Source organism: Paenibacillus sp. Root444D2, assembly GCF_001426375.1.
Lineage (GTDB): Bacteria > Bacillota > Bacilli > Paenibacillales > NBRC-103111 > Paenibacillus_E.
In genome coordinates this window covers 1-57,671 of the sequence record NZ_LMEO01000007.1, presented here as the reverse complement: position 1 = coordinate 57,671, position 57,671 = coordinate 1, and the positions used below count along the sequence as shown (strand labels likewise).

Here is a 57,671-nt window from a genome sequence, read left to right as displayed (position 1 = left end):
AGGCCAGGTCATTGCTGCTGTCAGCTGCTCCATGATGCTGCCTCAATGGGAGCAGAAGAAGCAGTCATGTATAGAAGAAATTTGTAAGCTCGCTCATAAACTATCCGAATAAAAAGGAGATTTCACATGCGATTACAAGACAAAGTCATTCTCATCACAGGTGCAGGATCAGGAATCGGCAAAAGTACCGCTCTCTTATTTGGACAAGAGGGTGCGCAAGTCATCGTGAACGATCTCGATGTCGTCAAAGGGAAAGAGACTGCGGATGAAATTATCGGGGCTGGCGGAGCTGCTAAATACATACAAGCGGACGTTACTCAAGCAGACTCCGTCAGTCAGATGGTAGAGCAAATCATACAGGAACATGGCCGTATTGACGTGCTTTTCAACAATGCCGGAATTAGCGGCGTAGGCGCGCTTCATGAGCTAGAACCTGACGCCTGGGACCGCATCATGAGCGTTAATGTCAAAGGTGTATTCTTACCTTCAAAGTATGTCGTACCACATATGATGGAGCGCAAATCCGGTTCTATTATTAACATGTCTTCCTGTATTGCTGAAATAGGTCTGGCCCGCCGAGCATCTTACGCAGCAACCAAAGGCGCTGTCCTCGCATTGACCAAATCCATGCAGGTGGATTATGCCGCCTATGGCATCCGGGTGAATGCGCTGCTGCCGGGTACCATTTTAACACCATTCGTAGAAAACTATCTCCGCACTTCCTACGACGATCCTGAAGCAGCCATCGCCTCTTTGAAATCCAGGCAGTTAAGCAACGAAATGGGCCGTCCGGAGGACGTTGCGCTAGCAGCATTGTTCCTCGCTTCAGACGATTCCAAATTCATGATGGGTTCACCGTTATATATTGACGGAGGCGTGACTTTCGGCAAGAACGCTTAAGTAGACGGCCCGTATTCTGCATTTATTCATTTATTCATTTATTCATTTATTCATTTATTCATTTATTCATTTAATCATTCACTCATACATTCATTCAGGAGGTATTACTAATGAAACTGCTTACTTTCAGGAAAAATGATACGTTGACCCTGGGCGTCCAAACCGAATTTGGCGTGCTGGATGTCGTTCAAGCTGTCAAGCAGCTGACGCCAGCATTCACAGTCCCTGCCACTATTCACGAAGCCATTAATGGCGGGGTAGCCGCTACCGATGCATTACTTAACCTCGTTAATCTTGTTCTAGAGCACGAAGACCGTGCCTCCTTGCTGCACAGCGAAGAGACAATGATTTACGGCCCTTGCGTTACGCATCCTAACAAAATCATTTGCGTTGGTCTGAACTATCGCAAGCATGCCGAAGAAACGAATGCTGCTATCCCGCAATACCCGATTCTCTTCAACAAATTTAATAATACGCTTACCGGACACGGGCATGACATTGCACTACCTCGTGTAACCAAGGAAGTCGATTACGAAGCTGAGCTAGTCATCGTGATTGGTAAACAGGCCAAATATGTGCCCAAGGAAGAAGCCTTGGAGCACGTGTACGGGTACTGCTGCGTGAATGACCTTTCTGCGCGTGATTTGCAGATGCGAACTCCGCAGTGGCTACTGGGCAAATCGTGTGATGACTTCAGCCCGCTCGGCCCTTATCTGGTGACCGCCGATGAAGTCGGCAATCCGAATGACCTCAAGATCAGCACCACGGTCAACGGCAAAGTGCGTCAAAACTCGAACACGGCGGATATGATTTTCCACTGTGACGAAATTGTCAGCTATATTTCTCAGCATATGACGTTGTATCCGGGGGATATCATTCTAACGGGTACACCGGAAGGTGTAGTGCTCGGTGATCCAGTTGATAAGCGCGTATACTTAAAAGACGGCGATGTCGTGACGATTTCAATAGAAAAATTAGGTAGTCTGACTAATCGCATGGTTAGTGAGTAACTAGCTTTCGTTTTTAAACGGAATCCAAAAACTCATCTATACATCAAGAGCAAGCCGTAGGATCTGCGGCTTGCTCTTTTGCTTCTTCCATTTATACTCGCTCCACCAACATCGCTACGCCTTGTCCGCCGCCAATACATAAAGCAGCTACCCCCAGCTTGCCACCTCTCTTCTCCAGCTCATGCAGCAGCGTAACCAGAATGCGGGCTCCGCTTGCACCAATCGGGTGTCCAATGGCAATCGATCCTCCATTGACATTTAATTTCTCTGCTGAAACACCCAGCTCGCGTCCAACAGCTAAAGACTGCGAAGCAAAAGCCTCATTCAGCTCGAATAAATCAACGCTATCGAGTCGAACCTCCGTTTTACGGAGCAATTTACGAACAGCATCAACGGGCCCCATTCCCATCATAGATGGATCTAAGGCAGTGTTCGCATAGCCTTTGATGCGAGCTAAGGGCTTAAGCCCAAGCTCCTTAGCCTTATCCGCGGACATAACAACAAGCGCAGCGGCTCCGTCATTAATGCCAGAAGCGTTGCCAGCCGTAACCGTTCCCTCTTTTTTGAAAGCAGGACGGAGCTTGCCCAGCACTTCAGCTGTTGTACCCGCACGAGGAAACTCATCCTGCGCGAATAACACTGGATCGCCTTTTCTTTGCGGGATGGCAACAGGCACGATCTCATCCTTGAATCTGCCGGATGCAATCGCCTGCTCCGCCTTCAGCTGGCTCCACGCAGCAAACTCATCCTGTTCGGCACGTGTTACACGATGATGCTCCGCTATATTCTCAGCCGTGATGCCCATATGGATGTCGCACATCGCGCACCATAGTCCATCCCGAATCATCGAATCGACCATAGCGCTGTCACCAAGCCGCAGGCCCGAACGAGCCCCGGGCAGCAGATAAGGCGCCTGCGTCATATTTTCCATACCGCCTGCCACCACGATATCCGCATCTCCGAGGCTCACGGACTGTGCCGCCAGCATGACGGACTTCAGGCCCGAACCGCATACCTTGTTAATCGTCATCGCTGGAACGAATTGCGAATACCCCGCCTTGAGCCAAGCTTGCCGGGCCGGATTTTGCCCCAGTCCAGCCTGAAGCACATTACCCATGATGACTTCGTCTACTTGGCTGTCAGCCAGATTAGCTCTCTTCAGAGCCTCTTGGATAACCGTACTGCCTAGCTGCGGAGCGGATATGTCCGCCAATGCTCCTTGAAAGCTGCCAACGGCTGTACGAACTGCGCTAACGATGACGACTTCTCTACTCATAACGATCTCCTTTGCTCATCTGAGGTTCATTTTGAAGAAGAGGACTAATGGTAAAACGCGCCTCTGTGTTGGCGAGAACCTCTTCCATCGTTACACCTGGCTGTATGTCCGATAGCACCATGCCCTCATCCGTAAAATCAAAGACGGCTAAATCCGTAATCAGACGATTCACTACGCCTTTACCTGTCAATGGCAGGGTGCATGCCTTTTTAACTTTCGACTCACCTGCTTTATTCACATGTTCCATGATGACAATGATCCGTTTGGCGCCGTTGACCAAATCCATCGCGCCGCCCATCCCTTTTACCATTTTTCCGGGAATCATCCAGTTGGCAAGGTCGCCATTCTCCGCTACCTCCATACCGCCCAGAATGGCCAAGTCAATATGACCGCCTCGGATCATAGCGAACGATTCTGCGCTGTCAAAAAAAGAAGCGCCCGCTACAGCGGTTACCGTTTCTTTGCCTGCATTAATTAAATCCGGATCTTCTTCTCCTACGTAGGGGTAGGCACCGATGCCCAGAAGCCCATTTTCCGATTGCAGCATAACCGTCATTTCCGGAGGAATATAATTGGCGACTAGCGTAGGCAGGCCAATGCCTAAATTGACGTACATGCCCTCTTTAATTTCCTCAACGGCACACTTAATAATCGTTAAACGGTCGTTTTTCATACCGATACCTCCTTACTTCGAACGGTGAGACGCTCAATCCGTTTTTCATAGGACGCACCCTTCACAATCCGCTGCACATAAATACCTGGCGTATGAGTATCGTCCGGGTTCAGCTCACCTACCGGCACAATTTCTTCCACCTCAACGATCGTCACTTTCCCTGCTGCTGCTGCCAGCGGATTAAAGTTGCGCGAGGTTTTGCGGAAAATTAGATTGCCCATCGGGTCTGCTTTCCAAGCTTTGACCAAGGCAAAATCACCAACAATCCCTTTTTCCAACAAATAGGTGCGTCCTTCAAATGTTTTGTGCTCTTTGCCTTCTGCAACTAAAGTGCCTACGCCCGAAGCTGTATAAAACCCTGGAATACCGGCTCCGCCAGCACGAATTCGTTCGGCAAGCGTTCCTTGAGGGACCAGCTCCACTTCAAGCTCCCCGCTTAAGAACTGCTGCTCAAATGTTTTGTTTTCTCCCACGTAGGAGGAAATCATTTTCTTGATTTGTTTGTTAGCCAGCAGCTGTCCAAGGCCGCAATCATCAACCCCGCAATTATTGCTAACTACGCACAAATCTTTGGTCCCTTGCGCTTTAAGCGCTGCAATTAAATTCTCTGGAATCCCGCAAAGCCCGAAACCGCCAACAATCAACGTGGCTCCGTCACGAATATCCGCTATAGTTTCCTCTATGGAAGAACATATTTTATTCATGATGATCCATCTCCTATTCCTATCCCTAGGTTTATTTATCTCTACTGGGCCGTGTAACCACCGTCGATTAATAGTGACGCTCCCGTAACCCCTCGTAATTTATCGCTTGCAATTAACATCGCATAGTCAGCAATTTCCTCTACCGCTAAGAGGCGTCTTTGTGGAACCAAAGGGTAAATAACTTCTTCAAGGACACTTTCCAAAGGAACATTGCGCGTTTTCGCCAAGTCCTGCAGCTGTCCTCTAACAAGAGGTGTATCTACATATCCCGGACACAGCGCGTTCACCGTAATGCCATGAGCAGCACCTTCCAGTGCCGCTACCTTCGTTAAGCCAATCAACCCGTGCTTTGCGCTGTTATAGGCAGCTTTGCCTGCAAATCCAATCACTCCGTTGATCGAAGCCATATTAATGATCCGACCAAAGCCTTGTTCCTTCATGATCGGGAAAGCATGTTTAATTCCGATAAAAGCACCTGTCAGCATCACCTTTAGCATGAATTCAAACTTTTCTACAGGGAAATCCTCAATAGGTGCAACATGCTGCAGTCCTGCGTTATTGACAAGAATGTCCAGCCGTTTATAGGTTTGAACTGCGGTTTCAATAACTTCGACAAATTGCTTCTCCTGCGTTACATCACATTTAACCCCTATAGCTTCAAAGCCTTCTTCCTGCAACTGCTCCGCTGCCAGATTCGCTTGCTCACCATTGATGTCGGAAATGACCACCTTGGCTCCTTCTCGAGCATAAGTTCGAGCGATTTCAAGACCAATACCGCTTGCAGCCCCTGTTATCAAGGCAACTTTATTTTCCAAGAACCTAACCATTGCGCATACCTCCATCTTGAACTTAAAAAATCGATAAAATGATCGCGAGCACGAGAACCGTTACTGTTTTGATAACCGTAATTGCGAAAATATCCTTGTACGATTGTCGATGTGTGAGTCCTGTAATGGCAAGGAGTGTGATGACTGCACCATTATGTGGGAGCGTATCCATACCGCCTGATGCCATCGAAGCAATTCGGTGTAGCAATTCCGGGCTAATCCCTGCTGTAGTTGCTGCGGCCAAATATTGCTTACCCATGACTTCCAAGGCGATGGATAGCCCTCCTGATGCGGAGCCTGTAACACCGGCCAATATATTGACAGAAATGGCTTCCGAGATAAGCGGATGAGAACTTAAGCCTAGAATCCAACCTTGAATAGCTTTGAATCCTGGGAGGGTTTTGACAACATTACCGAAGCCTACCTCAGATGCTGTGTTAAAAATAGCAAGCAGCGCTCCCATAGCTGCAGCCGTCAAACCCGCTGCTAATTTACTTTGAACAACGCGTGCATTAATACAGATCGCAGACAGAATACCGATGAGCAAGGCCACGATCAATGCCCATGAGGACGATACCGTTTTTACGTTGGCAATATTAAACGTTTTCAAAAGCTCAGCTGAATACCAGTTGTTTACCGTTAAGAAACCTCTGCTCAGCAAATAGTTAAATAGCAGGACCAGCACCAATGGGATGATTGACACCCAGAGATTTGGATATTTCTGATTGTCTAGCCCTTCAGGCTCGTTCTTATGTCCTAAACCATAGCCTTCACCAGCAGCTTCCGCTTGTTTGCGTCTGCGTTCCAACCAGAACAGCCCTAAGCCAAATACGATAAGACCGCCGATAATACCAAGGATTGGAGCCGCATAAGAATCCGTTCCGAAATAAGTTGTAGGAATAATATTTTGAATTTGAGGTGTTCCTGGCAGCGCATCCATCGTAAACGTAAACGCTCCCAAAGCAATCGTACCGGGAATCAATCTCTTTGGAATATTCGCTTCACGGAAGATCGAAACAGCGAAAGGGTACACTGCAAACGCTACCACAAATAAAGAAACACCGCCGTACGTTAAGATACCGCAAGCAAGAACAACGGAAAGCATCGCCCTTTTGGAGCCCAATGCCTTCACTAGCGATTGCGCAATGGAGGATGCCGCACCGTTCAATTCCATCACTTTACCGAACACAGCTCCCAATAGGAAAATCGGGAAAAAGTTTTTCACATAATTTGCTGCGTTCACCATATACACTTCTGTATAGCTCGGCATTAAAGCAATTCCCGATATCAATACAGCCAGCAAGGTGAAAATAGGTGCAAACACGATGACCGGATAGCCTCTGTAAGCAAAAAACATCAGCAGGCCTAAGGATAACACAATCGCTACAATCTCAATAAACATGTTCTGCTCTCCTTTATCGTCATTTGTAAAGCGCTTCCAACTTGTTTGGTATGAATGAACTGTTTACATTACATTTGGATTAATTTCAGTTTACATGCAGATTCTCAACAGGTAAAATTCATAATTGGAATGACAATCATGAAAAAATGCTATAGGTCGGGGAGGGATGATCCTTTGGATTTACGCCAGTTAACTTATCTGCTTGAAATTGCTAAACATATGAATTTTACCAAAGCAGCCGAAGCCCTTCACCTCACACAACCTACACTGAGTAAAATGGTGAAAAATATAGAAGAAGAACTGGGCGCTACTTTATTTGATCGTTCAGGTAAATATGTTCAATTGACGGACTCGGGAGAGATCGCCGTTCAACAGATTCAAGTCATCGTTCAGGCTGTCCAAGATCTTCATCACCTATTAGATGATGTCTCCAACCTAAAAAAAGGAACCATCACCATAGGGTTGCCCCCGGTAGTTGGTTCCGTTTTCTTTAAAAGAGTAATCGCAAAGTTCCAAATTAAACATCCAAATATCCATTTCCAACTTGTCGAAGAAGGCGCTAAGAATGTAGAAAGCCTTGTGCAAAACCGCAAGCTTGATCTCGGTGTGGTGGTTGGGCCTGTAGACACGTCTAACTTTGAAACCTTGCCTTTTCTCTTTCAAAAATTAGCGCTCATCATCCATCGTTCTCATCCGCTAGCTGAGCAATCCAGCGTATCTCTTTTGCAGCTTAGAAATGAACCCTTTATCCTGTTTCCTAGCGGCTATGCCGTTCGAAACCATGTCATTCATGCCTGTCGATCCGTTGGATTCGATCCTTCCGTTGTTTACGAAAGCTCACAATGGGACCTATTGGCTGAAATGGTGGCTTCGAATGCAGGCATTTCTATCATACCCGAGACGATTTGCAGTAAAATCACTTCTCCCGAAGCACTTACGCTGCCTTTAACAGAGCCATCTATTCCCTGGAATTTAGTCATTATTTGGCCTAAGGATCATTACGTCTCTTACGCGATGCGTGAGTTTATTTCGTTTAGCCAAGAGCTTTCGGAGACAGAGAACTGACTATACCAACATTCACTTACTGTTGGGGTCTGAGGTCATTCGAAGATGAGTATTACTTAGTTACTTTTACAATCATCTTATCGCTGGATACGGCTCCTGCATAGTTGACGAGCTCAGCGCGATACTCATAGGTGCCTATTGGTCTATTTGTTACGGTACCCATTGCAGATTGAGCAGCAGGTGTATTGCTTGTCATTGCTTGTGTATAGATGAGAATACCGTTTTCGTATAAATGATAGGTCGTTCCATTCGTTCCCCACCACAGATTCATGTCAACTTTGAAATTCCCGTCGCCATCCCAGTTGTCATTGGAAAGGACCGGTTTAGCCGGTGTTGCCTGAGTAACGATAACGGTCATAATGTCACTTCTCGTTGTGCCAAAAGTATTGGTGAGTTCAGCGTAGTAGCGGTAGGTCCCATTCATCTTGTAGGTAACTGACGTTACGGTAGATTGGGCACTCGGTGAATTATCCGCAAGAATTTGGGTCTCGATGAGCACATCATTTTCATACAGCTTATAGATTCTACCGTTATCTCCCCACCACATATCCATTTTCACCCTGTAATTGCCGTCCTGAATGCCGGTATCATACCCATTGTCATTAGACAGATCAGGTTTTCCCGGCACTCCTTTGCTTTTCGTAATCATGTTGTTTACGGTTGCGGTCGCAGTGCCTTGATTGCCTGCATCATCAACAAATTCAAAAGTAAAGCTGCCGTTCATGATGAACGAGTAGCTGTTTGCCCCCCCGTTGTTCGTTATCGTTACATGTTCGTTTGGCGTAATGGACGCTACTACAATATCATTGGTCGGAGTTGTGCTGCTATATGCGACCGATGCAGTCGGCACAGTCATGTCAATATTAATTACACTCGTGCGCTGCATCTCCACATTGCCGGCGTTGTCTGTCGAACGGTAGCTCAACACATGTTGTCCATCCGCATTCACTGATAAGTGGTTTGTATAAATCTGCCATGTGATTCCTCCGTCCAGACTGTACTCTGTTTTCTCCACACCCGATCCATGATCGGTGGCGGTCAATGTTACCATTACCGGACTTACGTACCAACCATTTTGTCCATCCGGTTGCGCCGGAGACATTGAGGCTGTCGTAACTGGCGCAGCAACATCTGTAATGTCCACGATCGTCATCGAATAAGGCTGCAATTGGATCTGTCCGGCAAAACTTGAGACAGGTGCCTCTGGCAAAGGATTGACCTGAGGAGCGTCCAGCCAGCTCGCATTCGGATTGGTCAGGTAATCCGGCAAAGGATTTTCTCCCCCGTATATCCAATTCGTCTTGAGCGCCGCTCCTGGTACGGATACGTTAACCGGGTTCATCGTGCGGTTGGCAAATACGACCTTCTTAATGCCGCTTGCATCGCCGAATCCCCATGCGCCAACATCAGCGACATTATAATATACATTCGTTGCTATAAAGCGAAGTTTTTCATTTTGAACATTGCCCTGTGCGAGATTGATCTTGTAGTAACTGCTGTTTGCGTCAAGCAAATCGCCTAATGCTTTAAATACATGAAAATTCGGTAATTTGACGAGATCGCCATTCGATGCCTGCTGCACGATTCCAAACCCCTGAGTATCCACCATCGCGTGAACGTCGGTAATCGTCACTGCGCCTGACTCGATCATTTGCAGCACCCGTTCCATACTGTGGATCGCAAATCCTGGTGTCTTCATGAACTGTTTGCGTGCCTTCTCGTTCAAGTCCGTCTCTCCGAAAATGACCGTCGGAAGTGATGACCATTCCGTTACCCACATTTCCTTGCCCGGGAATTGATTATTTTGAATGATGAGCCCTTCCAATGCGCTTTGGTTATACGTATACAAATAGTCCATCATCTTGCTGTTCGTCAAATCATTCAGATACGGAATAGGGGAATACACATGGACGATGATCGCATCGTAGAAACTGGTGTCTTGCGCCAGGCTCTGGTTCCAAGCAGCAACCCGTCCCCCCTGCGTTGCTCCCCAGTCGACGTTAGGATCTGGCTGATTATTGGGGTCAGCAGCGATCCTGTCTTCAAGGTCTTTCGCGACCGCGACAATACCAACTTTTATGGTTGGGTCGATGTTTTTGATGCCCTGATAAATCAATTTGCATTTTGCAATGTACTCGTTTACCGATGGAAACGCTTTATCAAAGAAAATTGAATATAGCTCATTCCCCATTTCCACATATATAGGCTGGGTTGTCAGCTGCTTCATCTGCCGAATTTGAGTCATAATTTCATCTACCGACTGTGAGATGACGTTCAAGTCATATACGTACGGCACACCCAAAGTATTAGCCAGATGGTACGAATTCGCAAGGGATAGCCCTGGATAGCCCGGCTTTAAGCTTACATTTTCAATAGCCCCGATCGTTTTATTTCCGTAAAATTGCTGATAACGCGGATCCTTCGAATTAATAAGGGTACCTTCGTTGTACATGTAGAAATCAGCGCCTGTTCCATCCGGACCACGCACGTTTTGCAGCTTGAGTTCCATGCCGAGATTATCATGACTTGCAGGTTGAAAATCGGTCACCCTGCCGATTTTTAAAACTTGTTCGTTATGCACCCCTAATAGATAGGGCGACAAAGCATACGGAGTCGTATCGATCTGGAATTCCGCCGATGAAACGGTTGGACCCGGTATAGGATTCACCGTAACCTGGGTTGTGGCCGAAAATCCGCCGTCTACTGTAGTAACAGTAACCATCGTCGTCCCAGCGGACAACGCTTTGATGGCTCTGGACTTGCTTGCTCCGCCGACCAAGCTTGCCACGGATGGGTCGCTGATTGACCATACGGTGAACAAGTTATCGGCATCAGTTGGAGCGATCATCGCTGTGAGTTCCTCGGATTCCCCTACATATAGCGAAGTACTGGCCTTATTTAGGGAAACGCCTGTTGGCCGGACATAGACGACAACGTCACTCTTATCTTGATAAGAACCGTCATACGTTGCAGCGGTAATAGTAGCCTGCCCCTTTGCGACGGCTGTGACAACACCAGTTTGATCGACTGTTGCTACAGCATGGTTGCTTGAGCTCAATACGACATTCTTGCCAGTTTTATTGGTGATCGGAATAGGCGCGCTATTTCCTCTGGCGTAAGCGGCCAGCTTGGTGCCCATGACTAACTTCGAGCTTTCATGGTTCCAAATTTTAATATCATCAATAGTCGCCTTTAGATTGTAAGTAGTCAACTGCACCTTGCCAAATGAATACGCAACGTTGGAAATTGCTCCCGCAAACGTATAATCAGCATCCGCTGCGTCTTTTACATATACTTGAACCGAATCGTCCAAAGCAGCCAGTTTGATATCGTAATCTATCCCTTGATTAAATGCCCCGGAATAAAAAGACTGCTCCGTACCGCCTGCTTTAATATAGCTTAATCCGGTCCCCCTGATCAGCAGCCGTGTGTACTCGGATTCGCTCACATATCTAAGCTTAATGGAAATGAAGTTTCCGGCCAAATTGTCTCCACGATTAAACCGCATCGAAATCGTCTGATTTCTCCATTGTGCATTCGCCCCTTTGAGTTCAATCAGAGAGGAAGCGGTTGTTGTCGAAGATAATCGGGAATTATCAACCATCCAAGTGCCCTGTACAGGATTCCATAGATTCATACCATTGCTGAAATCGTCCTGGAACTGCAATACCCCTATGGAATCCACCGGATCTTTCACATAGATATCGAATTTCACTTGCGACAAATTGTCTGCCGTAGCGGCAGTAATAGTAACTAGTCCTCTGCTTAACCCGGTAACCACACCGTTTCCATCAACAGTTGCCTTCGCCGCATCGCCAGAAGTCCATATAACCGAATTTCCAGTCGCATTTATTAATTGCAAATTGGATTGACTTCCCACGTTCAAAGAAGACAATATGTTTCCGTTAGCCATAAAAGCCGAATCGCGCAAATTAACAACGCTTACATTATCGAGCTGCACTTTATCGTTGAAGGTTGAAAATCTGACCTTTCCGCTTTGAACGGGTATACCCGTAATCGTTCCTACACTCGTATAATTGGTTTCCGATTCAGTTTTTGCATATACGGTTACCGTGCTTCCCGATATATTCATCTTGATGTCGTAGTTACTGCCAACGGTAAATTTATAGCCGGAAAGGGACACCTCGCTAGACCCATTAATGGTATAACTTAACCCATTAGGCCGGATCATCAAGCTCAAATTGCTGGTATTGCTACTGTACCTCGTATATACTCTTGTAAATCCACCTCCTGGCGTTTCCAAGATTTTCAGCCTAAAATCAACGATTTGATCCTGCCAAACCGAATTCGTCCCTTTCATCTCAATATTGTTCGAGCTGGATGATGTAACGCGAAGTGCGCCGTTATCGACGGCCCATGACCCGTTAATTCCATTCCACAGTGACATCCCTGCACTGAAATCATCCTGGAATTGAAGGACGCCTGTACTTCCGGCGGCAAATCCTTTAGGTAGCGGGAGTAACAACGAAATTAGAAGAGTACATAAAATGAGCCCCGACATTATCTTTTTATACATCATGCATCCACCCTTTCTTCATTATATAATTCAATAATGTAAGCGTTTCACTTTCAATCTAAAAAGAAAACAACAAGGTTGTTCCGTGCCGACTTGAACACAGAGCAGCCTTGCTGCCCCCTCCTACCAACTGCTTATTCCACAATCTCACATCGTAATTCATTGCCCCCCAAACGAATCGTTTGGTTTTGGAAAGAAATAAGCTTCTCCTCAGCGGAATCATTCCAGAATACGAAGAGTCTTCTCGCATGATGAACGTATTCCGTTTTGATGATTCCTTCAGGCAGCTCCATGTCGGTATCCAATGAAAAGGTGCCGTGATAGAAAAATTCAGAGTAGCGATCGCGTAAGGCGATCAGTTCCTTAACGTGGCTCGCATAGGCCGGAGCCGCAGTCACTGTTGCCCGAGAGCGGTAAATAGCAATGTCAAAGCGGTATCCATACACAAAAGCGAAGTGAAGCTGCTGTTTAAAATCGCTTCTCTCATCATGCATGTAGCGATTGGACATAATCGTCTCGGGGAACGTTTGCCGATAAAGCTCAGGGAACGACTCTTCGTCTTTAAAACTCGCGTATTGGCAACTATGATGGAAATCTAGGAGAGGCGCATAGCAGTCGACAACGAATTCAGAGCCGAAAGCTTTATCCCCTGTGCATAATTCACGCATTTGCTGCAAATTGCGCCGCCGATAAACCGTCTCGTTATCCCCCCGGTTTCCATGATCATGCGAAGCATCGAAACAGAGATGTGGAAAATGTCCAGCGATCTGATCGTAGAAAATGGAGTCCGGGTTGTAGCTTAGTTTTTGTTGACCGATCTGGGTAAGATGCTTATTCCATTCATCGGTCGCCTGACAGGCAGACACAAAGCTTTTGTAGCCAAAATTGCGCAGCAGCATGCCGTCATTGTTGAATTTATAATGCTCCCTGTACTCCATGCCATCAATATTTTTGCGGCAAATCCGATGTCCGGTTTCCTTGTAATAGTCTGATTTTACATCGATCAATACGCCATTTGTGTAAAGCGCAACACGTCCCCCCCGACGCTGCACTTCCGCAATCGCTGCTTTAAACCCTTCTTCTCCGCCAAGAGCAGGATCAGGTTCATAAACCGGATAACCGTTATCGAAGCCGCCTTTCCACCAACCGAAGAGCAGAATCATTTCCACCCCGACTGCCTTACCTTCCTCGTAGACTCGGGGTAAATCTTCATAACGGAAGTAAATTTTGCCGAACTGATGCTTCATAATGATTCGCTGCCAACCCGGGAGCTTCTGTACCCAATCGGGTTTCTGCGGTTCACTAAACCAACCGTCCGCCCATTGCCGGTAAATGGCCGAGCCTTGCCGCCAATCCCCGGGAACGAAGGCGACTACAGAGGTCGGGGAGGAAACTTCTTCTCCTCCTTGCACCAAAGGAAACTGAGAAACGGCTAGAACGAGTCGCGGATCGCTGTTGCGCGGGCCTATTCCTGCGGCCAACACACACGTAGTGAAGTTGTCATCATGCCTTCCTACATAAAGGAAATGCGAACCGCTCTGCACACCGAACCAAGCCATACTGCCGAAACTCGGATAGGTCATGTCGAGCCAAATCTCATGGTCATCACTGGACATGTATTCAGTATGAGCCTTGTCAATTGCCGTCCAAGGATCTGCAAGTCGGTGTCCATGCCCCTGACTGCGGTACAGGACATCGCGAGAACGCTGTTCATCTGCAACGACTGATACATCTACGAACGGAAGTTTGACCTCATTAACCCTTACTTCGCTCTGATTGGTTACCTTGTATGAGAAGTGAAATTGCTCTCCTTCTACGAGGACCTGCACCCGAAACAATACGGGATAGGTATTCCCGTCCTCTGCTTCGAGCTGATTGTATTGGACAGCCAATCCACCCTCAATTTCGGTTACCGTCCCGCTCTGAAGACTTGAACGAACGGACATGTCGCGAAACTCGCCGTCATCCAGTTGAATTCTCCAGAAATCCGCTCCTGCACTCTCTTGTAATAGAAGTCCCTCCGCCGACCATCGTACGGATCGTCCCTGCGGATCTACAGCAAACTGTAATTGTCCTGCCTTAAGTGAAAAAGTCATTTTCCCAATCTGTCCTTTCCTTATCGTAAATAAAGACCGCCGTTCACATCCAGAATAATTCCGGTAATGTACCTAGCCTCATCGCTGGCTAGGAATACCGCCGCAGCCGCAACGTCTTCAAGCTTCCCTAAGCCTAAGGGGACGGATTCCGTTAAACTCTTTACCTTCTCATCCCCATGCGTTTGAAGCAATAATTCGGTTTCGATGATGCCCGGAGCGATCGCGTTAACGGTAATGCCATAAGGAGCGGCCGTGCGAGCGAGCGTTTTTGTGAAGCCGATCTGTCCACTTTTACTAGCAGCGTAGTGAACATGGCCATACAAGGCACCCTGATGTCCAACGACCGAACTGATGGAAATAATCCTTCCGCTTTTTTGCGGCATCATGATGTCCATTGCATACTTCGAGCATAAAAAGGTGCTCGTCAAGTTGTTGTTGATGATTTCATTCCAACTTTGCAGCGACGTTTCGCCTATCGTTTCCGCCCTGGAAGTGCCGGCATTGTTGACCAATATATCGAGGCGTCCATACTTCTCTACCGCCACATGAAACAATCTCTGGACATCCTCTTCTTGGCTGACATTAGCTTGAATCGCAATGGCATCCCGCCCCATCGCCTTGACCTGCTCAACAAGTTGAAGTGCGCTTTCCGTGATCTCCAGAGCGTTAATAATCACATTAGCTCCCGCTTCAGCCATTCCTAAGATCATCCCGCGTCCGAGACCTTGCGATGACCCCGTTACCATGACCACTTTGCCAGATAAATCAAACATAACGATGCTTCACCTCGGTTTCTAAAATGATTTAAAAGTAATGCTCGGCAGCCGGTGGTCGAATTTGAATAAGTTGCCCGTTATAATGCCTTAAATCGTGCGGGACAAAAGGATATTTAATGGCTGAGTCTTCATACAGTTCAATGCCTAACCCCGGTTTATCCGGGATTGTCATGTAGCCATCCTCGAAATGCAGCTGTTCGTCCGTTATCTCTTTGCGCCAAGGCACATCACTTGCCATAATTTCCAGATAGAAAAAGTTAGGCGTGCAGGCAGCCAATTGAAGTGTAGCTGCGTTAGCTACGGGGCCGCTTGGATTGTGCGGGGCGAATGGAATATAGTTCGCTTCCGCCATTGCTGCAATTTTGCGGCATTCCATAATGCCGCCAGCATGGCTGATATCCGGTTGCACATAGTCCAGCGCTCTTCTTTTGAACACCTCGCTGAATCCTTGTCGCGTAAACAATCGTTCTCCGCCTGCGATAGCCACCGGAGATTTCCGTCTTACATCTACCATGGCATCCAAGTTATCTGGTGGAACTGGTTCTTCAAACCACACTGGCCTGAAAGCTTCAATCTCCTTAGCAATCTTGATCGCTGTAGGTACATTAAAACGGCCATGCCCTTCAATGAACAGATCCATATCATAACCGACAGCATCTCTCACAACGCCAATGCATGCGAGAGCCTTATCCATTTCCTCATTCGAGAGGGTCATGTACGCTTTGCCGAACGGATCCCACTTGAGCCCTTTGAATCCTCGCTCCATCGCTTCCTTGGCTTTTACACCAAAATCCTCTACGCAAGCGGCGCCGGCAAACCATCCATTGGCATACACCTTCACCTTATCGTGAACCTTGCCCCCAAGCAGCCTGTGAACCGGAACGCCCAGTGATTTACCGTTAATGTCCCACAATGCCATTTCCACTGCACTAAGCGCAGACATCAGAACGGCTCCGCCCCGCCAGTAGGCATCACGATATATATTGTGATAGTGCGCTTCGATATCAAGCGGGCTTTTACCGATTAGGTAACGTTTTATATCTTCTATTGCCCCAGTTACAGCATTCTCTTTATACTCCAGCGTTGCTTCGCCAACCCCTGAAATACCTTCATCTGTGTAAATTTTGACGAATACGAAGTTTGTCCGGTAACAATCGACGACAAACGTATTCACGCCAGTAATTTTCATCTCCACACCCCTAAGAAACATGTCATATTTATTTTTAGTTTAAAATCATCACGAGATTCTTTGGATCTCGTAATGATTTGCATTCACTCTATTTCTTGTTTGGATGGTCCTTTTTATAAATTTCTGTAGCTTGCTCTATCCACTTTTGACCGCTCACGGATTGAATCGCCGCCCCTTGCACTCGATAGATAACACCCCCCAGAGCTGTTTGCTATGCAAAGTGATCTGGGGGGTGCGAAAGATAAGCTTTTCACCGAAGTATAGTTCCGGTACGTTAATCGCTGCTATCAGCCGTTACTTCAGCGGCTTGAAGTCCGGCTGCAGATACTTGTTTAAATCCACCATTTTCGCTTCCACATTGGCAGCCGTCAGTTTGTTGAACGCATCTCCCAGCTCTTGCAGTCCCTTCTCAATTTCCGGAAGCTCCTTGCCCCTGATAAACAGCTCCGACATGACGTCATTTACAACGGCCGCTTTTTTGACATCGATTGAGCCCACTTTAAGCGGAGGGTTTAAAACGGAATAATCCAGCAGTGGCGCCACCGGATAATTCGTTGACTTCCCGTTGATGACAAAACCTGCTGATCCCTTGCGATCCACTGGTTGAATCGATTTTTCCTGAGCGGCAAGGTTTGTAAAGGAACCGAGACCCTTTTTGGCCAGCGTCACAAACATTTCATCGGAGATCATGAATTCCCATACCTTCTTTGCTTCTTTAAGATGCTCCGTTTTTTTGTTGATGCTGAATCCGCCCGCTGTCTCGTAGCCAGGCCCCCCCAGAACTTTCCCTGCCCAAGTAGGGAAGTCTGCCACGGCCCAGTCGATTTTTGCTGGAAACTGATCGTTGAATACCCCGATATCCCAGGTTGCGGCGGACAGCATGCCGATATTGCCCTCGGAAAACTGGGCGCGGATCATATCGTTGTCATAATTGCCTACGCCAGGAAAGACGCTGCCTTCCTTATTCACATCAATCCACCACTTCACATATTTAGCAAAAGGCGAAAAGTCATATTTTCCAGTTACGGCATTCCAGCCATCCCTGCCATAAATGTCTCCCGAAACAACTGCCGGATAAGTCACATAATACCGCCAGAATGCCGACTGCTTGATCGGCAGACCGAGACCGAACTTCTTGCCGCCTCCACTGGCTGTTATCTGTTTCGCATATTGCTGCATTTCCTGCCAGGTCGTTGGAGGTTTCTCTGGATCAAGTCCGGATGCTTTGAACAAATCCTTATTGTAAACTAATTTAAAAGTGGTGACGTTTTCAAAGACACGGTCCAGTTCACCATTCTTGGAGGTTGGTGGAGCTGTAAGAGCGGATTTATCAAAGCGTTTGCGAATTTCCGGTGTGATCAAGGGATTCAAATCCAGTGGATAATCCGCAGTGGACAGATCGGGCGTATAATAAGCAATATCCGGAAGTTTACCCGCATTCAGCGCAAGCTTCAACTGCTCGTTATAGTTGTCCGAGTAAACCTTATAGTCAATCTGGATATTGTCAGGATTCGTTTCATTGAACTTTTTGATTAAGCCCTCACGAACCTCAAGATCATGCCGCGTGTTGGTCCAAACCTTGATCGTCACTTTTTCCTTAGGCTTTTCTTTCTCTACCCCCGCGGTGCTGCTGGCAACCTTGCCATTGTTTGTACCTGACGAGCACCCGGCAGACAAAGCCAGCGCTACGGCAGCTATCGTAATCAAACTGCGGCTTCCCCATTTACTTCTACTCAATTGCTTCAACCCCTCATCTTGATTTGAATTACACCCTCATTATAGAAAGGAATCCACCCGCAGTTAACCCCTCAAAACTCGTATTTACTGACAAACCAGCCACGATTATGGAAGCCTTTCCACAAAGGGAAGCAGCAGCTCAAAGCATTTTCCCTGCTCCAACTTCTTCATCCGCAGGCCACTATCTTCACCAAAATAGAGTCGGATCCGCTCATGAACATTACGGATGCCAAAGGAGTCCGGATCGGGAACCTGCTCGCTGAGGAGCCGCTGTACCCGCTCCTCGTCCAGAACTTGTCCATCATCAAAGACACTAATACAAAAAGCATCCTCTGCTACGCGCCAGCCTTCAACCTTGATAAGACTTCCACCCGCCTGGCGGCTCATTCCGTACATGATGGCGTTCTCCACCAGCGGCTGAAGCGAGATTTTCACAATCTCCTGCTGCATGAATTCCTCAGGGATCTGGATGGTAATCGTAAACTGCCCCTTGTAGCGGATTTGCTGCATGCCAATATAGTTATTCAGGTGCCTTAGCTCCTGCTCAACGGTCACGACATCGATCTGATCCAGGCCTCCTCGAAGAAAGCCGCTTAGATATTCAATCATATTAGTAAGCTCCCGATCCTTGTGCTCCAGCGCTTTCCACTGGATAGTATCCAGGCTGTTGTAGAGAAAATGCGGGTTAATCTGATACTGCAACAGCCTCAGTCGGTACTCCTTCTTCAGTACCTGCTCCTGACGGATTTCCATTAACAGTTCACGAATCCCGTCATAGAGGACGCCGATTTCATCCGCCCGCACCAAAGGCGGGATGTGCATGTTGGCCCCCTCGCTTTTCTTTCGGACAACCAGCGAGGCCAACCGTTCAATCGGCCGGGAGAAATTCCGTGCCAGCCTGATGGAGAGCAGCGTCATACCCAACAGCAATAGCCCCACCAGGCCGATGGTCCATTGATATACCTTATAGAGCGGCAGCAGCACTTGATGCCGTGGTACAATGCCGAGCAGCATCCATTCCGCCCCAATCGTTCGTATGGAAAAATAGCTATCCCCTTCTGTAAAGCTGTATTCCGACTTGTCCATACTCTTCTCTTCAGGAAGATGAAGGATTCTCGACTGGAGATCCGCATTCTCCACCGTTCCCGGAGAACGGATTAATCTTCCACTCCCGGCATCAACAATAAGATATTGGCTTTGGCCAAGATGCTGCGGCCCTTCCAGCATTGCACTCATGGAGCTGTACGGGATGGTAATCAGCAGACAACCGTGCAATTGCTGAGCGGCAACACTTCCTAAAGGAACGACCCAGGTGAATTCCCCCGCTGTTTTATCGTCAGACAGCCAGTAAACGTGTTCAAGTGTTCGTTTATCCAGGGAAAAACTCTCAATACGTGCGGGATCATTTTTTACAGGAAGGCCGTAGCTGGAAAGATAGTGATTTCGAGGCAAGAGAAAGGAAACGCGAAAGTCCGCGTTAATATACTTGATATTGGTCAGGTACTGTGATAGCCGGTTGGCCACCTCTACCTGCCTGAGAATAGGAGCTTGCGGATTTGCAAAAGCTTGCATCAGCTCTTCATCCTGAAGAAACAGCCCCTCTGCTGTTTGGAATTCCTGATATAGCTGCCCTAGAGGGGCAGCTGTGCGGGACAGGATCAAGTCCGCGCTTTCTTCCAATTGCCGGGTAAATAAATTGGAGGTCACAAGGATATTAACAAGGCCGACAACCAGAAGTGGGAGGAGCGCCAATGCGATCATAAGCAAGAACAGCTTTTGGTGAAACCGACGGAAAGGCGGGCGGCGTTTCTTCATACTAGAGCCCCCCGATACTCCGAGGGTGTCATGCCATATTCCCTTTTGAACAACTTCACAAAATGCTCTACCTTGTTGTACCCGACTTTATAGGACACCTCATAAACCTTAAGCGTGGGATCTTTCAGCAGCCTAATGGCTGCGCCCATGCGGGCCCGAAGCAGGTGTACACGGAAGGTGACTCCCGTTTGCTGCTTGAACAGCTCACTTAAGTAAACCGGGGAAAGGCCTAAATCCTCGGCAATGGTGGTCAATTGGAGATCCTGTTCGTATTCCCTGCCAATCCGCTCCAGGGCAAGACGAATCAACCGATGAAGGCCTTTGCCATGCCGCTGACGGAGCAAATGATGGATCTCATGGGTAAAGAAATACAGAAGTTCCTTGATTTTCGAATGACCGGAGATGCGCATCCTTAAGTCATCTGTACTCGGCAAAAGTCCTTCACCCTGGGCCCCAGCATGCTCCCGGATCGTGGACAGCCATTCAAAGCACCAACGCTGAGCCGCATTCAGATCCCATTCCACAAAGGCAGGAGCCAGTTGGTTGAGCCACTCTATCACTCGGTCTGTATCCCCCTGCAGCATCCACCCGATGAGCTCCGCCATAGGCTTCGTCCATTGCACATAGGCCATTTCGTCTCGAGACGGCAAAAGAAAGCGAACCGGCTCCTCCGGATTCGCTCCCATATATTCCATCATTTTCTCTGTTTCCCAAAATAATCTCGACAGTTGGAGCGGACTTTGTCCAGGCTCTGAAATCATAATGTGTACTTTCTTTTTGGTGAATCGGTCTATACAATCGTATAATCGCCAGGCAAAGACAAGGAGCTCCTCTTGGGAGCTGATGCCTCCCGTAACCAGCAGCCATTTACCGAAGGAAAGGCGAATCGGGCAAATAGCCTCGTATTCGGCTATAAGCTCGAACATGACATTCTGCACGGCAAACTGGTCAATCTTAGCAGTCTCTATATGACCGTGTTGGTCAGCCCCATCCAACGTAATCAGGTGCAGTCTCAACTCGCCATCTAGCAGCCATTTCAGCCCTACCTGAACACACTCCTCTTTCCACTCATAGCCAGGCTGATCTCCTAATATGAGCTCTTGAATATACTGGGAGCGGATGGATTCCTCGTAATAGCGATTGCGGCGGTCACGTTCTCTTAGCACCTTCAGTTGCTCCAGCCTATCCACCTGCTTAAGAAGAACCTGCAGTAATTCTTCAGGCTTCGTCGGCTTGAGAAGATAATCCGTTACACCCAACTGGAGTGCTCTGCGGGCATAATCGAATTCACTGTAAGCACTGAGAATGATAAACTGGGTATTCGGCCGATAGGCCTCAGCCCGGGCTATCATCTCTAGTCCTGTCATGTCCGGCATTCTGATGTCCGTAATGACAATATCCGGAGAAACGGCCCGGATTTTCTCCAGGGCACTCTCTCCATCCTCTGCTACACTGGCAACCACGAGATCGTATTCTTCCCAAGGAATAATTGTGACTAGTCTTTCCCGAATAAAATGCTCATCATCCACAATCAACACTTTATACATGCTGCATCCTCCGATCTGTCAACCTTTCACAGCACCTTGCGCAAGTCCACCTACAATTTGCCGGTTTAAAACAATAAATACGACAAGTACGGGAATAACCGAAATCATCGAGCCCGCCAGCAACAAGTTCCAGGCTGCTGCTCCAGAACCCATATTCCGCAGTTCAACCACACCTACAGTCAGTGTTTTGGTATCCGGATTACCGATACTCATGACTAATGGGAAAATATAAGTGTTCCATTCCGCAATAAATTCCAACAGGAAAAAAGTAGCGGTAATCGGAGCCATCAACGGCAGTGTCAGTCGATAAAAACGCTTGAAATAGGATGCCCCATCAACAATTGCCGCCTCATCCATCTCCTTGCCGAGCGATTTAACGAAGCCTTCGTACAGGAAAACACTAGCCCCCAAACCATACAAGGCAGCAAGTGGGATCGTAAAAATACTGTTCGTCAATCCCCAATCCACGGCGAGCTTGAACTTTGGAAACAAAGTCATTGGACCTAGGCTGACGAACATCACCCCGATAACCAACAGAGAGAGTAGTCGTTTTCCAGGGAATTGGGTTCTGGCAAAAACATACCCAGACATCGCCCCCATAAACACACTCAGCCCAGAGCTAACCGTAGCAAAAACCACCGAGTTATAGAAATACAGGGAGAAATTCAGCTCTTCCCATACCTCCGAATAGTTGGAGAATATCCACTTCCGAGGTAGCAAGCCGCCACCTGTAATCAGTTCCTGATTGGATTTGAAGGAATAAAACAAGACGTAAAGCACCGGAATCAATGTTAGGATGGCGACGACAGACAAAATTACATACTTTAACCACTTTAACAGATGTTTCACTTTGCTGTCCTCCTTAATTATGATAATCCATTTTCTTAGTCAACTTGAAGTAGCCTATCGATATCACGACCAGGATAAGTGCGGTAAACACCGCCACCGTTGCTCCGTAGCCATAATTGGTGCCTGCATCTCCTCCGAAAAACTGATGAAAAATATACAAGAAGGTCAGCTCGGTAGCATAGTTCGGTCCACCATCAGTAAGGACGAGAAAGGGGCCCATCGACTTGAGTGTCCCTAGAATAGACAGGAACAAAATCATCTGCAGAATCCGCCCCATCATTGGAAGGGAGATATAACGCACCCTGGTCCACCCCGTAGCTCCGTCGATATCAGCGCTTTCATAGACATCCTTCGGAATGCTGGTCAGACCTACAAGTAAAAGCAGCATATTGATCCCGAAATTCTGCCAGGCGTCTAAAAGCATCCCGCTAACAAAAGCTGTCCACCCGCCTGACAGGAAGGCAATGGGTTGATCGATCAGGTTTAAGGCGAGCAGCAGCTGATTAAGCCCCCCGTTGTACGGGTTCAGCAGGATATAAACCACCAAGGCCATCGTTGAGGCCGGCAGAATGTAAGGCATAACAAACATGGCCCGAAACACATTTTTTCCTTTCATTTGCGAACTGAGGAACAGAGCCAGCATAAAGGCCAGAGGAAGCTCAAGGATGATTTTCAGGGAGAAAAGAGCCTGCTTCCAGAGGCTAGACCAGTAAATTTGATCATCCATCAGTCCTCGGAAATTTGCCAGCCCCGTAAACCGCTCCGGCCTAACTCCATCATAGTAATAAAAAACGTATTTAACCGCCCAAGCAATCGGGTATAAGGAAAAAATAACAAAGCAGCAAACAGGAATCAGCAGCATGAGGTACGCGGCGCCATACTTTCTCCAAAAGAGTCGAAAGGGGTTTAGGGCTCTCACACTTACAGCCGGAGTGATGTCAGACTTTACGGATAAATCAGTCATCCCTTCCGACCTCCTTTATTCCATCTGCTGGCAGAAGGCCTCGTAGCCCCAACGAGGAAATCCAATGCTTCACGCTAGTATTCATGGGTATTGCCCCCTTCTTTGTATTGGTAACGCCATTATAGCACCACCCTTTTCGACAATCCCCCCCTTAAACTTTATATATACTGCACATAACTGGAGAAATTCTGGACCCGGATTCATGCTCCTGCCAAATAACCCCACAAAGCGGAGTCTTTGCGTGGAAATGCGGGTAAGAGAAATCACCAGCAGTGTCTTGGTTGCCTGGTGATTGGTTAGGCTAACTGATATAGTCCTCTCCTCTCAAAATCACTGCTGTGAATTTCTGAGCGCCGGGTATTTCTATATGCTCTCAAGAAAGCGGTCGGCATCACGCCGACGCAATATCGACAAAAACAACCTCCCAAAGGCTAGACGGCCCGCGAGAGGTTGTTTTGTCAAGATTCTAATAAAGGTATCGATTTCGGATTGGCGTAATACGTCACACTTTGATACGGAAGCTACTTTGGAATAATACGCGATCGACAAGTCATCCCGATATTCCCCGAGCAATATTCGCGAGATAAAATCCTCTTGGACGACAGGAAGAATTCCTCTAAATGACGATCCCGATCTTGCCGTTATCGACCTGAACCTTATAGCTTCTCGTTCGAACTTTCTCGTCAAAGATCGATTTCCCAGTCTTGATCTCGAATTCCCAGCCATGCCAAGGACAACGCACCAGCTCGCCATTGCGGCCGAATTCGTATTCGTATACCTTGGACGGCAGCGTTGTTCCGCAAACCGGACCTTTGCACAACGGAGCGCCTTCATGCGGACACCTGTTATGCAGCGCGTAATATTCGCCTCCTACGCAGTAGATTCCGATAGACCGGCCCTCGACATCCACGATCTTGCTCTGGCCTTCCCGAATATCATCCGCTTCAGCTACATAATGGATTGCCATTGTTCATCCCCCCTCCTATATGCGATACAACGCTTTGGCATTCTCGTAAAATATTTTTTGCCGCGCTTCGGAGCTAAGCCGCTTCAAAATCTCCGTCGGCATATCGTTGTCCCAATGTGGATAGTCGCTGGAGAACATCAATATATTCTCGGCATCGATCATATCGAAGATCGAGATCAGCTGCTTAGGGTCATCTGGTTCCTCGATCGGCTGTGTGGAGAACATACAGTGTTCCCGGATATACTCGCTCGGCAGCCGCTTAAGCCATGGCACCGAGGAACGCAATGCCTTGTAGTTTTTATCCAACCGCCACATGAGATGTGGAAGCCAAGCAATGCCGCCCTCCAGCATCACGAACTTCAGCTTCGGAAATTTCTCGAATACGCCTTCGCAGACGAGACTGGTAAGATGTGCCATATAATTTTGCGAAAGGCAGGTATGCCACTCTAGATAACGGGTCGGATAACCGGCTGGCGTCGGGGCCGGCATCCCTGCTGCGCCTTCGCCCCCCGGATGAATGGCAATGGGCAGACCATGCCGCTCGGCTGCTTCGTAAATCGGATGGAACTGGCGCTGTCCGAGCCCTGCACGCTGCGCGCTGCCCATGAGAACTTGTACCATTGCCGGATGATCGGCCAGCCGTTCGATCTCCCTCACAGCGAGGGACGGATCCTGCGGAGCGATAGTGATCGAACCCCGGAATGATTCGTGCTTCGGCAGCCAGTCGGCGACAATATGATCGTTGTAGGCCGAGACTAGCGCTGCTGCGTAATCCGGATCATGGATCGTCGAGGAGTTCGTCAAGTTGCCCGTTAGGATCACTTTATCCATGTTGAACTGCTCGACAAGATCCTTAACGAGATAATCCGGATCGGAAGCAGAAGGTCCTCCGGAAGGCGGAATGCAATCCTTGCGGACGACGCCGACCGGAGACCAATATCCGTGCCCAGGAAAGCCAAGCCCCGAGCTCGCTACTCTAGATCTCCACGGCTCTGGCAAATACAGCAGCAATTCTTGCGGACTCTTCAGGTCGTTATGGACATCGACATCAATGCATTTCATTTCCTTGTTCATACATCAAACCCCTTTCCTTCGTCTGTCCTTATTGTAATTTTTTTTGATAGAGGTTACGATTGGTAATCATACAGTTTTTTTAAGGATTCTACGATTTTTGAAGGACCGAGGGGAGACGTTTCTGATGAAGATCGAACATATTATATTCGACCAACAACCGGCCGGATCGAATTGGCATGTGGACCTTGGCCCGACTCGGCATCATATTATACTGCTCGTCGTAAAAGGAAAAGTACGCTACGCAATTGGTGACCGGACATTATTCATTTCGAAGGGGGAAGGACTGTTCCTAACCCAAGGCACTTGGCGGGCCGCAGAAGCCGATGAGAGTGAGCCCCACCATATGTACTCTGCTCACTTTAGTGATTTACCTCTCGATAAGCTTACTGGATTCAGCAGCGAGCCCTACTTGCAATACCGTCCGATCGGTTTTGACTACATCAAGCAGCGCTTCTCCGTTCTCAACGAATCGTGGATCGGCAAGATGCCTTTTTATGAGATGATTTCCGAAGGCATATTGACGGAGATACTTGGACTTGTACAGCGTGAATTTACGAACGAGGCGTTCTCCTCCTCGCGTCGAAGTCTCGCGCTGCGGATTCAGCAATATATCGTTCAGCATTATCGGGAACCTCTACGGATACAAGATCTCGCCCAGCATGTCGACCGAAGTCCGAATTATGTTTCGAATGTGTTCAAGGAAGTAACCGGACGAACGCCGGTAGAATATATGCATGAGATACGCGTCACCTCAGCAAGGGAGCTGCTTCTGACGACGAATATGACGATCGGGGAAATATCGGATTCGCTCGGCTACTGCGACCAGACCTATTTCAACTACATGTACAAGAAAGTCGTCGGGCATCCACCTTCCCACTCTTTGAAGCTCGGGAAAATGTAATCATGATAGATCCGACATAAAAATAAAACAGGTCCTCCACCGTTCCCGGTGAAGGACTTGAACCTGTCCCTACGTGCCTATTCCAGCCCATTTACCTCGAATTCGTAAATACCGCCGTATCGCCGCCTTGCGTCGCCTTCACAATGATAAGCTTCACATGCTCCGGTTAAACTCCGCATCCTAATCGCTTTCCGGACTCCACTGGAACAATTGTTCCGGAAACCAATACGAGGATTGGGGTTGTTTAGCCGAAATCGATAAAGGCAAGACAAGACAAATCAAAAATAAGAACATTAGCCATGCTTTTTCATCAAATAACCTCCCATTCATTTAATCAAGACTATGTAAATTCTCACTTCTAGGCGATATGATTTCGTGCGTAAAAAATAAGGGAAACGGTATGATGCTGTACATCCGTTTCCCTCTGCATTTTGTTGCTTCTATCAAGCCTTATTTATTCGTTTTCTTCCATTCATCATACTGCTTCTGAGCCTATATAGAATGAGGTACTCGATTCCCGCCTCTTCATTTACGATCAATTTGAGATATGTGTCTATCCCTTTGCCTTGGTAATTTTCATTCATATAATAGCGATTTAATCGATGTTCCAAGTAGGCAGAATAGTCAAGCATCAGAAAATAATTCAAATCTTCGCTGACGGCCGCATCTGTGTACAGCTCTTGAATATTGGACTGCATTCTCTCTACCTGCTGATTCATGTAAACGCTGACAATATCGATCATTTGCAAGTTTTCATCCATTTTCTCCGAAATAACGCGCTGTTCATAGTACCGATAGGCTAAGAAGGCCACGGTGACAAACAGGATAATCAGCGCAATGGAATAGAGAAACAATATTTTATTAAACATTTTCCGCTTCAAATGGTTCTGATAGAAGGTTCCTATTCTGGGCATGAGTCGCTCCCCCGTTTAATCTGATTTCGCGTCTAAATGTATTTTCGAATCCGAAAAAAGAGCAACTCGATATTTGTTTTGAAATGCGAGAAGGAGAAAAGATCTCTTCCATAGAACAATTCTTACATCGAGTTATCACGGGAGGGTTACGAAATGCTAATTGAGCACCAGCTAGAGAATCAAACCTTGTTTTTTCAAGCCTTTCAATATGCTCCAATTGGTATGGTTTTAGTGGCGATTAATGGAAACGTACTCAAAGCAAATTCAACTGTCTGCTCGATCTTAGGCTTGTCTGAGGAAGAATTGCTCCTTAAGACCGTACAAGAAATGACACATCCCCATGATTTAGACCTTGATCTTGCGCTTAGGGACCAATTAATAGCCGGTATGAGAGAATCATACCAAATGGAAAAACGTCTGATTAAGCATGAGTGCGAGATTGTATGGGTTCAAATAACGGTCTCTTTAGTAAAAAATAAAGCTGGAGAACCCCTATTTTTCATTTCTCAGGTTATCAATATCACCGATCAAAAGATCGCTTATAACGAAATACAGGAGAAAAAGCGCCTTTTAATAGAAAGAGAGCAGCGCTATCGATCCGTTGTGGAACACGCTTTTGATTTCATTACCATGCACAACCCTGACGGAACCTATCTCTACGCCTCTCCTTCTTGTTATGAAGTTCTTGGGTATACGCCTGAAGAAATGATCGGGAAAGCAGGTTATGAATTTCTTCATCCTGAAGATATCCAAGTGGCCATTCAGGATCATATAGCTATCCTTCAAACAGACAAGAAATCCAACAGGATCGTTCGGATACGAAAAAAGGATGGGAATTATATATGGACCGAGTCGACCAGCAGCTCCCTTATCGATTCTGAAACTGGTGAGACGAAAGAAATTATTGTTGTTTCCAGAGATATTACCGAACGAATCAAGAAAGAGCGCAACTTACAGGACAACGAACAGCGTTATAAATCCCTTTTCGATTATCATCCGGATTTAATTTATTCGATGGATTTGGAGGGTAACTACACGTCTATTAATCAATCTTTTGAAGAGCTGATGGGTTATACGAAACAGGAAATGATAGAGAATCCGATAAACTTTCGTTCGGTCGTAGATCCTACAGATTATGAACAGGTAGAGCATCATTTCATTCAAGCGACAAAAGGTTTTGCGCAACGATACGAGGCATCAGGTATAAATAAGACAGGGAGACACACGACCTTCGATGTGACTAATGTTCCGATCTTTGTCAATCGGCAAGTCATTGGTGTCTACGGACTTGCTAGTGATATCACATACCGAAAAGAATTGTGGAAAAGATTAGAAGAAAGTCAGAATTTATACCAACTCATTTCAGAGAATGCGCAGGATATTATAACGTTTGCAACGCCTGATGGCGTAGTTCGTTATGCTTCCCCTGCCATTAAGACTTTACTTGGATATGAGCCTGATGAATATGTGGGCAAAGTCGCAATCGACTTCTGGCACCCGGATGATATTGCTTCCTTTATCGATGAAAATATTCTGCAAAAGTCAGATGTAGATACTTTTACTAGCCGAGTTCGTCATAAACAAGGACACTATGTCTGGTTTGAAACAACGGCAAAAATCATACGTAATGAAGACAGGGAAATTGTTAAAGTATTAGCTGTGGGAAGAGATATTAGTGAAAGAAAACGTGCGGAGCAAGAACTGAATGCAGCGAAAGACCAGCTTGAATCCTTTATTGATCGAAATGTAGATCCAATTCTTATCCTTAATTTAGAAGAAAAAGTAGCAAGAATCAATCATGCCTTTGAAAAAACGTACGGATGGACAGAGTCAGAAATTGTTGGACTCCATCTACTTGATTTACCCAACATACCCATTGAACTCAAACCAGAGGCCATTCAAAATTTGAATAGAATTAAATCGATTGAAGCCTTCGAAGGACATGAAACCATTAGAAAAAGAAAAGATGGCGTTATTCTTACGGTTATGATTTCGAGCTTCGCTATGCGGGGTGAGAATGGACATATTATTGGTTGGGCTATGATCCTAAGGGATATCACTGACAAAAAGCAAGCGGAAGAGCTGTTGATTAGGTCAGAAAAATTATCCATTGCAGGTCAATTAGCGGCAGGAATTGCTCATGAAATTCGCAATCCGATCACTGCAATTAAAGGATTCGTTCAACTCATGAAATCTGGCATCGTCGAGAAAAAAATGTATCTGGACATCATGGTCTCCGAAATCGAACGAATTGAAATGATTCTAAGTGAACTATTGATTCTGGCAAAGCCTCAAATCTTTCAAACGGAACGTAAAGATATTCGGAAGCTCCTAGCACAAGTGACCACCCTATTAGATACCCAAGCCATTATCAACAATGTTCAAATCATCACGGAGTTTGATCCGGAGATTCCCCTTATTCTGTGTGATGAAAATCAACTGAAACAAGTGTGTATTAACTTTATTAAGAACGCTATCGAAGCTATGCCAAAAGGCGGAATTATCGTTATTCAATTAAAAAGTAAAAATGAAGATCCAAATCATATCTTGCTTCGCTTTATTGATCAAGGGTGTGGGATTCCTGCATACATTCTTTCTAAGTTAGGAGAGCCCTTCTACACAACAAAAGAAAAGGGAACCGGACTAGGCTTCATGGTCAGTAAAAGGATTATAGAAAATCACAATGGGGAAATCGCCGTGTTCAGTGAAGAAAATAAAGGGACAACGATAGAGATAAGTCTTCCTACTACGCATTAAAGCGTCGTATTAGCTTGACTCCGTCGTATGATGAGATCAACTAGATCATTCTGGTTGATCTCTTTTCATACTGGGGGACTTATGATACGCAAAAAAAAGACCATTAGCATAAAATGATGCTAATGGCCCAATATGCCTACTCGTTGTATATTCTATACATAAGCACTGTTGTTTCTGCCCTCGTTGCATTCCCAAGCGGATTGATTCCGCTGCCGTCCCCGTTGATAATTCCATTCCTGATTAGCGTAGATACGCTTTGCTTCGCATAGGATGCGACTTCCGATCTGTCCGCAAATCCTGAAAGATTGTCCTCCGATCCTGCTGCAATCTCTTTTTTCGCTTCCTTCAACGCGCGCTCAATCAGCACCATTATGTCTTGACGGGTGATCATGGAATCCGGACTGAATTGGTTCCCGCCAACCCCCGTGGCAATTCCCAGCTTAAGGGCAATGGCTATCGCTTCGGCGTAGTAGGTATCAGAGCTGACGTCTGCAAATTGGTCATCTGTCTTGGCAGTCAATCCAAGGGTACGAACCAAAAGCTGAACGAAATCGGCTCTAGTAATGTCTTCGCCAGGTTTAAAGATGTCGTCCGATGTGCCCTGAATGACCCCATTAGACGCCATGACCTCGATTGCATTTTTTGCCCAGCTATAATCAGCTAGGTCACGGAAGGACTTATGGACGTAAACGACCGCATATTTACTGAAGTGCGTAGTCATGAAAGTTACTTTTCCGGCAGTGGAATCATATTTTCCTGTAGGGACTGCTGTTATCCGACCGTTTCCGTCCACGTACCAGACAGTAATATGCTCCGGATTTGCAAGCTCTTCGGCTGAAGGCGTATAAGGGATCGATACGAGTACCGGCGCTTCCGGGTTGCTCCAAGCAACGGTTGACCCATTCACCTTTAAGTTAAGCTCAATGACCGGCTTGCTGCCGATAGCTGCTTTGGTTTCCGCATCCAAGCTGCTTGTATCCGCCTTGCCGATCGACAAGGCAACGTCTACCACGCTCACTCCCGCAGAAGCCCCCAACATGTTGGAAGGTACTGCGACGGTGCCGATTTCTGTTGCCACTACGACTTTTTTATCGTCGCCTGCTGTCAAAGCCGAGGTTGGCAAGTTGACCTCATAGACATTTACTCCCGCAGTTTTCGGTACTTCAATAAGGGCAACCGCCGACCCTTTGAAGGCCTTGTTCAAGGCTGCGGCATCCACTGTGACTTTGGCTGTTCCTGTCTCGACAACAGGGTTTCCTATTTTCACCTTGCCTGGAATGTCGCTGACAGGTGCTTCCGGTACTTTCGGCGTGTCAGGAGATTCAGTCGGGTTAGGAGTATTGCCGTTTCCGCTGCTTGTCACCGTTACAGTGAATGTAGCAGTTATACCCCCGTCAACTGCTGTTGCCGCGATGGTTGCGATTCCGCTCGAGCCTCCGGTGACAGTTACACTTGTTGTTCCGGTTTCCGTGTTATAGACCGCATTCGTCACAGTTGCCACACTAGGCGCTGAAGAGGTGAAGCGTACCGCCTTGTTGGTTGCGTTGCTTGGCGTAATGCTGGACTTGAGAAGCACTGTCCCGCCGACTTCCAGCGTTGCTGCGGTTTTATCAAGTGTTACTCCGGTCACGGATACAATTGGCTGTTCCACTGTGATCAGGCTAGTGGCCGTAAACTCGCCATCCGTCGTTTTGGCCGTGATGGTTGCAATCCCCCCCGAAATTCCGGTCACATTTACTCTTGTTATTCCAGTTGCCGCGTTATAGACCTCATTCGTCACAGTAGCCACGCTAGGTGCTGAAGAGGTAAAGTGTACCGTCTTGTCAGTTGCGTTGCCCGGTGTGACGGCCGCCTCGAGAGTCGTCGTTCCGCTGACTTGCAGCGAAGCTGACGTTTTATTGAGTGACACTCCGGTTATAGGTACTGAGCCCGAGAGCGGCTTCACGTAACGTACGGAAATCCAACCTACAGCAGGCTTGTCGGAGCCTGCCTTAACCAGTTTTACCTCAAGCTGGTCCGTGTCCACGTCCACAGTGAATTCCTTGATCTCCCGCTTGTCGCCAACGACATAATTTTGAAGCTTGCGGTCGTTTTGAATATAGATGTCCATCAATCGCGATGCCGAGTCCCAAGGGTCGTCAAAACCCATTTGTACGGTATAGGTTCCGTGGGGAACTTCAAATTTATAAGCGATTCCCTTCCCGTTATCAGTTCCATCGTATTGGCGAATCGACAGATACGGATCTGTTTCATCGCTCTTGGCCCACGTTTTCCCGTCATCCGCAACATATCCCCAGCTTTTTCCGGAGATAGGGTCAACTCCAAAAATCTGATCGGGAACCGATTGTTTCACGCCGAGTGTAACCCCGTTTTGAACGGCCGTCGCTCCCGCATCAACAAAATAATAAAGATTAGGGTCCGCAGGGCCCACAGGAGTCGATGTTTTCACATCGGATAGGGGGCTGGACAAGTCCCCTCTAACCGTAGCTAACGCGAAATAATACGGTGTGCCATTTGTCAGGTTCTGGGCGGTATAATGATTGACATTTCCCGACACAGAAACATGATGCGTAAGACTTCCTTGATCTGTGCCATAAGCAAGGTCATAAGTGGCATTAAGGGTCTCGTCAAAAAACAGGGTAACCTTGGAATCCCCTTCAACTACGCGTTTGATAACCGGTTGAACGGGAATGCCGTTATCATGCTGAACCGTGAGCCAACTGATAAGCGGCTTACTGTTGCCTTGCTTCGTAATCTTTACGTCAAGCTCTCCATCTGTAACTGAAATACCCACTACCCGTTTCACGTCTTGACCTGATCCGGTCAAATAGTTGGTAAGAACTTTTTGTCCTTCTACTTCAAGATCCATCACCCGGTCGGAACTATCCCAAGGATCATCGAAACCCAGATCCAGATTATACATACCATTAGGCACTTCAAACCGATAGCTAAGGCCTTTGCCGTTTGTACTGCCATCGTACTGGCGAATGCTATTCCAGCGATCTTCATTTTGATTTGCCCAAGTTTGAGAATCATCGGCGTCATAGCCCCACTTGTATCCTGTCACAGGATCTTCCTGATAGGCTTGATCTTCCACGCCGTTTCGGACCCCAAACTCCTCGCCTGCTTCCAATTTAACAGGGCTCGAATCTCCGGCATCTACATAATAAAGCAAATCCTTCTCTACCTTGATCCAACTTAGCATAGGCTTAGGGCCGGCCTTCTTGATAACCTTCACTTCAAGCTGACCATTCGACACAGGGATGGAGTCAAACTGCTTTGCTTCCTGGCTATTGCCAATCACATAATCCGTTAACTTCGTTGTCCCATTAATGGTCAAATCCATCTTGCGGTTACTATCATGCCAAGGATCGAAGAATCCGACCGTAACCCGATATGTCCCATTAGGAAGATTGAATTTATAGGCAAGACCTTTATTCAAGTCGTTCCCGTCATATTGCCGAATGGTCTCGAAATTGCCGCTCGCGTCTGTTCGGGCCCAAGTGGCATCACCATCAGCTGCATATCCCCACATATTCCCTGTAACCGGATCCACCCCGTAGGCTTGATCCTCCACTCCGTTCAGGGCCCCAAATGACTCTCCATCTTCTAAAGTCCCCGGACTTCCGTCACCAGCATCCACATAATAGAGCAGCTGCGGTTCCTGGATATCGCGGGGTACACCCGATTTTACACTTGATTCGGTCTGTATGCTGCCATTCGTGGCCACAACCTTAAAATAATAAACTTGATTATTGCTAAGTCCGGTTACTGCAGCATTTCCTCCACTTACGGCCAATGTATTCTGCAAGTTATCGGATGTTGTCCCGTATTGTACCGTATAGGCGGTTGCCCCATCGACTTCCGCGTACTTCAGATCAATCCGATGGTTGCCGTTATGAACGGTGTAGATCTCCGGAGCTTTCATCAAGCCATCCGCCCGGGTAACCTTTAAATAGCTAAACTGCGCATTACTCCAACTATGCAGACCCACCATACCGCTGCTGTAAGTAGAATCCAGCACATCGAAGATCAGTTCGCCATCCAAATATGCCTGAATATGCGGACCATCCAAAACGATTTTTAACTGGTACAGCTGGTTCAGCTTAGCCGAGAAGGCCTTCGGTTTGGTCAAATTCGTACCATTCTTCCGCAAGAACAGAGCATCGTTCTCAAATACGAAAGAATAAGCATGATTATAATCCGTGCCGCGGAATACGATTCCCCAATCGGCGCCTAACTCTGAATGTTTGGCCGTAGCAGAGATAGTGCCGTCAATCATTTTGACATTTTTGATGGAAAGCTCGCCTTGGTTATCTCCTCCGGATTGATGCTTGAGCAAACCATTTTCCATATTCCATACACTGACGTCCGAATTGTAGGAATTCATAGTGGAATTCTGGAAATCATCTTCCCACGTAACGGTTTCGGCTTGAGGCGTTGCTTGAACGTTAGCTGTTGGTTGACCGATTCCACCCACACCAACAGATGATACTCGGAAGAAATAGCTTTGGCCGTTGGTCAGATGATCAACAGTTGAAGAATTCGTAGGGAGCTCCAAGATGGTTGGCGCCTCATTCTCCGTCGTCATCTCCAAAGAATACTTGGTGACGCCTTGCACCTCGGGGAATTCAAGTTGAACTTTGCCGTCGCCTGGAATGGCGATCAGCTTGCTTGGCGGTTGTACAGTTGGAATAACCATTATTTCCGAAGACAAGGAGCTGTTGTCCACTCCGTCCTGTGCCTGGATTGCCAAGTAATAAGGACTTCCGTTGGTTAGGCCTGTAATGGTGCCTTTATATAATCCAACTTGGTCTGCAATCTCAGCAGTACCGTTGTATGTGCCGCTGGCGGTCCCCCACTTTGCCAGATAATGCGGAACATTGGGGTCACCGGAGAATTGAATGTCCACCCCTCCATCCGTGGGATTAGCCCAAACCTGTTGTGGCGGACTCAGCTTCGGCGTCACAGATACCGTATCCGAAGGAGCACTGTCACCGTAATGGTTTACAGCTATTACCGCCATATAATAGATCGAATTATTCTCCAGGCCATGGAGCGTGTAGTTTGAACCCGTCACGGGACCTGCCGTCATATTCATATTGTCCGGGGATGTACCGTAGACGATCCTATAGCTTTCAGCATTTGATACTTCGTTTATCCTGATTTCTGCTGCTTTATTCAAGGACTTAATCGAATCAATACTCGGTTTTTCTGGTGCTTGATTTGCTACCGCATAGCTGCCATCCAACGTAACTATAGACCTTGCAGGAATGGTATATTGGAAAGCACCGTTTACATCGGCCGTTACCATGTCATGCTGAGCCAAACTCTCATTTGCGTTCGTCACATAGGGCGTAAGATGATAGACTATTTTCCCTTCCGGCAACTGATTCAGTTGAACGGTAACCGGCTTATCCTCATTGGTGTAGTTCACAAAAACGGAAGTCAACTTATTATTACCCTCATGCAAATAAGACGACCCCATCAGCCCCTTGGGATCATTCTCCGCCAATCCGGTCATGGCAACCCGCTTGGCGCCGGGACGAACAAATTTACTATAGTTACCGAGCGCCCATAACATTTTGGAAGTATAAATGGATTGTTCGTCTCCCGGCGTACCGTAATCCGTATAGATCAGACCATCTTTATAATCTCCTTTGGATACAGCCGTCCACCATTGCCAAGCAGATGCATTCGCAACAGACAGATCATAATGAATCGTACGCGCTATCAAAAGTGCAGGATCGATGCCCAAGTCCCTGCCGTTCCCCTGCATTTCCCCGACATCACCCAGGATGCAATATTCACTCATCCAATTGGAGGAACCCGGCAAGGTGCTTTGCAGATTCTCCCACAGCAGCTTCCGCAATTCCCCCAAGCGGTCCCCATTCTGATCTGAAACCGTATCCGACCAATAGGAATGGGAAGCAATCTTGTTACTAATTTTGGAAGCTATTTCAGGGTTACCCAGTAGGTCCTTTATATATTCCCGGTACTTCCCTACATTTAATTTATTGCTTCCTCCCTGATATTGCAGTTTATTATCGTTAGGATTTTGGGAGGTGGCCATAAATTGCGCATATTTGGCATCATCAAGCAGGGACAGAATTTCGACGCCATCCGGAGCACTGATTTTAGTCATTAAATTCCTATTTTGGAGCTCCGCATAGAGACTATTAATAACATTAATGATATCCGTGTTGTTATAGCGGTTCGCCTCTTGACCGGCTCCATTCCAATCCCAAGTAGGTTCGTTTATAGGGCTAACATAATTAAAATGAATGCCTGATTTATCAAAATGATCCATAACATCCGCCAAAAACCCGGCGAACTTGCCCTCATAACCTGATTTAAGATTGGTAGAGCCGACGGAAGCATCCGGCTGTGCATGTCCGTTCTTGGTCATCCATACTGGCGGGCTGTTCACAAATCCAATAAGATCTTTAACACCTCTATCATTTGCAGCTTTCAAAAACCATTGTTGGCCCGCTTGCTTCGACCAATCATAGGCACTATTCTCATCTTTCTTAAAACTTTCCGCCCTTCTCCAAGGGATCGTAATGATACTTTTATCCGTATCGCTGGAACCAGCTCCAATGTTAAACCGCCAACTTGATAAGCCGATCCCCTTATCCTGTGAAAATAATAAATCGGCAATCTTCTCTTTATTGCTTTCAGACCATTCCTTTCCAATCGGATCCATAGACCACGCGTCTGAGGCGCCAAAGTTATCAATAGTTTGAAAAGTTGAACTTGCATTGATATTCACTAAAGTCCTGTTAACATCTGCCGCATGTGTTACAGTCGATCCAATAGGACTGGCCGCTACCAGAACGGAAGTGATCATTGCCAGGGTGCGTTTTAACATCTTTATCCTCCTTCAAATCCCTTTATAGCTTCGTTATGAAACCCATTTCATTGGCTGTTGATTTCTGATCATTAGCCAATAAGGATAGTATAGAAATTAATGAAATCGCTTACATTAAAGGAATCATCAAAATTTATAACAAATCTTTGCTTTTTACGAACTATAGCCATATAAAAAAGCTGTGAATCTGAATTCACAGCTTTTTCCTTCAATAATTCACTGATTTCTTATACATTTCACAAATATTCGCATCATTTAAATGCAATTCTTTTTAGGTTTTTTTGAAATTACGTTGTAAAGCAGACCAACTGATCTTACTTAGTATTTCATATAAAATATATGAGTAACGGTTATAATTGAGACTAAAAAGCACCTATGTGGGTGCTTTTTTCAATGTCTACTTGAGATTTTTGATTATTATAAATGAGATAAATCGTTCATCATGCAGTTATAAATGAGACTGATCGAGAATGGTGCATTTTATTTATTGGAATTTATCGATAATGCATACTGCACAATGAATCGTTATATTCAGTTGTTAGAAAAGATAACTAATAAAAAAGATTACTATCAAATGAAATGTTTGATCAATCGCCATTAAAACAGGTCTGATTGTTTCTTTACTAACGTCTTCAATCCCTTTAACTTTTCTCGCCCACCAAGAAACAATTTCTCCTTTATCTATAATTACATGAGTAAAAAATATAATAAAGATCATCGTCCAATTAAAAATGCCTAATAATAAATACATTAATATTAACAATACAATGGTATATACAGCACAATGAACGATAAGTGGAATCCATTGTGTATTTTTTCTTATCGCTTGTTTGTCGGTCTGAAGCAAATAATCTCCTATAAGATGACCTATAAGAAGTACAGCCAATAGCTCAATATTAATGGTCCAATTGATCATACTGTTAAAACTCCCATTAACTAATGATCTTCCAAATAAATAAAATGATAAGATTAAAACTAAGATAAGAAAACTTATTACTGCATTAATGGCATTATTTACTCTTTCCATTTTAATAGTACGAATAAAAGAAACCTTTTGTAGTTCTATTATTAATTCTTGCATTAGGTCTTCATGGCTTAATTTACTCATCTTTTCATGATAGCTACTGGTTGAATGTTTAAGCTTAATTTCTTCTGTTAATCGATATAAGGACCGTCCTGCCAACGACTTACTTAGAGACGAAATAAAATATAATTCTTGAGAATTACTATTATCCATGTCGATATGTTTAGCCGGATTAGTTTTCGGTACAATTACTAAATATGCAAGCGCAACGCTTTTAATTAAGAAGAACAACATAAGAATAAATAGTGGAAGAATTATAAAGCTGTGGGTGGTTAATGTAAGAGGGGACGCAATATCTTTTAATGAATCTGACATTTTAATTATAATAGTTGCAATAATCCCCCAGAAACCAATAACTGCACCAGCCTTAGCATCAGTAAAGCGAATTGTATTTTGTGTATCGTCAATAGCTTTTTGGATAAAATCCATTTTATGCTTATAGATATCCTTGTATACTATTTCATTATCGCTCAATTTTGTACCACTTCCTAAAACAAAATATACTCTCTGGTAGCAATTCTTTGTTTTTCGTTTAACTCATAAAAATTTAAGCTAAATAATCCGTCTTCAAACTTAGTAATGCAGAAAACAGGGTAGTAACATATCTCAAAATTCTTACTTAATAAAACCATTGTTTCTTTATCAGTACTTGATGGGTATGTACTGCATCCAGATGGATGAGAATGCCAAGTACCAACAAAAAAATGATCCTCTGCTTCTTTTCTACTCGTGTATTCCAATAAATAAGTATTATCGAAAACAACTCCGTATCTACTTCTTCTAGCTCTGGGTCCCGCATCAGATACATCGTATATTTTTATCCATCGTGTATTCATTCTGCCGAAAATAATTCCACCATTCTCGACATCTGGGTAAGCCTTTGTCAATTCGTGCATCTTAGTCATTGTTCTTTCAGACAAATAAATTTTTCTATTCAAACCCTTTCTCCCTTACAGAAGCAATTATTATTTTGGTCCAGATATCCAAAAGAATGAATAGGCATTATTTCATCCATCCCCCAGTAATAGTTGTAATAATCATATTTAAATTTTTTATGTTTTGAAAAGTAGGATATTAATGTTACGATTTGTCCCGCAAGAAAGGACATTTTTTCCCACATTGAAATCGTATGAGGATTCCCACATAAGTCAATAGTTTCGGATGGATACTGTGCGATTTCATTCTCAGCTTGTTTATGAAATTGTATAAGTCCTAAGTCTTCTTCAATAAGTTTGTAATAGCAATTTAAACAACCAGTATTTGGCGTTGTAACTATAATCTCTTGTAAGATATTGTTTGGTGAGCTCCAAGCCCAGATAATTGGTTTTTTATAAACTAATAATTCCTTGAACGCTAGTAAATCAAATGACTGTTTCCTTCCGACTGTCACAACTAAAATATCACATAAATCAAGAATCTCATTATCAGTTAGGACCGGAATTACCCTTTGAGCAAATTTATAATTTAAATATTTTTTCATAGACAGAGCTTTATTAGTCCCCAGAAAAAAAGGTTCTAATTCATGATTTCCTATATTTGCAATCGATAGTATATCAAAATCGGATATGACTAAAGATTTTGTTTTCTTATGCGCAAGCATCTTGCTAACTTGACTTCCTAATGACCCAACACCCAATAAACCAATCCTACTGTCTATTCCTAATGGAGATTCAGGTATTATTTCGATATTTAACAAGCTTATCTTAGTTATCTCTGTATCAGCTATGAACTCTAAACATGTAATAAATGAAATGTATTCAGTTCTCCCTCTATCTCCTAAATACATAACGATGACTGGAACATTTCTATGCTTAGGAAGAATCTTTTTAATATCGGTATTCAACACCAAAGTTTGTAGTAATTGATATGTTGTCTTAAATTTAAAATGGCTTGGAAGCCTTATCACTGTAAAATTAGAGTCTAAACTTTTATCGTCGATAAAATTGTTTTTTATGTTCGTAGTTAGGAGATGCCTACTCTCTTTTTCAAAAAAATAATAGGGTTCCTCAAAATATGAAGGGAACCTAATTACTTTATAATCATAATCCGTACCCTTCTTTTTACTTGTTGCAGTGATACCGTTAGCTAATAAGTAAGTAGAATGTACAAAAGAAACTTCATATAATTTTGTCACTTCGATTTCTTTAAAGCCTTGAATAAATTCTTGACTTAGATACAAATAGGAATTACTGAACTGGGGTAAAATGCGCCAAGAAAGTAAGTCATCATCCTTGCTCCACTCATTATTTACATTACTAATAAACCAATCAAGAATTCGATCGTAAATGAACTGAACACCGAATTTTGTTTTTGCACTCCAATTGTGTAATGAACAGATATAGAACTCTGATTCTTTAGGATTAGTAGATAGAACTTTTTCATCAATATGTCTCCACGATCTCGGCATATCTTTATATAAATTACTTTTACCATTTATGCTTAGTACCTTTATAGGTGGCTGTTTGATTGGGAAATCTAACAAATGTATCTCAACTTGGATATAATTACCTTCAATGTCTCCTTCTTTCGGAATTCGACCTTTGACAATTTCATTACTAATAAAAGAAAAGCCGAGGGCTTGGAACTCGGCTTGGTAGAGACTTCTATTTTCAATTTCCATGTTGAATTTTTGTATCCTTCCTTGCTATATCAACAAAAACTGATTTAGCAGCCTCCGAACTATCATAGACATCACACAGCCCAACAACATCTTCAATTTTAATAATTTTATCTTTATAATCAGAACAATCTAAATAGTAAATAGAACTAGATAGCTCTTTGTTAAACATTTGTTTTGTATACTTATTTAGATAAATAATATCAGTTTCATCGTTAAAGTTCATTAACTCTTTGTACTTCTCTCCAAGCAAAAGAATTCTCCCATACATAGGAGAACCTTCTATTTTTCTCTTCGCCTCACCATAGTATCCTAATAATTTAGCTGAGAAATCAACTTCAAAAGAGGTTGCCTTTATTTCACCAACTGGAATATTCCCTTCAGGTTTTGTAACAATAACACCTTGTGGGTTCATTAATGTATTTGGCGAATATTCAATCCCAACTTTTATTTCTAGAAGGTTGTTGTCTTTTAAGTAATCCCCCAGGCCTTTTGCTTTCAGGATTTCTTTTAGCTCGTCATTTAGAATATTGGTAGACTCCAAAATCCTTAAAGCAAGAAGAAAAGCTCTTGCTCCAACAGTCCATTCATCCTGGTCCTCGACTTGAGTTCCCCCAAAAAGGATCATTAGCCCATCCCCTGTTATTGAATGAATATGTCCTTGATAAAATCTAGCTAGTTTAATCCATGTTGAGATTGCTTTTTGCTTAATTACTGCAATTTCGGATATATTCTCAAACCCTGGATCTTCAATAAACATTGCTCTTTTCGTAAAATTTCTTAAATCAATAAACAATGAAACTAACTTAACGTCGAATACTCTGTTAGCTGCATCTAAAAAACCTTCTTGCGTCTTGATTTTCTCAAGTAGATAGTTAAAATCAATATGACCACCGATAACAAAATCTTCATTCAGTTCCCTATCGATGATGTCATTTACTCTATCTTGAACTTGGCTAAATTCCGCACTTTTATATAGAAGCTGGCTACTCTCAAATAAAGCATTCAAAGGATTAATATCGATTCTATAACGATAATCCGATTTAATAATATCACGAAATTTTGAACTTCTTTGAGTCATAGTAGCCTCCAAAAATAAGATTTATCAACTTGCAATATTATCATTTCCTAAAAATATAGTTCACCAAGCCTATTCAATATATTTTATATTATACAAAATCTGGAACACAAAAACCATAAAATTCTCATATCTGTTGTAAATACAAGTCCTTTCAAATAACATTGCCTTTATTGAAAATTTACTTAAATACAATTTTCATGACGGTAATTAAATTTTGCAAGAAGAATTCGATTAATTAATTTATTTCAACTTTCCTCTGTTCTGGATAAAAGAAGTGGCACGAACGGATATGCGTGAACATGTGGAAACGATGTATCAAGTTTATTAATCCAAAGTAGGTATGCTGTTGGAAATAACTCCATACGCGATCGCCAAGTAAATTTTGAACCACCTATGCCCCACATTAAGAACATCTATTCTGAAAACACCTTATATCCATATTAATGACTATCTATCGTATGCAATTGCAAGATACCAGTTATCATACATTCTTACCGACAATCTCATTCCTAGCATAAAATTTAATAAGAACTAATACTCAACCATGAACTTTAAATGCTAAAAACCTTTCAATCTCATCTTTTATCATTTTTTTAACTTGATAATAAAAACCTTTCCGCGCATTAATATTAATTATCCCAAAATAATCCCCAACCAAATTCTGACTTAGCCGGCCATACTTCTCGTAAACGATTGGAATAGCCGTTTCTATATCTAAATGCCAATTTTCCAACCTCACTTTTCGAAACCGTTCCTTACTTTCTTTTACTTGTTCTGAGAACCAATCACTGATATCTGGATAATATTTTCGTAAATATGAACTGTTTCTTCCTATGTATTTATATATGTCATCACAAAAAAGTGATTTTCCTAAATGTTCTTGATTCCTTTTATAGTCCTCAAAAACGCTAAGGAAATATTGTCTGTTGTTCTCTCTTTTTGTTAAACTTTGAACTTGCTTCCCTTTGATGATGGCCTCTTTTATATCTCCATATTTTTGTGTTGAAATTGTTGTTCTACCAATACTTATTGATGCCGCGACTTGCTTTATAGATATTTCATTATCATTTTGAAAAAATCCCTCCAACTTTCTCTCAACTTCAAGAAATGCCAGTTCTCTTTTCATCGAAGAATTGGTTTTATACGTAGGGGGCTGGAATAAATAAATATTCTGAACTTCAGGATCAAAAAAATAATAATAGAAGTCAATAGGGGCCCATCCATATATTTTTTTTGCCTTATAATACATTTTTTCTGGTGATTCGAAATATTCCTCAAGAATTCGAACAAAGTTCTCTTTTAGATTCTTAGGAGCTTTTTTAGGTATGAATTGACTAAATTTATCACTATCAATAAGAGAAAATCGTAGTAAATAGGCCATTATTAAACAAGAGCGATGATAATCAATTTTCAGGGTAGATGTAAGGGTTCTCCTGGTTATTCCTTGTTCAATTAATTTTGCCACTTCTATAAAAAGATCTATGTCTCCTTTGATCTCTCTCCACTCTTTTTGATAAAACCCATATTGCATATAACATTCAATACACACATGTACTCTTGTAAAGTAAACTCCATTGTAACCCCTTCTACGGATATCAATTGGCCTCATGCCAGTAGCTACGCCAAAAGATGAACACCATGGAGTCACACAATATCCCGCAGATAATTCCTCAACATGTGGATTTAGAGAAACTATATAGCTTATAGGCACCTTGATCTTCGAGAATTCGGCAATACTTAGACCACAATAGCTTGTAACTTTAAATACGTCCGTCAGAAGGACTCTTTTCGTTGATTTACCAGTTCGAATTAATGCCGTTAAATTTTGAACTATTATCGGAGAAAACAGAGTTATCTCCCTCTTATTAAAAATAGCTGCCTGATTTTGAGAAATATAGAGTAGTTTAATCGCCAATGATTGCTCTAACGAATAATTTTCGAGTTTTGATGTAAGTGAAAAACTTGGATTTAAAAGATATTCCCAATCAGAGTAAATCCTTATTTGCTCATCTTTAAGAATTTCATCATTTATACCTTTTATTAAATCCTCTTTATCTGTCAGTGAATGGTTACAATTTTTACATATAAATTCATTCAATTTTTCATAAAAATATGGCTGGGATTGATTACATTCATGGCAATGTGATTTAAGAATACCTTGATGCTCTAAACAAATCTCAATTTCATTTATTTGCCAGATAAGCTTAAAACCTTTCTTTTCTTTAATACAATGTGGACAAAACCGTCTTACCTTAGTTATCATGTATGGCCTGATAAAAGACCTATACCGTCTTTCTTCTTGGTCCGGATCGTCAAAGAACTTATCAAGAATCGTCAAAAAAGTAAGAGTTCTTATTTTTTCAATCGATGCTCCTACAAACTGTGCAAGTAATCTTGTATCAATAAGATGGGGAAACCAATCAACCTTAAACATATTAGTTGAGTTTAGGTAAGATACAGAACCTATATTGACTTTTCTTCTTACATCCAGATATGGTATCCCATTCCCATCTGCAATTCTTAGAAAAAAAGAACTTAAAGTTTCCTTATCTCGTGGAATGGGCCTTACCGATAACAGCTTCATTGCTACTCCTCACATTGCCTTTTATCTCAATAAAAATTCTTCTATCTCTGATATGATCATAGTCTTAATATGAGCATAGCCTTTAACCCTAACATATTTAATACCCATTTGCCTTCCAACCAGCGAAGTATTTAAAATACCATTTCTAGAAAATGTTTCAGCAACAGCTTGCTTAACCTCGCTTCGTTTTTTTTGTAAAGCTATCTCCTTAAGCATTGAATTATGTGTGTGAACTACTCTGGCCATATAATTACTGAACCCAGGATAATGTTTGTTAATATAATCCCTATGCCTACCAAGATGGTGATATATACTTTTATACGTAATTTGCAAGTTCAAAAGCTTAGCTTGGCTAGTATATTTATCAAATTTATTTCTCAATTCCTTTTCTTCATTATTTAATCTAAAGGACTTTTGACTTTCCATACAGGATATAATTATTTCTTGCAATCCGTGTGTACGCAATGTTCCTTCACTACACTCAACTGCAGCGGCAACTTGCTGAAGGGAAATAGTTAGTTCACTTGTAACCATGTTATTTACTTTTTCACTTACTGTCTTCTCTAGGGAATCGTATTTCTTTAAAGGTTTTTTTAGACTAGACTGTTTTTGCATAAAATATTCTTGTACAAGATTATTCGCATAATAATAACTGTATTCAATTAAGGACCAACCAAACTTTTCTTGCATATCCTTATATTTAGTCTCTGAGTATGAGTCATATCTCATATTAGACAACTTAAAGTACTCGAGACTATTATCAATTACATCTTGAGGAATGTATTTCCTTTCAATCCCGGATGGCAAAAAACTATGATATGCTAAATATCCAAAAATCTCGCTTACTCTAAATATATTAACCTTCTGATACTTAGAGACTTGACTTCGTGTTAACCCTTTGGAAGCAAGTTCCCTAACCTTTTCAACCAACTGAATATTGCCATCAATTTCATCCCAGGTATCATTTACTGGATGGAAGCTATATCTCATTGAACAGCCGGCACAATAATAATAAAAAGGATATCTAACGCCCTTTTTTCTTGGTTCAACTCGGTTATTTATTTTAGTCATCTTTCCCTTCTTATTAAAGAATTTACACCAATGAGCATGGCAAACATCCGGTTCTACCTGCTCCGATTTTATAAATAGAGATTCAATATATGTATTAGGGACAATAATTTCCGAAAATTCTTCTAGCGTAATATTTAAACCTCTTGCAATAGAAATTACATCTCCAATTGAAACCTTTTTAGTTTCCCTATTACTTCTGATTAACGATACTAAGTTTTTCACTACATTCACGCTTAAAAGATTTACTCGGCTTCTAATGTAACGCTCTTCTTTTGACTGAGTAATGAAAAGCAGTTTTATTGCAAGCGATTGTTCCAATGAAAAATTATTAATAACTTTTGTTAATATCAAAGAAGGGTTGAGCAAATAATTCCAATCTTTATAAAATCTTTCTTGAGTTATTATGTATCCTAAACCCTGAATATCTTCAACCTTATTTGTTAAAGACAGTTTGCAATTTACACAAATAGCGTCATCCTTGTTCTTAAATACATTATCTGAATATTTCACTTGCTTCTGACAGTGGGGACATGCTGATTGAAGTTTAACTAGATGATTAAGGCATATTTCTATTTCTTTTACCTGACATATAAGGTAAAAACAACGATCTTGTCTTACACAAATTGGGCAATATTTTCGTTTTTGACTATCAATTGCAGCGTTAATCATTAAATATACTCGCTCAATTTCAATAGCCGGGTTATCAAAAAATTTATAGGATATACCGTAATAAGTCATTGAAATAATTGCATCTTGAGAAGTTTTTAATAGGCTTACAATTTTCTTATGATCGAAAACATTTACATCATAATCAAGTCGAAAGAACTGATCATTTCGCAGTGTATGAATTGATCCTCTATGAATATCTGCCCATATATCCAATGCTGAAACTTTGTTTGAATATTCTGCTCTAAATAAATAAGAAGTCAGGCATTCTCCAGACTTCTGAATTGGTCGTACTGTTAAACATCTAGTATTCATTATTCTTTCCTTATAATTATAGTTTTTTTATTGGGACCCTTGTCATAAAAATACCCATATGTAGGACTTTTGTTAAGTCCATCATCTGCTGTTATATGAGAAATTCACAACTTATGTATATATGCATTTAGTTCTGAAGCGACTTTCAGTAATTATGTTATGTTTGACTAACTCCAATATGACGATAAATCTCTTTTGATAATACAATATCGTCAGAATTAACCCTAAACTAGTCCAGTTTAATTTGACGGCCATGTTATAGGTCTCAACCCTTAGAATACCGAAGCTTTCGGAACATCTTGTTTAGCGGGGGGAAATATAGTCACCGACGCGTGTGAAAGGAACCGATTATTCTCCACCTTTAAACATTCAGGACAATATCTGCGACTTTTTTATCAAAACCCAACTTATACTAGTTTACAACAAAATGAGAGACGTGTCGGATTAGTTTCAAATCCGTCATGTCTCTCACTTTAATAATTTCAAAACATTATTTTTCAAGCTCCATATTATGATTAACTCGCAATTGGTTAATATAAGCAGTTAACTCCGGAGCCACTTTACGAATATATGGCGGACTAGCTTTAATGTAGTCATAAACATCCTCTGAGAGAACTCTTTGACCGACTCTAGAATTAAAAAAGTTATCAATTAAGCTGTGCCATATAGACTTTAATTTGTTTATTTTAACTGTCTGTTGAATGTTCTTCATTTCATGAATGTACTTCTCAAGACCCCATTTCCGGAGAGTATTTGGTGTTACCCTAAGCTTCTCCGAGACAATACCGATCGTGATACTTTGCTCCGAATTAATTAATTCATTGCATATGCTCAACATTTCATCTTGGATTTTTCCCCTATCAATTCTTCGTTCCGGAACTGGCCATTTATGTAATATTAATTCCTTCATTACTGCCGGATGATACCTGTGAAGCAGATACTGCGTTGTAGATACCCAGCATTCCCATTTTTCAATAGTTTCAAGATCAACATCATTAGTAATTGAGTCTTTAAACTCATACAACAAAGTATTGTCCACAACCTCTTTATTATCACTGTTATTTTTAAATACTCCTCTAACCTGAAAATAAGCCACAATTCTCCGAGAAACACTTATGTGTAAACCAGTTCGCCTACTAAGTTCAGCTAAAGAAAATTCATCGGATTGAATCCCAGTTAATATATTATAACCTTGCACAAAGTAATCTTTTTCCTGAAGTTCTCCTGTCTCTTTGTAAGCAAACCTACAACCGCAATCTAAACAAGCTATGTGGTTAAGAAGTTTCTCACCAGATTTTCTCTTTTTTGATGAAGTCCCCGTCTTAACTATAGAATCATTTTTCATATAGCTCTTACACCAAGGAGATAAACAAATAGCATTTTCTAATTTATTTATCTTATTCGGAATAATTGAATTGCGAAAATCACTTGGGATTTCAATTTCAAAAAAAGTAGTTAGGTCAAGTTTGTTTATATATAGTATTTTTAATAATAAGTGAATATGTACGGATCTAGTTTGAGATAACGTTTTTCTTGCATATTGCATAAGACTTGATGCTTGAACCCCTAATTTATCAAATTTTTGCTCTATTACATCTATATTATAATTTGGTTGTTTTCCATTCATAATAAATAATAATTTGATTGCTACTTCTGAAGGACTTAAATGTTTATTATTATTTGTAAAAAGTTCCCTCCAAGTTTTTAAAAGCCATTCTTGCTTATCCAAATCTTCTTCTGTAACTTTATCATCGTACTTATCTGAGCCAAAAGAAGAATAACATATTGGACAAATACTTATTTCTTCAACTGCACTCAACTTAATCTGATTACCACAACTCTTACAGCTGTCAAGTAAACGTATGTGATGTCGTGTACAACAATTAATACCATCAACCTTCCATTCAATTCTTAAATAAGGTTTTTTCTCATTTAAGCACTGAGGACAGTAATGAAGGTACTCACGAATAACCCCCCTTAAAAAACGAGAGTGAACAAGTTCATTACTATGACTAAATTTTTTTAATACAAAATAAAAAGTCATTCCTAATAGCTTCTCACATGCCACGTTTGTTATTTGAGAGAGTGTTTGAATGTAAATAGAATTCAGTGGGGCAAAATCAATTAATGGGATGTCCGCTTTTTGAGGATTTACAAAATCATTATTCTTCACTTTTTTCCAAAGAGTTAATAAACTGGTTCCGTTTGCTTTTGCAAAACGAAGAAGGAAGCTGCTTAATGATTCACCTAGTTTCGGCTGTAATCTCACAGAAAACATATAACATCTCCCATGACATAAATAGTTGTTTTTATTTTAAGTAACCAACTGATTTTATAATTGCTTCTAGTCTAAAATGAAGAGGCTCTTAACGTTAGTAGATATATCCCATTCTGATTATTTAGTACAAATACTCCCCACTACACAGGGAGCATTTGTTCTTTCAAGTCTGTAGCAAGCGTTCTAGATCCGCTCATACCCTTTAAATATTTGAGTGGACCTTGTGCCGACCAGTCCAAAGACATGCGTTTCACGTGCCGTTGAATGGCTGCAAGATCGATATGTTTCTTACCCTCAGACATACATTTGAGTAGTACATGATTACCTGCCAAAGAAAGAGCGTCTAAGCAGACGATATGCGTTAACCGAAATTCTTTATAATCGGACCATTCAGAATCAAATGTTTGGCGAATAGCATCGTAATAAGTCATAGCCACAGCCAATTTTTCTTCTTTTGATAAACTAGATATTCGGTAATCAGCTGTTAAATGATGAAGTGTTCTATAGACATTCTGAAGTGTCACATGGCGTCCCTTGCTACGTTTGCCAATAATTGTACCAATATTATAAAAAGGACTGTCCTTACGAACCATGAGCTCAGTAGCGATCCAACTGATATCATCTGAATCTCGACGTAAAAACTTGCTAAGTGATGGTCCAATTCCCTTCGCTTTTGTATTTATGGTGTCAAATAGTTTAACCTCCTCATCTTCATCCAAAGAATGAAATGCAAGAAAAGGAACATTTAAATCGGAGTTTGTTTCCCGTGTGTATTTATCAATGCCCCCCATTCGATGCTGACCATCCATTAACGACGCCTTACCTTTACAAAATAGGCGACCATAAGATGGACGTTGTCGATCATAATAAACAAACTCCCAATTCGATGCTGCGTTTAATAAAATAGGAGTAAACAAAGCATCTTCACCTTTAGATAAATAGCTAGCAAAATCCTCACACCTTTTTGAGTCTACGGGGCGTTGATACCCTTTACCTGAGGGCAAGTCAAAAGGTTTTACATAAGTGAGTTGTAGTCCCACCGAGGAAGGAAAATGGCTTTGATAGGCCACTTTACCGCGCATTTTACATTGTAAAACATTTTCAATAACGATTTGATTAGGTAGTGTATTCATGCTGTTTGCCCCTTATTTTATGAATTATTAATATAAATATAGATGTTATAAGATCTAAAATCAATTGGTTATATATGTTATAGGTGTATTTAACTTGGGTGTCCACTTCCTTAAGCTGATATAGAAGGTGGTGGTCCCTTGCCTAAATTATCAGCTCATATTGGTGCAAGAATAAGGGTTTTTCGGAAGAATAGAGGGCTTACTCAAGAGCAGCTGGGTGAGAAAGTACAACAACCTCAATCATACGTAGGTGGAATCGAACGTGGAGAGAAAAATATATCCTTGGATACTCTTGAGAGAATAGTAGAAGCTTTAGAAATTCGCCCGGGTGATTTGTTTAATTCCTATAATGGATTACAGTCTAAAGACCAAGTAGAAAAGGATCGACTGATTGATTACTTAACTCATATTCTTAGAGATCGTAATCTTAGAGAAGTTTCAACAGTTACAAGATTGATTGAGGACGTCCTAAAGGCGTATGACACTAAATAACTTTCTTTTTTTAAATAAATTAACCCTAGTGCCATGTATACGGCTCTGGGGTTAGTTACTAAATATGCGGTTATCAAAAAAATGATGGTTATGCATTATTTATTTTTCTAACAACATATCGCGCATCATCCCCAACACCACGTAGTGTTGCAGAGGCAAATGATCTTTGCCCAGAAATGCCAACAAAATACAAACCATCCGTAGCATTACTCACCCCAACCCTATGTTTTGGAAATCCACGATCATCCAATGCATTTAATCCCGCCAAAAAAGATAAATTAGGCCGAAACCCAGTAGCAAAAATGATCGCATCAGCGCTCTCTTTCTCCCCATCCCCCCAAATAACTCCATCCTCATACATCGAAGTAAACATTGGTCTTTGATTTGGTTTTCCGCTCTCTAATAGTTGTTTAAACCCTGCCGAATCAATAACGGTTGTTGGCTCTGGTACTGGGCGGCCAAACAAAGGAAAAGGGAATTTATCTAACCCGGTAGCAATTAACCAAAAGTGCAGATCGCGTCCAAACTTAACCTGAGGTAGGAGTTTAACCGGTGTCCGAACCGCTAGGGTCGTAGTGGCTACCTCCGAGAGCTCAACACCTATTTGAACCGCTGAGTTCCCACTCCCGACAACAATCACACGTTGACCTTGATAGGGCTTGGTATTCCGATACGCAGAGGAATGAATAACTTCTCCTCGAAACGCTGCTAATCCAGGAATGTCAGGTATATAGGGTCTGTGAAATGAGCCTGTTGCACTTATAACAGATTCAGCTTCAAGAATCTCCCCACTTGTTGTGGTAACTTGAAACCTCCCATTAAATTTCTCTACTTTTTCAACACGAGTGTTTGTCTTCACAGGCATATTATACTTAGAAGCATATTCTCGAAGGTATGAAATCACTTCATCCCTCGAGGGATAACGATTGCCCCCACCTGAGAATGGGAATCCTGGCAAAGAAGAATACTTAGCGGGTGAGAACAGCTTTAGGCTATCGTAATAATGTGGCCATGATCCCACTGCTTCAGGACCGGCTTCTAAAATGAGAAATGACAGTCCATATTTTTTAAGGTAATATCCCGCAGCAAGTCCAGCTTGCCCTCCACCGATTACAATGGTTTTATACATAATTATCTCACAACCTTACTCTTCATTTTTTTAATACATGCTCCTTATAACAACTTTTCCATCGCCATAACATCAACATATTTCCCATCTAAAACGCCCTGATTCTGAAAAATGCCAACGTCACGATATCCCGATTTACGGTAAAGCCCTTGACCTAATTCGTTAAAGGGGAATGTAAAAAGTACAAATTTATAAAATTCATTTTCTTTACCTACACGTTCTAGCTCTTTCAAAAGTCTACTCCCTATCCCTTTACCGCGGTATTCTCGGTCAATGTAGATGGATATATCTCCAACACCGTTATAGGCGCAACGTGTACTGTATGGGTTTATCGAAGCCCAGCCGACAACTTGCTCATTTTCTTCTGCAATCAAAACAGCATATCTTCCTGCGTGAGTTTGAAACCAACTTTGCATATAACGCAAGTTCTTTGTTTCCTCTTCTAAGGTTGCGATTCTATCCTCAATTCCTTGGTTGTAGATATTAAGAATCGCGTTAATGTCACTTATTTTTGCATTTCGAATGATCATGCGAACACCTCATTAAATGAATTTTATAATAATTGAAATTTGCAACTAATAGCCCAAAAAGAACTCCTCACCAAAGAGGAGAATTGAAACTATCCAACCGTAAAACGCATTAAACTCATTATGAAATAATTGACCTTTGCAACTACCATCTAAAATAATCTCCTCTTTTAAGAGGAGGAGCAACAATTTTCATTTTGATTCATAGCCTGACTCAAAAGGCCTAAACTTTCGACAACTTGATCTCGCTTATTTTCCGGTATGAGTTGTAAAATTCCTTGAACATAATTCTCCATTGTTTTGGATATGGCTTGATGCTGCTCTTCCCCTTTTGAGGTTAAAGAGAGTACCACATAACGCCGATCTTTAGGATCAGGAGTTCTTCGCACCATCTCCAACTCGACCAATTGCTGAATTTGCCTGCTGATTGTACTAGTATCAGTGAAAAGGGTTTGGGCCAAATCGTTTAGAGCAATATTAGGGTGCTTCATTAGCTCGTAAATGATATGACTTTGTATGACCGAAATACCGCAACAATGTGCGCCATCTTTCTGAAGCAGCCCGAATCTCCGAACAAGTAACTGCAGCACTTCTCTCACATCTGGGAATTGTGGATTATTGTTCATATTAAATCACCTAACTATCTTATAACACATATTAATTGATAAATGCAACTATTGATTAACAGTGGTATTTCTCCTCATTCCTACATTACCTTTCATAAACCAAATGATACTTAGCAGCAAAAGGAGCGATGCAGAAAGCCAATAAGTCATGCTTAAACCAATGAAATGCTCAGATAAATAACCAAACAATGGTCCCATGGACGCCCCCACATCGGATACGACTACATACATGGTCATTATAAATGTTCGAGCCGATCCGAATGCAATATCCGAAACCATTGCATCCATAATTGTGGATAGCAAAGTTGTAACTATGAGAAGTGCTAGTAGATCAAGTAACCAAAGGCCAAAAGGAATCTCAAAATTTGTCAATGTCATAAATATCGCAGCCAAAGCAAGTGAGCCGATAAGGAATGGTCTGCGTCCCCACTTGCGGTCAGATAGCCGACCAAACCAAGGAGACATAAATGAGCCCAACGCCCATCGTACGGCCTGGAGAGCGCCTGCTATGGTGGCAGCCCCAATAACTATTTCATAGAACATAAACGACGTCTTGTGGTGAACATCAATCAGGTGACTTAACGTTGCAGTGAGCATGCCGTCAAGACACATGCCAACTAGAAACACTGAAATTAAAGTCCCTTGCAATGCTGGAAGTTTTATAATCACCCTCTTTTGGTGTGGAGTATCTTCAGATTTAATTTGTTTTTTCACCTTGGGAACAAACTTGTAAACAGCAGGAAGTACAAGGAATGCCAGAACACCAAAAGTTGTAGCAACAACCTGTAATCCAAACAACTCTACACAGATACTACCAGCAAGCATGCCCACTAAACTGCCTATTCGATAAAGCCCATTGTAAGTCCCCATGAAGTAACCTCTGTTTTGGTCACCCGATAGTTCGAGGATCATGAAGTAAGAGCCCAAACGAAATAACGACCAAGCTACACCCCAAACACACCGCAGAATAAGCCAACTATAAAAACCATCTACCCATCCGTAAAGTAATGTAGTCATTCCTGCTATGAATACGGCCAAAAATACACCATTTCTGATGCTGATTTTTTTGTACAACCATCCAATCAAGGGGCCGAGCGGTAATCTCACAAAACGATTTGCCGAGAGTAAAATTCCAACTTCAATGAGGGACGTTAGTCCCACATCGTTCCAATGAATCGGTAATACAACGTATAGCATCGAATCACCAAATAGTGAGACAGCTGTGATAAGTGCCAAAAAAATAATAGGTTTGAGATCTGCATTTTCTTTTGTCTGCTCTCTGATCAACGAACTTCTCCTTTCAAAATAAAAAGCGGCATTGCCCTTAAGACAACGCCGATCTAATCTAGCTGCAGCATGAAGATGTCGATGCCACCGGTTTGGTAATTGGTGAACAACAAGAACTTACTTCATCAGATTTTACTACCATTGTTTCACTTTTTTCAGGTTCACAGCACGAGCTACTTTTGATACTACATACCCCAGTTTCAGGCAGTTCAAGTTCAACCCTCTCAGCTGCTTCACGATCACCAACTAAAGCTGCAACAACGGATCTCACTTGTTCATACCCTGTCGCCATCAAGAAAGTCGGCGCTCTACCGTAGCTCTTCGATCCAACAATATAAAAGTCCTTCTCTGGTTGTCTTAGCTCATTTTCCCCATGTGGTCTAACCGTACCGCAGCTATGAACATTCGGATCGATTAGAGGCGCTAACTCCAAAACGCTTTCCAAGCCTGGATCTGCTATCACTCTAACTTCTCTTAAGAATGAAAAATCAGGACGGGAACCTGTATTCGAAACGATCTCATCAATCGCGTCAATATGGGCCAATTCGCTGTTTAAAGAACCAATAACCTGAATTTTTTCCCCATCCTTTTTTAATTCATGAATATGAAATGGTGTCATCACTTTAACTTTACCTGACTTGACTAGCTTCTGAATACGCGTTCCGAGTTCTCCTCTCGCAGCTAGCTGATCTTGATCCCGCCCCCCGTAAACATCCTCTAGTCTAGATTTTCTTAGTACCCAGACAATTTCAGTCTCCTGTTTTTGCCCCTTAAGCTCTCCGAGTTCCAAAAGTGTATTGATCGCGGAATGACCGCTACCAACAACAAGAACTTTCTTTCCACTATAGCGATTTTTATGCTTACCTAGAACATCAGGTATACCATAAAATACTTGTTTGCTTAAAGACTGCTCCTCAGACGTCCAGACCCCTTCAGAAATGATTGGATTCGGACTGGTCCAGGTACCCGAAGCATCGATGACAGCTTTGGCCTCAACTAAGAAGCGCTCCCCATTTTTCTCAACATGCAAGACAAATGGAAGGTCATCGCGGCCATGTGTTTTTACCTTATTTAGGCCTTTTCGGCTCACAGCGGTCACTTTCGTATTCAAGTTTATGAACGGTTTGATTTCAGGTAACTCGGCGAAAGGCCTAAAATAGTTTTCAACCATCTCTAATCCAGTAGAGATTTCCGAATGATTCGGAGCGATCCAACCATGTGAGGTAAGTAGCTGCCGCGCTGCTTTATCTATATTGTATTCCCATTGAGAAAAGAGACGTACATGAGCCCATTTAAGGACACTGGCCCCCACCGAATTCCCAGTATCAAACAATACAAAAGATTCTCCTCGTGTAACTAAATGTGCCGCTGCGGCAAGGCCAACAGGACCAGCACCTATGATTGCTACAGGTAATTTCGCTTTAGATAGAACTGTATTTTTACTCATTGAAGATACCTCCATAAAATAGTTTTCTTTATCATCCATTTAAGACGTAAGCTATTATCGAAAGACGCAAACTTACTCACTCTTAAGAGCAAGCACATGCACAGCAAGCAGTTTGATTTTTGTTAATCCGGAATAACCTTACGAACTTTTTGAGACTAAAGCTAAATTGTTTTTTCACCTGAGTTTGAGCCACATTCGCTGTGTTTACTTGTTTACCTTCCTGTTCTACATACATCAGTTGTGGATTGATATCGTGAAATAACATGTAAAACCACTCCTTCATCAAAATATATTGATATATACATCAAAAAAAATTGATGTAAAGTCTAAAAAAAATTAAGAACCACTCGGTCTAAAAATGCAACAAAGCTCTTCTGAAAGCAATCCGTTCACCGCAGAATTATTGATCTCATAATAGCTCCAGGTGCCAATGATTTCTTTTGTAATTAGATTGGCGTCTAAAAGGATCTTCAAGTGATACGACAACTTGGATTGAGCCATTTCCACGACATCGCATAGGTCGCATACGCACGTTTTTCCCCGCTGTGTTAACTCATACATGATTTGAAGTCTCTTGCGATCCGCCAAGGCTTTAAACTTTGCCTCATACGTTTCAAAAAACGAATCGTTCGGTGCAGTATTTATCTTTACTTCATGTATTGGAATTATGGTTTTCATTATTTTCACCCGATTCATTAATCAATTTTTTTTGATTTAATCACAATATATACCAATACGAATCAGATTGCAATGGTTTAATCAATTTTTTTTGATTAAAAAATATTTATTAAAACCTTCTCGTAACGCCTGGATCACTTGTGCCAAGTAAACCATATTCTACAGTACGATGGCTGCTACCACCTGATTAAGGGCTGGAAGCACGATAGGGGTTCGTAAAATAAGTTTAAGACTGACCCCAATAAAAGAAAAAGCGGCATGGCTAGGATGCTAATATAAAATCCTAGACTGCCGCTGCACCTAGCTTTGTCTTACAGCTTGTCTTACGAATTGTAAGACAAGCTGTACTCAACTATAGTTACCCGTTAGTTCAACAAATCGTTCCTAATAAGTTAATTGCCCACCGTGAAAAATTTTCAGAATAAATTCCCGTTCAGGAACTTGCAACTGAATATAAGATTGCAGAAACTCCTTATTGTCGTAGGGCACTTCAATTAACTCTTCGCTGATTCCTTTCTCCGTTAACGAAACAATGCCGTATCTAGCGCGCGGTTTATCGTGACAACCTAATGCACCAGGATTAAAATAAGTTCTTTTGCTAGAAACAAAATGGTGAATCATATGATGATGACCAAAGCATACCATCTTATACTTGGTTTCTTTGTAGAGTTGATCTAAATTCTCCGTTGACGGGTTCTTTTCAATAGACAAAAACCAGCCTTCTTGATTGAGATGATAATGAGTGAATAGCAGTTCTTCTTTATTGAAATGATTGACGATTAATTGTTTTGGCCATTTACTCATCGCTTCGATGTACTCGGGGTTAATTCTATCTGCCAACCATTGGTGATGGTGCCGTTCATTTTGATGTCCTTTCGGAGCGTCATCTCCATAAAAAGCGGCCATTACCGCTACATCATGATTAGCCACGACGAATGAAACATCAGTTCGTGACAATAGTAATTCAAGAACTTCGTTGGAATCGGGTCCAATGCCAACTACATCCCCCAAACAATAAATGTGATCAACACTCTTGGAAGTGATATCCTGAAGCACCGCCATTAATGCAGGGCTATTTCCGTGAATATCGGTTATTACTGCTATTTTTTTCATTAACATACTCCCATTCCAAGAGATATTTTGTTCTATATACATATTATCCATGTAATTACTTTATCCTGTTATTACTTAAATGAAAAAGAGAAGCTGCATTTTACACAGCTCCTCAACTCTCGTTTTCCGTTAGTTTAACGCTTAGAGGGAACTAAAATGATCTCACTCACCTTAAGAACTGAACGTTTTGATTCTTCGGTAGAGTGCCATCTCCTTATATATTCAGGTGTTTCAAGAGTAACTTTCACCATTTGAGATCGAGTGAAATCATTCTTCGTTAGTAATTTCCCCATATCATCCATAAATTTCGTATCATCATTGAACTGGACAAAGCAGTTATATCCGATAGAGTTAATTTTTCCTTTTACACCTTTATTTACCTCGTTGGAGCAATCGACAACTATACCGTTCGGCTTAACTTCATTTATTTGACCTTCTATGAATTTCGAAGAAGTGTCATTGTTATTACAGCCAATTAGAACGATCGTTAATAACAAAAAGGACAACGCAGCACGATTCATAAAAACCTCCTCCTTTATTATAAGGACGGATATAATACACACACGGTTGCGTTAATCTGCCCTTTAGTTTAACTAGAGTAAAGGGCTGAATATTCAGCCCCTCCTCATCAAACCGTACATGAAGTTTTCCCTCATACGGCTTTCCGATGTTCTTCAATCATGAGCATGCGG

Annotated in this window: 41 protein-coding genes (1 of these 41 running past the window's edge); 7 read left to right on the top strand and 34 right to left on the bottom strand. The window is 42.9% G+C overall.

Going from position 1 to position 57,671, the window contains the following annotated elements; translation table 11 throughout:
• From ASD40_RS06280 to ASD40_RS06270, 3 genes are all read left to right on the top strand, one after another.
• Positions 1-112, top strand: the end of a protein-coding gene (locus ASD40_RS06280) for an IclR family transcriptional regulator (RefSeq protein WP_057302484.1). It extends 638 nt beyond the left edge of the window; 112 of the gene's 750 nt are visible here — the last part of the coding sequence; its start codon lies beyond the left edge, outside the window; its stop codon occupies positions 110-112.
• A gap of 14 nt (positions 113-126) precedes the next feature.
• Entirely contained in the window at positions 127-900 is a 774-nt protein-coding gene (locus ASD40_RS06275; RefSeq protein ID WP_057302483.1) for an SDR family NAD(P)-dependent oxidoreductase, read from the top strand.
• 110 nt (positions 901-1,010) lie between these two features.
• Positions 1,011-1,910, top strand: coding sequence for a fumarylacetoacetate hydrolase family protein (locus ASD40_RS06270; RefSeq protein ID WP_057302482.1), 900 nt, complete (start codon positions 1,011-1,013; stop codon positions 1,908-1,910).
• A gap of 91 nt (positions 1,911-2,001) precedes the next feature.
• Here ASD40_RS06270 and ASD40_RS06265 read toward each other — a convergent pair whose 3' ends face one another.
• Genes ASD40_RS06265 through ASD40_RS06245 form a run of 5 tightly spaced genes read right to left on the bottom strand, consistent with a single transcriptional unit; the run spans position 2,002 to position 6,792 of the window.
• Positions 2,002-3,186 (bottom strand): acetyl-CoA C-acetyltransferase, encoded by a 1,185-nt coding sequence (locus tag ASD40_RS06265; RefSeq protein WP_057302481.1) that lies wholly within the window; start codon positions 3,184-3,186, stop codon positions 2,002-2,004.
• A complete protein-coding gene (locus ASD40_RS06260) occupies positions 3,179-3,859 on the bottom strand; it encodes a 3-oxoacid CoA-transferase subunit B (RefSeq protein WP_057302480.1) in 681 nt (226 codons plus the stop codon). Before ASD40_RS06260 ends, ASD40_RS06265 begins: the two co-directional genes overlap by 8 nt.
• Positions 3,856-4,563, bottom strand: a complete 708-nt coding sequence (locus ASD40_RS06255; protein WP_057302479.1) for a CoA transferase subunit A — start codon at positions 4,561-4,563, stop codon at positions 3,856-3,858. The genes ASD40_RS06260 and ASD40_RS06255 overlap by 4 nt, the downstream gene beginning before the upstream one ends.
• Positions 4,564-4,604: 41 nt before the next feature.
• Positions 4,605-5,390 carry a 3-hydroxybutyrate dehydrogenase gene (locus tag ASD40_RS06250; RefSeq protein ID WP_057302478.1) on the bottom strand — a complete coding sequence of 262 codons (786 nt, stop codon included), beginning with the start codon at positions 5,388-5,390 and terminating at the stop codon, positions 4,605-4,607.
• 22 nt (positions 5,391-5,412) lie between these two features.
• Positions 5,413-6,792 (bottom strand): GntP family permease, encoded by a 1,380-nt coding sequence (locus ASD40_RS06245; RefSeq protein ID WP_057302477.1) that lies wholly within the window; start codon positions 6,790-6,792, stop codon positions 5,413-5,415.
• A gap of 174 nt (positions 6,793-6,966) precedes the next feature.
• Here ASD40_RS06245 and ASD40_RS06240 point away from each other — a divergent pair, with 174 nt between their 5' ends.
• On the top strand, positions 6,967-7,857 hold the full coding sequence (locus ASD40_RS06240) for a LysR family transcriptional regulator (RefSeq protein ID WP_057302476.1): 891 nt from the start codon (positions 6,967-6,969) through the stop codon (positions 7,855-7,857).
• Positions 7,858-7,909: 52 nt separating this feature from the next.
• On the opposite strand, the gene ASD40_RS06235 is transcribed toward ASD40_RS06240, so the two are convergent.
• The 11 genes from ASD40_RS06235 to ASD40_RS06185 form a co-directional block, all read right to left on the bottom strand.
• Positions 7,910-12,394: an Ig-like domain-containing protein gene (locus ASD40_RS06235; RefSeq protein WP_057302475.1), complete on the bottom strand. Its 4,485-nt coding sequence runs from the start codon at positions 12,392-12,394 to the stop codon at positions 7,910-7,912.
• Positions 12,395-12,528: 134 nt separating this feature from the next.
• Positions 12,529-14,490: a DUF6259 domain-containing protein gene (locus ASD40_RS06230; protein ID WP_057302474.1), complete on the bottom strand. Its 1,962-nt coding sequence runs from the start codon at positions 14,488-14,490 to the stop codon at positions 12,529-12,531.
• Between the two features lie 20 nt (positions 14,491-14,510).
• The gene (locus tag ASD40_RS06225) at positions 14,511-15,263 is read right to left on the bottom strand and encodes an SDR family NAD(P)-dependent oxidoreductase (RefSeq protein ID WP_057302473.1); all 753 of its coding nucleotides are present in this window, start codon (positions 15,261-15,263) and stop codon (positions 14,511-14,513) included.
• A 31-nt stretch (positions 15,264-15,294) separates the two neighbouring features.
• Positions 15,295-16,455, bottom strand: a complete 1,161-nt coding sequence (dgoD, locus tag ASD40_RS06220) for a galactonate dehydratase (protein WP_057302472.1) — start codon at positions 16,453-16,455, stop codon at positions 15,295-15,297.
• Positions 16,456-16,749: 294 nt separating this feature from the next.
• Entirely contained in the window at positions 16,750-18,192 is a 1,443-nt protein-coding gene (locus ASD40_RS06215) for an ABC transporter substrate-binding protein (RefSeq protein ID WP_162251205.1), read from the bottom strand.
• 105 nt (positions 18,193-18,297) lie between these two features.
• On the bottom strand, positions 18,298-20,007 hold the full coding sequence (locus ASD40_RS06210; protein WP_057302470.1) for a sensor histidine kinase: 1,710 nt from the start codon (positions 20,005-20,007) through the stop codon (positions 18,298-18,300).
• Positions 20,004-21,554: a response regulator transcription factor gene (locus ASD40_RS06205; protein ID WP_057302469.1), complete on the bottom strand. Its 1,551-nt coding sequence runs from the start codon at positions 21,552-21,554 to the stop codon at positions 20,004-20,006. Before ASD40_RS06205 ends, ASD40_RS06210 begins: the two co-directional genes overlap by 4 nt.
• 18 nt (positions 21,555-21,572) lie before the next feature.
• Entirely contained in the window at positions 21,573-22,403 is an 831-nt protein-coding gene (locus ASD40_RS06200; RefSeq protein WP_056608742.1) for a carbohydrate ABC transporter permease, read from the bottom strand.
• A gap of 13 nt (positions 22,404-22,416) precedes the next feature.
• Positions 22,417-23,367 (bottom strand): carbohydrate ABC transporter permease, encoded by a 951-nt coding sequence (locus tag ASD40_RS06195; RefSeq protein ID WP_057302468.1) that lies wholly within the window; start codon positions 23,365-23,367, stop codon positions 22,417-22,419.
• A gap of 616 nt (positions 23,368-23,983) precedes the next feature.
• Complete coding sequence (locus tag ASD40_RS06190; RefSeq protein WP_057302467.1) at positions 23,984-24,334, bottom strand: Rieske (2Fe-2S) protein; 351 nt, start codon at positions 24,332-24,334, stop codon at positions 23,984-23,986.
• Between the two features lie 15 nt (positions 24,335-24,349).
• Positions 24,350-25,396, bottom strand: coding sequence for an amidohydrolase family protein (locus ASD40_RS06185; protein ID WP_235549183.1), 1,047 nt, complete (start codon positions 25,394-25,396; stop codon positions 24,350-24,352).
• 136 nt (positions 25,397-25,532) lie between these two features.
• Between ASD40_RS06185 and ASD40_RS06180 the strand changes: the two genes are divergently transcribed.
• Positions 25,533-26,309 carry a helix-turn-helix domain-containing protein gene (locus tag ASD40_RS06180; RefSeq protein WP_057302465.1) on the top strand — a complete coding sequence of 259 codons (777 nt, stop codon included), beginning with the start codon at positions 25,533-25,535 and terminating at the stop codon, positions 26,307-26,309.
• Between the two features lie 443 nt (positions 26,310-26,752).
• Here the strand turns inward: ASD40_RS06180 and ASD40_RS06175 are convergent, their stop codons facing one another.
• Positions 26,753-27,223 (bottom strand): hypothetical protein, encoded by a 471-nt coding sequence (locus ASD40_RS06175; RefSeq protein ID WP_057302464.1) that lies wholly within the window; start codon positions 27,221-27,223, stop codon positions 26,753-26,755.
• A 153-nt stretch (positions 27,224-27,376) separates the two neighbouring features.
• On the opposite strand from ASD40_RS06175, the gene ASD40_RS06170 reads away from it, so the two are divergent.
• Positions 27,377-29,980, top strand: a complete 2,604-nt coding sequence (locus ASD40_RS06170; protein ID WP_057302463.1) for a PAS domain S-box protein — start codon at positions 27,377-27,379, stop codon at positions 29,978-29,980.
• Positions 29,981-30,116: 136 nt separating this feature from the next.
• Here ASD40_RS06170 and ASD40_RS36040 read toward each other — a convergent pair whose 3' ends face one another.
• From ASD40_RS36040 to ASD40_RS06125, 9 genes are all read right to left on the bottom strand, one after another.
• Positions 30,117-36,851, bottom strand: coding sequence for a glycoside hydrolase (locus ASD40_RS36040; protein WP_063870733.1), 6,735 nt, complete (start codon positions 36,849-36,851; stop codon positions 30,117-30,119).
• A 538-nt stretch (positions 36,852-37,389) separates the two neighbouring features.
• On the bottom strand, positions 37,390-38,409 hold the full coding sequence (locus ASD40_RS36270) for a DUF3307 domain-containing protein (RefSeq protein WP_057302462.1): 1,020 nt from the start codon (positions 38,407-38,409) through the stop codon (positions 37,390-37,392).
• A 14-nt stretch (positions 38,410-38,423) separates the two neighbouring features.
• Positions 38,424-38,873, bottom strand: a complete 450-nt coding sequence (locus tag ASD40_RS06155) for a Mov34/MPN/PAD-1 family protein (protein ID WP_057302461.1) — start codon at positions 38,871-38,873, stop codon at positions 38,424-38,426.
• A complete protein-coding gene (locus tag ASD40_RS06150) occupies positions 38,870-40,555 on the bottom strand; it encodes a hypothetical protein (protein WP_057302460.1) in 1,686 nt (561 codons plus the stop codon). Before ASD40_RS06150 ends, ASD40_RS06155 begins: the two co-directional genes overlap by 4 nt.
• Positions 40,545-41,633: a hypothetical protein gene (locus tag ASD40_RS06145; protein ID WP_057302459.1), complete on the bottom strand. Its 1,089-nt coding sequence runs from the start codon at positions 41,631-41,633 to the stop codon at positions 40,545-40,547. Before ASD40_RS06145 ends, ASD40_RS06150 begins: the two co-directional genes overlap by 11 nt.
• 538 nt (positions 41,634-42,171) lie before the next feature.
• Positions 42,172-44,217 carry a TniQ family protein gene (locus ASD40_RS06140; protein ID WP_057302458.1) on the bottom strand — a complete coding sequence of 682 codons (2,046 nt, stop codon included), beginning with the start codon at positions 44,215-44,217 and terminating at the stop codon, positions 42,172-42,174.
• Between the two features lie 21 nt (positions 44,218-44,238).
• Entirely contained in the window at positions 44,239-46,269 is a 2,031-nt protein-coding gene (locus tag ASD40_RS06135) for a TniQ family protein (protein ID WP_057302457.1), read from the bottom strand.
• A gap of 490 nt (positions 46,270-46,759) precedes the next feature.
• The gene (locus ASD40_RS06130; protein ID WP_057302456.1) at positions 46,760-48,547 is read right to left on the bottom strand and encodes a TniQ family protein; all 1,788 of its coding nucleotides are present in this window, start codon (positions 48,545-48,547) and stop codon (positions 46,760-46,762) included.
• A 140-nt stretch (positions 48,548-48,687) separates the two neighbouring features.
• Positions 48,688-49,680 carry a DGQHR domain-containing protein gene (locus ASD40_RS06125; protein ID WP_057302455.1) on the bottom strand — a complete coding sequence of 331 codons (993 nt, stop codon included), beginning with the start codon at positions 49,678-49,680 and terminating at the stop codon, positions 48,688-48,690.
• A gap of 138 nt (positions 49,681-49,818) precedes the next feature.
• On the opposite strand from ASD40_RS06125, the gene ASD40_RS06120 reads away from it, so the two are divergent.
• A complete protein-coding gene (locus ASD40_RS06120; protein ID WP_057302454.1) occupies positions 49,819-50,172 on the top strand; it encodes a helix-turn-helix domain-containing protein in 354 nt (117 codons plus the stop codon).
• 88 nt (positions 50,173-50,260) lie between these two features.
• Here ASD40_RS06120 and ASD40_RS06115 read toward each other — a convergent pair whose 3' ends face one another.
• The 8 genes from ASD40_RS06115 to ASD40_RS06075 form a co-directional block, all read right to left on the bottom strand.
• Positions 50,261-51,301 carry an NAD(P)-binding domain-containing protein gene (locus ASD40_RS06115; protein WP_057302453.1) on the bottom strand — a complete coding sequence of 347 codons (1,041 nt, stop codon included), beginning with the start codon at positions 51,299-51,301 and terminating at the stop codon, positions 50,261-50,263.
• 44 nt (positions 51,302-51,345) lie between these two features.
• Positions 51,346-51,831 (bottom strand): arsinothricin resistance N-acetyltransferase ArsN1 family A, encoded by a 486-nt coding sequence (locus ASD40_RS06110; RefSeq protein ID WP_057302452.1) that lies wholly within the window; start codon positions 51,829-51,831, stop codon positions 51,346-51,348.
• A 167-nt stretch (positions 51,832-51,998) separates the two neighbouring features.
• Positions 51,999-52,454 carry a MarR family winged helix-turn-helix transcriptional regulator gene (locus ASD40_RS06105; RefSeq protein ID WP_057302451.1) on the bottom strand — a complete coding sequence of 152 codons (456 nt, stop codon included), beginning with the start codon at positions 52,452-52,454 and terminating at the stop codon, positions 51,999-52,001.
• A 48-nt stretch (positions 52,455-52,502) separates the two neighbouring features.
• A complete protein-coding gene (locus ASD40_RS06100) occupies positions 52,503-53,741 on the bottom strand; it encodes an MFS transporter (protein WP_057302450.1) in 1,239 nt (412 codons plus the stop codon).
• Positions 53,742-53,799: 58 nt separating this feature from the next.
• Positions 53,800-55,227 (bottom strand): NAD(P)-binding domain-containing protein, encoded by a 1,428-nt coding sequence (locus ASD40_RS06095; protein WP_082562089.1) that lies wholly within the window; start codon positions 55,225-55,227, stop codon positions 53,800-53,802.
• A 297-nt stretch (positions 55,228-55,524) separates the two neighbouring features.
• On the bottom strand, positions 55,525-55,866 hold the full coding sequence (locus tag ASD40_RS06085; RefSeq protein WP_057302447.1) for an ArsR/SmtB family transcription factor: 342 nt from the start codon (positions 55,864-55,866) through the stop codon (positions 55,525-55,527).
• A 384-nt stretch (positions 55,867-56,250) separates the two neighbouring features.
• The gene (locus ASD40_RS06080; protein WP_057302446.1) at positions 56,251-56,979 is read right to left on the bottom strand and encodes a metallophosphoesterase family protein; all 729 of its coding nucleotides are present in this window, start codon (positions 56,977-56,979) and stop codon (positions 56,251-56,253) included.
• Between the two features lie 134 nt (positions 56,980-57,113).
• Positions 57,114-57,500: a hypothetical protein gene (locus tag ASD40_RS06075; protein WP_057302445.1), complete on the bottom strand. Its 387-nt coding sequence runs from the start codon at positions 57,498-57,500 to the stop codon at positions 57,114-57,116.
• Between the last annotated feature and the right edge of the window lie 171 nt (positions 57,501-57,671).

What these genes read in the sequence shown, in the direction of transcription:
- ASD40_RS06275 (WP_057302483.1), top strand. Translation starts at nt 127, where the DNA reads ATGCGATTACAAGACAAAGTCATTCTCATCACAGGTGCAGGATCAGGA.
- ASD40_RS06270 (WP_057302482.1), top strand. Translation starts at nt 1,011, where the DNA reads ATGAAACTGCTTACTTTCAGGAAAAATGATACGTTGACCCTGGGCGTC.
- ASD40_RS06265 (WP_057302481.1), bottom strand. Translation starts at nt 3,186, where the DNA reads ATGAGTAGAGAAGTCGTCATCGTTAGCGCAGTTCGTACAGCCGTTGGC.
- ASD40_RS06260 (WP_057302480.1), bottom strand. Translation starts at nt 3,859, where the DNA reads ATGAAAAACGACCGTTTAACGATTATTAAGTGTGCCGTTGAGGAAATT.
- ASD40_RS06255 (WP_057302479.1), bottom strand. Translation starts at nt 4,563, where the DNA reads ATGAATAAAATATGTTCTTCCATAGAGGAAACTATAGCGGATATTCGT.
- ASD40_RS06250 (WP_057302478.1), bottom strand. Translation starts at nt 5,390, where the DNA reads ATGGTTAGGTTCTTGGAAAATAAAGTTGCCTTGATAACAGGGGCTGCA.
- ASD40_RS06245 (WP_057302477.1), bottom strand. Translation starts at nt 6,792, where the DNA reads ATGTTTATTGAGATTGTAGCGATTGTGTTATCCTTAGGCCTGCTGATG.
- ASD40_RS06235 (WP_057302475.1), bottom strand. Translation starts at nt 12,394, where the DNA reads ATGTATAAAAAGATAATGTCGGGGCTCATTTTATGTACTCTTCTAATT.
- ASD40_RS06230 (WP_057302474.1), bottom strand. Translation starts at nt 14,490, where the DNA reads ATGACTTTTTCACTTAAGGCAGGACAATTACAGTTTGCTGTAGATCCG.
- ASD40_RS06225 (WP_057302473.1), bottom strand. Translation starts at nt 15,263, where the DNA reads ATGTTTGATTTATCTGGCAAAGTGGTCATGGTAACGGGGTCATCGCAA.
- dgoD (WP_057302472.1), bottom strand. Translation starts at nt 16,455, where the DNA reads ATGAAAATTACTGGCGTGAATACGTTTGTCGTCGATTGTTACCGGACA.
- ASD40_RS06210 (WP_057302470.1), bottom strand. Translation starts at nt 20,007, where the DNA reads ATGAAGAAACGCCGCCCGCCTTTCCGTCGGTTTCACCAAAAGCTGTTC.
- ASD40_RS06205 (WP_057302469.1), bottom strand. Translation starts at nt 21,554, where the DNA reads ATGTATAAAGTGTTGATTGTGGATGATGAGCATTTTATTCGGGAAAGA.
- ASD40_RS06195 (WP_057302468.1), bottom strand. Translation starts at nt 23,367, where the DNA reads ATGACTGATTTATCCGTAAAGTCTGACATCACTCCGGCTGTAAGTGTG.
- ASD40_RS06190 (WP_057302467.1), bottom strand. Translation starts at nt 24,334, where the DNA reads ATGGCAATCCATTATGTAGCTGAAGCGGATGATATTCGGGAAGGCCAG.
- ASD40_RS06185 (WP_235549183.1), bottom strand. Translation starts at nt 25,396, where the DNA reads ATGAAATGCATTGATGTCGATGTCCATAACGACCTGAAGAGTCCGCAA.
- ASD40_RS06180 (WP_057302465.1), top strand. Translation starts at nt 25,533, where the DNA reads ATGAAGATCGAACATATTATATTCGACCAACAACCGGCCGGATCGAAT.
- ASD40_RS06175 (WP_057302464.1), bottom strand. Translation starts at nt 27,223, where the DNA reads ATGCCCAGAATAGGAACCTTCTATCAGAACCATTTGAAGCGGAAAATG.
- ASD40_RS06170 (WP_057302463.1), top strand. Translation starts at nt 27,377, where the DNA reads ATGCTAATTGAGCACCAGCTAGAGAATCAAACCTTGTTTTTTCAAGCC.
- ASD40_RS36040 (WP_063870733.1), bottom strand. Translation starts at nt 36,851, where the DNA reads ATGTTAAAACGCACCCTGGCAATGATCACTTCCGTTCTGGTAGCGGCC.
- ASD40_RS06150 (WP_057302460.1), bottom strand. Translation starts at nt 40,555, where the DNA reads ATGGAAATTGAAAATAGAAGTCTCTACCAAGCCGAGTTCCAAGCCCTC.
- ASD40_RS06145 (WP_057302459.1), bottom strand. Translation starts at nt 41,633, where the DNA reads ATGACTCAAAGAAGTTCAAAATTTCGTGATATTATTAAATCGGATTAT.
- ASD40_RS06140 (WP_057302458.1), bottom strand. Translation starts at nt 44,217, where the DNA reads ATGAAGCTGTTATCGGTAAGGCCCATTCCACGAGATAAGGAAACTTTA.
- ASD40_RS06135 (WP_057302457.1), bottom strand. Translation starts at nt 46,269, where the DNA reads ATGAATACTAGATGTTTAACAGTACGACCAATTCAGAAGTCTGGAGAA.
- ASD40_RS06130 (WP_057302456.1), bottom strand. Translation starts at nt 48,547, where the DNA reads ATGTTTTCTGTGAGATTACAGCCGAAACTAGGTGAATCATTAAGCAGC.
- ASD40_RS06125 (WP_057302455.1), bottom strand. Translation starts at nt 49,680, where the DNA reads ATGAATACACTACCTAATCAAATCGTTATTGAAAATGTTTTACAATGT.
- ASD40_RS06115 (WP_057302453.1), bottom strand. Translation starts at nt 51,301, where the DNA reads ATGTATAAAACCATTGTAATCGGTGGAGGGCAAGCTGGACTTGCTGCG.
- ASD40_RS06110 (WP_057302452.1), bottom strand. Translation starts at nt 51,831, where the DNA reads ATGATCATTCGAAATGCAAAAATAAGTGACATTAACGCGATTCTTAAT.
- ASD40_RS06105 (WP_057302451.1), bottom strand. Translation starts at nt 52,454, where the DNA reads ATGAACAATAATCCACAATTCCCAGATGTGAGAGAAGTGCTGCAGTTA.
- ASD40_RS06095 (WP_082562089.1), bottom strand. Translation starts at nt 55,227, where the DNA reads ATGGATGATAAAGAAAACTATTTTATGGAGGTATCTTCAATGAGTAAA.
- ASD40_RS06085 (WP_057302447.1), bottom strand. Translation starts at nt 55,866, where the DNA reads ATGAAAACCATAATTCCAATACATGAAGTAAAGATAAATACTGCACCG.
- ASD40_RS06080 (WP_057302446.1), bottom strand. Translation starts at nt 56,979, where the DNA reads ATGAAAAAAATAGCAGTAATAACCGATATTCACGGAAATAGCCCTGCA.
- ASD40_RS06075 (WP_057302445.1), bottom strand. Translation starts at nt 57,500, where the DNA reads ATGAATCGTGCTGCGTTGTCCTTTTTGTTATTAACGATCGTTCTAATT.